This window comes from Leptospira gomenensis (assembly GCF_004770155.1).
Lineage (GTDB): Bacteria > Spirochaetota > Leptospiria > Leptospirales > Leptospiraceae > Leptospira > Leptospira gomenensis.
Window position 1 is genome coordinate 56,884 of sequence record NZ_RQFA01000010.1, and the last position, 57,671, is coordinate 114,554.

A 57,671-nucleotide genomic window follows, 5' to 3' on the forward strand; every position below is an offset into this window, starting at 1 on the left:
ACCAGAGATTCGGAAATAAAAATAGAACGGACAAAAGGAAAAGAATCGTAGCGATGAGGACTTCCTTTCGCACGTTCGACAAAGATTTGCTGGAAACTTGACTACTAAGGCTTTTTTGGAAACCGACGGTAAATCTATTTTTGGAGTTGAATTTTCAAACGTTTCGCATTTAAAATATGTAATTACTTACTTACTTATTTCAATCGTCTAAAAATCGGAGGGATTTGACAATCGATATGAATGCGCTGAACGAAAAAATACGGACCGGGGTCGAATCGACGAACCGGTGACTTTTAATCCGAAATCGGTCAATAAATTATGCTTACTTATTATCCGTTCACGCAGAGTTTCCGTTCATTCGGGGTTCTCGGGAAATAATGAGTGACACTATAACGGTTATAACTTTCATGGGGATCAAAATGAAATCGGCTCGATCAAAGGTAACGGAAACCAATTCCTTAAAAGAAGAGGAATCGTGTGAGACCGTCATTCGAAAACGGGATCGGGCCGCCACCGAAACAGCCATCCTTTTAGCGGCCATTCAAGTGTTCGCAAAAAAAGGATATGACGCTGCAAACACAAAAGATATTGCCAAACTTGCAAACGCAAACGAAGCCTTAATCTTTCGGTACTTCGGAAATAAAAAAGGTCTTTTGGAAGCGATCCTCACCAGAGCAGAGGATATCAAATCGGAAGAGTCCTCTTCCCGCTCCACCTCAAAAAATCAGGAAAGTTACCAAGACTTGGAAGCAAGTCTTCAGTATTCCATGTCCGGCAAGTGCAGAGACTTTCATGAGGCAGAGGATTTTATGAAGGTTGCGGTGAGTCAGATCATCCTTGATCCGGAAGTGAGTCAAATCATACACAAAAAGATTTATACCAAAGCGATTCCAGAGTTCACTGCCGAGTTGGAAAAATTCAAAAAAGCCGGGAAGATAGATCCCAAGGCGGATTTAAAATCGGTTGCTTATGCGATTTCCGCTCTTACGTTTGCTTTAGGTTTTATGGGTCAATGTGTGTATAAAATTCCTCCAGCGGAAATCCAAGCCACCATCAAAGAAGTCTCGAAAATTTTTCGCAAAGGACTCGAGCCGGAATCGACCAAGAAAAAATCCAAATAATCTCCGTTAGTCGAAACTCTTCCCTCGTTTCGAATCCAATGAATGTACGACGTAAAGACCTACGTCACAAGCCGCCCCGAACTCGTATCCCGCGCCGTGCACTCGTGTTTCTTGAAGTTTGTGTTCCCGAAGCGTTTTTGCACTAGGAACTTAAACACAACTTGAACGGGAACCAGGAATGTCGCAACGCTACGTTCAGCGCGTGCGTTTATACGAACTACGTGTAAAGTCGAGAGTTCTGTTGTGAGAGAGTGGTGTTCAGCCCGGCGTTTATACGAACTACATGTAAAGTCGAGAGTTCTGTTGTGGGAGAGTGCGATCAGCCCCGGCGTTTATACGAACTACGTGTAAAGTCAAAAGTTCTGTTGTGGGAGAGCGGCGATCAGCGCGTGCGTTTATACGAACTACATGTAAGAACCGAAGTTGCACGGAGGGAAGGAGAACGTAAAATTTACTGTGGCGTTCGGGATGAAACGGAGTGGCCTCAGTTCGTTGTTAAATTCACCCAGAATCAGCAGGAAAATTGGATCGAAGTTTACGTTCGCCAAAAAAGGCCGTCTGAAGATTCTTCGACTTCGCTAAATCGGGTTTTTCAATAAAAAGATAGAATGATTACGAATGTGCGCCTGAACTTAATCTTTCTCCGGCACAAAGCGGTAGCCACTCGTATTTCAACATATAAACCGGATTAGTCCTTACGTTCGGGGCGGGCTCAGAAAGCAAAATTAGAAAAAACACATTAGTAAATTCTACTTTTTTAAAGCAATATTTGAACAATAGGGAATCAAGATCTCCGAAAATGGGGCGCCTCGACTACTCATTTAATTTCCTGTGAATAAGACGTATTCGACGGAGAGTTCAGAATCCAAGCCCTCGAAGACGGAGAATAAATATAAGCACCCTTTTTACCGCATGCGATTACTCCCACTCCGCCGCCGACTTCGACCACCTCGATCCTCTCACGCGGACAATCAAAATCGAAAGACGCACGATCCAATCCGGTGCCGCGCACGAAATGATTTTTCGATCCGACAATCACACAACCCGTCAAAAAAAGAAAAGTAGCATACTTGAGCGTAGAAAACATTTATTTACCGTCTGTTTTTCCAAAATGAACAATATCGACAACGATAGTCAACGTGGATCGGCTTCCATTTCGAGATTCACACAATCATACTATAAACAACGTTTCGCTTCCGGATATCCTCTCGTTCTTAATTCGAATCGAACAATCGTGAAAACCGCAAACGTATACAAAGAGACCCGAATTCACTCTTGTTCCGATCAAAAAAATACGAAATTCTTTCAAACGAGGGAAACGCCGCAATCAAAAGCCCCCCGCGGAATTACGACAAACTTCCCCGTAAAACGCGCCCCACCCCGATTCGGGTGGAGGGGTGTGGCGGCGGGAAACCCCGGCAAATTCCCTTATCAGAAAATCATAATATTCTCAAGAATAATTTTCTTGCCGGGATTGTCGCAATTCCGACGAGCAAAAAACGCTCGACTCAAAAACGGGTTAACCTTTTTTCCTTTGTTCTTCGCTGATCAGATTCAGTGCGCTTCCCGCTTTAAACCAAGCGATCTGCTGCGCGTTGAACGTATGATTCACTTTGATCTCTTGCGAAGAACCGTCCTTGTGGTGTAATACAAGAGTCAAAGGAACTCCTTCCTGGAACGAAGTCAGACCGAGAATATCGATCGAATCTTCTTCCTGAATCTTATCGTAATCCGCTTTGTCCGCGAACGTAAGCGCGAGCATTCCTTGTTTTTTCAGGTTGGTTTCGTGAATCCTCGCGAAGGATTTTACAAGGACCGCTCTCGCGCCGAGATGTCTCGGTTCCATCGCAGCGTGTTCTCTGGAAGAACCTTCTCCGTAGTTTTCGTCTCCGACCACGATCGATCCGATCCCCTTGGCTTTGTACGCTCTCGCCGTTTGGGGAACGGGTTCGTAGGCTCCGGAAAGTTGATTCTTCACTTCGTTGGTTTTCTCGTTGAACGCGTTGACCGCACCGATCAACAGGTTGTTGGAGATATTGTCCAAGTGACCCCTGTATTTCAACCAAGGGCCGGCCATGGAGATATGATCCGTAGTACACTTTCCTTTTGCTTTGATCAAAAGTTTCAGACCTTTGAGATCGCTTCCTTCCCAAGGAGTAAACGGAGAAAGAAGTTGCAGACGATCCGACTTAGGATCGACCGCGACGTTGACTTTGGAACCGTCGGCCGCAGGAGCGATAAAGCCCGCATCCTTCACGTCGAACCCTTTCGGAGGAAAATCCAATCCGGTGGGAGGATCGAGTTTCACTTCTTTACCGTCCTTGGTTTTGAGGGAATCGGTAATCGGATTAAAATCCAACTTGCCGGCGATCGCGAATGCGGTCACGATTTCGGGTGAGGCGACGAACGCGTGTGTCCCCGCAAGACCGTCGTTCCGTTTCGCAAAATTTCTGTTAAACGAAGTGATGATGGAGTTCTTTCTTTCGGGATCCTTCGTCTGACGGCTCCACTGACCGATACAAGGACCGCATGCGTTCGCGAGAACCACGCCGCCGATATCGGAAAAAGTTTTGATCAAACCGTCCCGATCGATCGTATAACGGATCATCTCGGAACCGGGAGTCACGGTGTATTCCGCTTTTACTTCGAGATTTTTTTCCGCAGCTTGTTTCGCAACGGACGCGGCCCGAGTGATGTCCTCGTAAGAAGAGTTCGTGCAGGAACCGATCAGCCCCACTTCCAAGTTTGTGGGCCAATTGTTCTTTTGGACCGCTTCCTTGAATTTGGAAAGAGGGGTCGCGAGATCGGGAGTAAACGGTCCGTTGATGTAAGGCTCGAGCTCGGACAAGTTGATCTCGATGACTTGGTCGAAATACTTCGAAGGATCCGCGTAAACTTCCTTGTCTCCGTTTAAGTGTTCCGCGATTTTATCCGCCAATTCCGCGACGTCTTTGCGGTTCGTGTTTAAGAGATAATCTCTCATACTTTGATCATAACCGAATACGGAAGTGGTCGCTCCGATTTCGGCGCCCATATTACAAATCGTTCCCTTTCCCGTACAGGAAAGACTTTCCGCTCCTTCGCCGAAGTATTCCACGATGGCACCGGTTCCACCTTTTACGGTAAGGATTCCGGCCACTTTTAAGATGATGTCTTTTGCGGAAGCCCAGCCGGAAAGTTTACCGGTGAGTTTGACTCCGATCAGTTTCGGGAATTTCAATTCCCAAGCCATACCCGCCATCACGTCCACTGCGTCCGCGCCGCCGACTCCGATCGCGATCATACCCAAGCCCCCCGCGTTTACGGTGTGAGAATCGGTTCCGATCATCATTCCGCCTGGAAACGCGTAGTTTTCCAAAACCACTTGGTGAATGATTCCGGCGCCGGGTTTCCAAAATCCGATTCCGTATTTGTTCGAAACGGAGGAAAGAAAATCGTAGACTTCCTTGTTTACATCGTTTGCGGTTTTTAAATCTTCCGCGGCGCCGTCTTTTGCTTGGATTAAATGATCGCAGTGAACGGTGGAAGGAACCGCAACCTTATCCCTGCCCGCGGACATAAATTGTAAAAGAGCCATCTGCGCCGTTGCGTCCTGCATCGCGACCCGGTCCGGAGCGAAGTCCACATACGATTTTCCTTTTTCGTAAGCGGTCGTCGGTTCTCCGTCCCATAAATGAGAATAAAGGATTTTTTCGGTAAGAGTGAGCGGTCTTCCAACGACGTTTCTCGCTTTTGTAACCAGATCCCCGATCTTGGAATATCGGGCGCGAATCATTTCTATATCGAATGCCATTGTGTTCTCCGTTGATGAATGAACCTGTCCAGGATCCGCCGTCGGAACTACGACAAGACAAACCGTGCAAGCCGGAGCGCGGGAAACGGATCGTTTTTTTCGCTTATCGGGAACCGCGAGTTTTGCGAAGAATCCTAGATCGGAGGGAACGTTTGGATTTCCTTCTCCGAAAAAATCGGATCACTCCAAAACACTGTCCTTTTAGTTCATCGAAAGAATGGGACAAGTTATAAAATCATGCTCTTGCGAGCATTTAGTTTGTATAGGATTTTTCCAAAGGGAACGGAAAAAACACTTTTATCCGAATGTCGGAATTCCTACAAACGATTCGAATTCTCCCGAGTATTTCCGTTGCCGCACAAAACGCAGACCTTTCGGAACGCCGAAACGTTTGGAATCAGTTCCGGATCCTAAGTTCCACTCTTCTGTTTTTTTCCTTTCCGTCCTCTTTGGAATCGTCCGCGACCGGAACGCTCGCCCCTTTGGGAATGATCTCGAATCGATCGGCGGAAATTCCGTTTCCTACGAGATAATCCCGAACCATTTCCGCACGCAGTTGGGAAACTTTTTGATTGGCGGCTTCGGATCCTTCTAAGGAAGTATGGCCGAAAATTTTCACCCGCAGCGAAGCGTCTTCCCGCATCCAACGGGAAAGTAGGTTGAGATTTGGTCTCGATTCCTTATGAACCTGAATGCTGTTTTTTTCAAAACGAATCGGCTCGGATTCGACCGCGCGAAATTTAGGATTGGAGGAAAGAGTTTCGGAATTCTCCTTGGCGAACCAGGAGAACGGGGATTTTTTTTCTCGGTTCAAACCTTGGGCCGAAGACCCGGATTCCGGTTTCGTAGGAGTTCCCACTTTTTCCGTCGAAGATGCGGCGGAGGTTTTGCCGGAAGAATCCTTCGTTTCTGTTTCGGTGTTTTTGTCGTTTTTCGAAGCAGAGGTCGTTCCGGAATTTCCGGATTGATTCGCAATTTCCCCCGTCGAAACGTCCCGACCAAGTTTGGATGTTTCGGAATCCTTCGCGACCTTTCGGATCGCTACCGGAACCGAAAGGGTTTCCTTTTCGGAAGAGAACAAGGTCCAAAAAAAATAAATCAAACCGACCAAAATCAAAACTCCGGACAAAAAGATCAAAATGGGAACGGTTCGATCCTTTTTCGTATGCGGTTTTGCGGAGGGCGTAGGGATATAATTCGTGTAGTCTTTGGCGGGGGTTTCGTAGATACTTCCCTTGTCCTCACCCCAACTTTCGGGGAAGTTCGTATCGGGCGCTTCGTTGTCGTCCACGACGATGGACTCCGACGGGGAAGCGGAAGAGGATTTCTTTTTGGTTTCCTGAACCCGTTTGGCGGCCCATTTCCGAATTTCCGTACGAAACCATACATCCGATTTGTCGGTAAATTTATAATTTTCCCGGATGTATTCGATCGTTTGTTTTTCGATTTCCGTATAACTGTTGTTATCTTTGACGGCCTTTAAAAGCTGCTTCGCGTCGTTTACCGAAATTCTACCGTCGCGTCGCTCTGCAGTAAATTCTTCCGCAAGTTGAATCAACTCTCGGTCGTATTTTTTACCCTTGATCGTAACGTAATAGTTTTCTTTTTTTGCCATGGTCCCCGCCGCACCTAGGTTTACGGAAGAATTCAATCCCTGCAACCAAAGTTTTCTTATCTAATTATAAGTTCGGCTGCAAACAACCGATAACTCACGGTTTTTGACGCTTTCCGCCGAAAAATGAAACCTAAAACTTCCCGTAGTACGGGCTGATTTCCCGAAGAGAATTTCCTCCGAGCGTCGTAAGAAACAAACGATCCAAACCGATCGAAATCCCGCAACAATCCGGAATCCCTTCCTCCAACGCGCGTTGCAGGCCTTGGTCCACGGGAAAAATTTCCTTCCCCAGACGTTTTCTCAAATCCTGTTCCGCCGAGAATCGGGAAAGTTGTTCCTCCGGGTCGGTCAATTCTTCGAAGGCGTTTCCCAATTCCAGATTTCCGTAATACAGTTCGAACCGGCGCGCAACTCCGTCCCGGATTTTGGAAAGCGCCGCGAGTTCGGACGGATAACCGTAAACGAAAGTGAATTCCTTTTTCGGAAGATTGGCTTCCACAAGATTTAAGAATACGAGAAAAAACGAATCTTCGTATGTTCTCTGTTCGGCGGGAATCGAACTCAATCTCCTTTCGTTGACGACACGATCCAATTCCTGTTTCGAAGTTCCGCAACCGGCGAAGTTTGCGAGCGCATCCGAGACGCTCCAGCGATTCACTCGCGCGGAATCGAACTCGAAATCGCGGAACTCGGAAAATAGACGCTCCAAAAGTTCGGTGCAAAAATCCATCAGACCTTCGAGTTTCATTCCTACGGTATAGAATTCGAGCATTAGAAACTCCGCGCTGTGATACGGACTTCCTTCCTCGCCCGAACGAAACGTATGCGTAATTTCGTATATTCTTTCCAGGCCCTTGGAAAGAATTTCCTTCAGGGAATATTCCGGAGACGTTATGAGATATCCCCGCTCCCGATCTCCCGGAGAACGGACGAGAAACGGATCCAAATACGGTTCCATAGAAGGTACGGATTTCAGACAAGGAGTGTCCGTCTCGAGATATCCGCGTTCTCGGAAAAAATTCCGTATCACGGATAGAAACTTGGATCGTTCGATCAGAATCTCTCGGCTCAGTTCGTTCATGTTCGCCTTTTAATTTCCTCTTGCTTTCGTTTCGAAATCGCGGGAGTATGTCTCGCAATGGAACCGGTCCGCAGATTCGAACATTTCGAAATCAGACGCAGCCGTCAATCCACGGAGATCATTCCGTTAAACGCCTCTTTCGACGAATCGTCGTTCGGCGAATTAAAATCCGTGTTCGCTCTCGCGTTCTATCAATCGAGCGCCCACGTCAAACTCGATCTCGGAGGAGTGAAACTTCTACCGTTGCCCGTGGCTATGAAAATTCTAGGCTTTGCGTTGGATCTGCGGTTGAAAAATCGAACCTTGGTTTTGTCGGGCGCGAGCCCCTCGTTCAAAAAACTCATTCGTTTTTACCGGCTGGATAAAGTTCTTTTAATCTTCTGATCTTCTCCGTTTTTCTTCCCGTTGCCAAGGTTGAAAGACCAGCTTGATTCCCAAATTCCCCAAAAGCAAAAGCAGGCGCGGAGATATCTCCGTTTCCTTCCGGGAAAGATCGGAAAATTCCACAGAAACGTACATACAAAGAGAATGTCGGGAGGCGAACTCCTTCACCTTATGCCGCGAAGGAAGCACCTTCTCCAAAATCTGCAGGATATGTTCCTCCAAAGGAGCATGAGCGTCCAACGTGGAATGCAACTGCCAATGTCCGAAGCCGAGGGCTTTTCCCTCCCGATCGGTGGCGACCCGGGGTGTACTAAAATCGGGTTTGAGGTCCAGGGTCCGCGTCACGGATTCCGTATCAAGTCCGTCTTCGTTCACGGAAAGAATGGCCCAGGTAAGAGGATATGTCGTCGGTTGTACGTTCATTCGGTTTTACACATTTCGGAAATTTGAGTCGATTCGATTGCAAAAATACATAATTCACAGTTTTATCATCCTTCGCCGGAGAATTCGATCGGATCGAACTATAAAAGTGCATAAGAATCTGGTAAAATTGTGTCTAATAAAAAATTTTCCTTTATTAACATTTCATCGGTTTTATCTGTTGCAGATAAGGTAAATTTATCCTCTAATCTCACTCGGGGGCTTGCTTATGAAAACAATTTTAGTCATTGAAGACGATCCGGATATCGGAAATTTGATCCGCAAATCCTTAGATTCGGCGCATTATTCCACAACTCTGCAAACTAGCGGAGAAGAAGGTTTAAAATTCTACAAAGCCAATCATCCGGACATGGTTATCTTAGATCTTTCCCTTCCCGACGTGGACGGCATCGAAGTGTGTCGAACCGTACGTCGCAACGACGAAAACACTCCCATTTTCATCGTCACCGCGAGAAACGAGGAAATCGACAGAATTATGGGACTGGAATTGGGCGCGGATGATTACATCACAAAACCCTTTTCCGTTCGAGAACTCAAGACAAGAGTGGACGTGTTCTTCCGAAGATGGGACAAAAAAGCCGGAATCAAACCGAACGTTGGTGCGAGCGGTGAAATCATCCGCGGTTCTCTCAAAATCGATCCGGTCCGCAGAAGAGTCACTTTAAAGGACAATATCGTCAACATTTCGAGAAAGGAATTCGATATCCTACAACTGATGGCCGCCTCTCCCGGAAAGGTTTTTTCCAGAGAAATGATTTTAGAAGCGGTTTGGGGAATGGAATGGGACGGGTTTGAACGTATGATCGATTCCCACGTAAAAAGAATTCGTTCCAAACTCGAAAAAAATTCCGCACAACCGGAATGGATCGAAACCATCTGGGGAATCGGATATCGATTTACGGACAACTACGACAATATCGTAATTCCGGATTGATCGTTTTCCCGTACAACAAATTTCGGCAAGCCAAACCCGTCGATCTTCGGCGGGTTTTTTATTTTGTTTTGACGAGTTCGTTTTTTGGACGTTAGGAACCCGCCTCTTTCGTCCGAAGTCCGAAAGGTTCTCCGCGATCCAGGTTTGGTTGCTCGGGTTACCGATTTCGAAACTACAAACTTCGATCTTCGGAGGTCGGGTCTTCGTATTTGCGGCGAAAGATTCTTTTTTACTTTTTCCTCGCAGAATGATCGAAAGTAATATTCCGTTTTTCTAATAAATTCGGCTTGTCCGACCTACGCGGAGGGCGATCCGATCCCCCCTAAATTCACGCGCGCCGTTTCTCCGATAAACGTAATTTCGCGACGAAAGCCAGCGCATATTTGCTTCCCATATCGCGGGAATTGATTCCCGATCTACGACTTGTGGTGCGTTTACGGTATCAAACTCCCTAAACGAATAAAAAATTTGTTTCCTTAAATGTCGCTTCGACTGCAAAAGTTTCCTCGCAGAGAGAATTTTAAAAAATTTATAAATTACGTTTTCAAATTATAAACCTCCAATGCGGCGTTGCAACACGACGGGGTTTCGGTTGTCTTTTTTTGAAAACAGCACAACAGATAGGAAGGTTCCATACAATGTTGCCATCAGTTCACAGATTCAGGAGAGATTTTTCGATTCTTCTCGTAGTATCCTCGTTTTTCTTTTTTCAGGCTTGCGAAACGAAATCGGAAAACCAGGAAAGCTCCATTCTTGCGTTAGTCGCCATTTCACAGGCTTCGGCGGTCCCCGCATTACCGTCCCCCGCGATCGATACCGCCCTTTTAAAAATCGGCGACCAGGAACCCACGACCCTCCCCGTCGGATTCTGCGAAGACGGAAACACGGGAATCGGCTTTTTTCAAGGAGGCGCCAATCCCACCTTGTTCGTGCACGAGGTTGACTTCAACCAGAGCGGCGCGATCGTTCTCAACCGAACCGGCGCGTATCATATGGACGTTGACGTTACGGGCGGTTACTACAGCCCGACATCCACTTGTCAGGCGACCGTTCGCGAAAGTTCGGCGACGGCTTACGAAATAGAAGCGTACAATTGTCCGGTGCATCCGATGATCGGAACGATGCCCGACACGACGATTTCCTTCCGCGCAAGATGTACTAAAAACTGACGCGTCCAGATCGTTCAAATACGAACAGAACCGTTTTCGCGGGGCCAAGAATTTTCCCGACGCGGAAGCGGTTCGTTTCGTTTCTCTAATATTAGACTTTTGGATTGTGATCAGAGAAACGCGCTTTTCGCGGTTTCACAGGCTTGGGAAAAACGAAGATCCAATTCCGTAATTCCCTGTTGGAAATGGGTGAAAATTTCCACCGAAACTTTTCGGTAACCGAGCAGAATATTCGGATGGTGGTCCATTTTTTCGGCGATTTCGGCTAACGCGGACACGAATTTCACCCCGGAAAGATAATGATCGAAGGAATAAACTTTGAAAAGATAAGGAACCCGGTCCCGAAAACGCAACTCCCATCCGGGAGCGAGCCGCTCCTGGAGAAGATTCGGGTCGAGAAGTTCCATAAGAATTTTTTAAAATACCTTTTTGAGCGTCTGTTTGATTTTTTCCGCGTCGTCAATCGCTCCGTTGGAAAGCGAACCGGCGCGAGCCATAAGATTCACGGCACCGTCCATTCTTGCCTTTAACTCCTCGATCTTCTGGAGTTGTTCGTTTAGAAAGACGAGCTTGGAATCCAATTCCATCTCTCTTCTTTCCAAAAGGAGTTTGAAGTTATCCAACTCTTGGATTTTTTTCCTGGTTTTTTTGGCTTCCGTATCGACGTCTTTTCTATAATATTTTTCCAGCTCCTTCTCCGCCTGAAGATGACGATCCCGTTCCGCCTTAAATTCCTTCTTCATCAGCTTGAGAGCCTGACGATACGCCTTATTAAAAATCCTCTGTTTTTGTCCCCTTCTGAGACGTAACATTTTGCCGATCCAAGTCATACTTATATCCTGATCTTCTTATGATGAATTCCGTTTCGAATCAATTTAATTCGCGAGGGAATCGGGAAATTCCGCGCACGCTAAATAAGTCGGTCGAACGACGGTTCCTACGTTTTCCGGCACGTTCCGTTTTCATTCCTCGTTTCGGAGCGGTTCCGATGCGGTGATTCGACGGATTCTTCCATTCTTTTGATTAGACCTCAAAATTCGAGAGAAAAACCTACTCTCGAAAGAACGAAAGTGGTTGATTCCATAGACATAAAACGTAGAAAGATTCCGAGAGGAACCAATCATGACATCCAGAGCGGACGACCTGAACGAAGAAGTAGAATCACTGAAGGACAAAGCCAAACGTATCACCGGAAAAGCGCGCGAAGAATATCTGGAGCACGTTTCCGATCTTAAGGAAAAGATCAAACATATCTCGGGCGAAACTTCCGAAAAGGCGAAGCAGATCATAGACGAAACCGGCGCGTATATCAAGGAAAATCCCCAGAAAGCTGCGTTGATCGGTCTCGGAGTCGGCGTGGGAGTCGGCCTTTTGATCGGAATGCTGATCCGTAGAAAGTAAACGACCGATGTCGAAGAAAAAAAAATCGGATTTTAATTCGGAGTCTTTCGATTCCGAATCCTCAAAACGAGGCAACGATCTCAAGTCCCACTTTCTCACTCTGGTGGATTCGGTTTTGGAATACTTCCAGACCCTTCTTCTTTACGGGCAAAAATATCTAATCAAACGATTTCAAGCGGGAATACAAGCCTACGTTTTTCTTAAGATGGGTTTGTTTTTTCTAACGTTAGGCGCCTTATCCTTTCTCGGCGCGTTTTTCTTTTTCGTCCATACGATCTCGGGCGGGAATCTTCTTCTTTCGAGTTTGGGCACGGGCGGGGTCAGCTTTGTCTTCGCCTTTTTCTTTCTGTGGCTCGCCTCCTCCTCGCTGAAGGTCAAGGATTAGGATCATGAAGGAATTTCCGGATCTGAATCCGTTCGAAGGAAGCGATCGCTTTTTAGGAAAGAATCCGTCGGATATGAATCTCGAGGAATTAAAACTTTATCTTCATATCCAGAAATTGCGCGTGCGATTGGAGTTCGAAAAATTCCAGTCCTCGATCAATTATACCGGTATGGTCGTGGACGCGTTGGATAAGCTGGGTTTTGGGGAATTCCTACAGTCGTTTCTAAAAGTCCCCGATCACAAAGATACGCCCCAAGAATAATTTCCGCTTTTTCGGGCCGGCACATCCGTCAAACGCCGGCCTTTCCTTTCGTAGTTTCCGAAGGTTTTTTCGAAACGTTCCTCCACTGCACATCCTCCATCGACATAAACTCCGCGCATCCATCCGGAGGCACGAAGGCCGGAAGGAACGGACAAACGGGCCTTTCCGCGAAATTTCTCGAATCGATTTCCGGAAATCACATCGAAGAAAAAACTCCGCTCGAAATCCGGCCTTCGCAATCGCTGAAATTTCTACGATTTTATAATTCAAGAACCCGATTACTACGCTGTTGTTAAAACGTCGATCGGCGTATAACGGCCGTTATCGTACAAATCAAAGACAAAGGAATTCTATGAGTAACCCGATCACTACAGCAAAAAAACTCGTCCTGGAATATCCGTATCCGAAAGGACTTCTGGAAAAAATTCCCACCGAAGGAACGTATTACGACGGCTTTTCTTCGGTTTATTTTAAGGAGGACGAAAAAGTCACACCGACCATTCTTTCCAAAACGTTACACTATTTCATCGACATCGACGAAAAGGAAACTCCCGAAAAGAAAATTCCGATCGGCGCGTCCAAGATGAAAGGACTTCCGCACCTTCCCAACGCGAAATTCTGGCCGAAAGAAACGTATTTTTTCGCCCAACTCAATTTCGCCGAATTCAAAAAATACGATATTGAAGATCTGTTTCCGGACGAAGGTATACTTTATATTTTCGATACGGTCGAAGGCGATTTCGTATTAAAATTTTATGAAGGTTCGATCCAAGACCTAAAGGTCGTCGATTATCCGGACGAAGATTCCCTTCCCGAACCGGAATACCATCTGGAGGATTACAGAGACACGACCTTCCGTCTTTCCTTTTCGCCGAAGTTTTTATTTTATGCGGCGGGGGACGCCTACGATTATAGGACGATCGCGAAAATTCTTCCGAAAGAGTTGTGCAATAAGCTGACTAAACTTCTCAAGGCGGAACTCACGACCTGGAACCCAAGCCTCAGGATTTTCGGAAGACCTTTGTTCTGGCAGGGAGAAGACGAACGTATGGACGACGACGATGAGGAAGAAGAGGAAGGTAACAAGAAAGTCAAATCCGGTCGAAAGAAATCCGTTCCTAAGATCGAAGAAAATCCTGAAGTTCTCCTATTTCATTCCGAAATCGGAGAAGGACATTTTCACATTCGGATCGATCGTAAGGATTTAAAAAAGAAAAAATTCGCAAAGGCCTATTCGACTTATTCGGGAACGTAGAACGTAATAGGATTTAAACTTCTGAGACGTGATACTACGAAACAAAACGTAGGTCCGTCTCATTGAACCGAAACTTTTTGTCGAAGAGATTTTTCTCATTACATCGATCGTAACGACGGAAATACAAAGGTTTAGAAAAGCGGCGTTTTTTTTCCGTTTGATGTCGGAACACCGAACCGTATGCCTACCGTATTACCGTATAACAGCTGTTTACTGAAATATTCCGAGCCGGCGTAAATAGTCGTGAAACGGTTTCGTATCTTTAAAATGAAATTTAGGAGAAAGCGAGTAATTCAACTTGGCCAGCAGTCCGGTTTTCGTGGAATAGAGCCACCGTCCTTCGTAAGAATTTTCGTCCGATCGAATATCGATCTTATGCGTCCAAGCAGGATCGGACGGCATTTGTTCCGTTTCGGAATCCGTTTCCAAAAGCGATAGTGCGTTTTTGAATTCCACGACTTCCGATTCCGCATCTAAACGTTTCATAATCTCGAATTTTCTGTCCCGAAAGATCACGGATCGAATGGGGGCTTCCTGAAAATCGAATCGTCTGCGATTTTGAAAACAATCTAACAACGATAAAATAAGGAGATACACTCCGCAGATTCCGATGCGAAAATTCCGTCCTGCCATCGTTTGAACCCTCAGAGTAAGGATCGACCCTCCGGTTATTTCACAACTTCCGTTTCCGGCATCGCGGGATACGTTTTCACTTCCCGGATTTGAATCGTTTCGACACGATCCTCTCCCGCGATGATATCGGATAAGATTACGACTTGATCCCCGTCCTTGATTCTACCCGCTTTTTTCAACGTATCGATCGCAAGACGAATGGTCTTTTCCGGATCCCGGGAAAAATCGATCCGATACGGAATCACTCCGCGGGTCAGCCAGAGTTTACGACGAACCGTCGTCATATTCGTAAACGCATAAATCAACGGATAATGCGGATGAAATCCGGCCACGTTGAGCGCGGTCGTTCCCCTTCTCGTAATTACGACTATGGCCGGGCATTTTAAGGAATCCGCCAGTTCCGCGGCGGACTTTGCCATCTGTTCTTTTTTATCCTGAGGAATTTTTTCACGAACGTAATCCACTCCGCCGGTCCGTTCGACACGTTGTGCGATCTTGTCCATCATCTCGACACAGCGGACGGGAAATTTACCCGCAGCGGTTTCCCCTGACAACATGATAGCGTCGGCTTCCTCATACACGGCGTTGGCTACGTCGGTGACCTCCGCTCGAGTCGGAGAAGGATTGCTGATCATCGATTCCAAAAGGTGGGTCGCGACGATGACTCGTTTTCCTTTGAGAGCGCATTCCTTGATGATGGCCCTTTGTAGTATCGGCAGCTCTTCGATCGGAACTTCGACTCCGAGATCTCCCCGCGCGACCATCACTCCGTCGGCGGCGTCTACGATTTCCTTCATGTTTCGCACGGCTTCCTGATCTTCGATCTTAGCGATGACCTGTGCGTGACCTTCGTTTTCTTCTATGATTTGTTTGAGTTGATTGACGTCTTCCACGGAACGAACGAACGACAACGCGATAAAGTCCACGTCCTCTTCCAATCCGAAAAGTATGTCCTTGTGGTCCTTGGGCGTGATCGACGGAAGATTGACCCGTATCCCGGGAAGATTGATGTGTTTTCTGGAACCGAGTTTTCCTCCGTCCAACACTTTACACTTAAGGGCGGAATCGTTGATCTCTTCGACGACGAGATTGATCAGACCGTTATCCACGGTGACCGGATCTCCCACTTTGAGATCCTTTACGATATCTTTGTAATTTACGAAAACGGATTGTTCCTCGGATTCTTCTCCGGGAATGATATGAAAGGTGAAGGTTTCCCCGACTTTCAAATCGAGATGATCCACTTGTAGATCTCCGGTGCGAATTTCGGGTCCCTGCGTATCGAGTAGGATCGCGATGGGCGCCTTCAATACGTCCTTGTTGAGCGCCTTGATATTGCGGATGATACTTCTGTGGAAGTCGTGATTTCCGTGGGACATGTTGAGACGCGCTACGTTCATTCCCGCTTCCGCCAACGCTTGGATCATCTTTTTATCCGCGGTCGCGGGTCCGATGGTGCATATGATTTTTGTCTTTCTAAATACGGAGGGTTCGCTCTTCATCCTAATACCTTTATTCGGAAGCGCGGGGCTTAGGACAATCTGGAATCAGATTTTAGGAAGAGTTTTCTTCAGAAAATCGTCGAGAGAGATGCAGAAGTCGAACAGATCCTGGTCGGGCATACTGGCGTTCTTTTGTTCTTCGATGATGGCGGAGGCCTTTTCCATCAGATCTCTTCCGTGTTTTTTGAGATACCGTTTGGAAATCAAAATCGGAAACGTATATCGCTCCTCCTGATTGCGGACCATAAAGGAAAAGATATCGCTCTTTCCGAACTTCTTGAGAAAAGCGACGAGATTTTCTTCGTTGATTTCTCCTTCCATTTCGTACAACAGAATGTTACGATCCGGATACTGTCTGCTCGACCAGTAATCGTCGAGAATGTCGAGCACTCGTTCCAACAATTTTCCGCTCGTAGGATCGATCGCTTCCTTGGGAGCGGAGGAAGGTTGTGTTTTTTCCTCCTTGCCGGGCACGTTCTGCTGTTTTCGCGAACTCTTCTCCGCCTGTTCCTTTTCTTTGACGCGTTTTTCCGCGAGTTTAGCCGCGTCTTCCTGAATCTTCTTCGTACGCGCTTCGTTCACCCGTTTGTTCAACTCCACCGCGTTATGCGCTCGAATCTGTTCCGCTTCGAACTTATGAACGGTTGCGCTTCCGAAAAGATTCCTCCAAAGACGCGTGAAAAACGGAAGATATTTGAACAGACTCGAAAGCTCCAACTTGTCGAAAGAAGCCGCGAGATCCCGATTATCGATCAAATCTTTGATCTTCATCCGATCCAAAATCCGGATTTCGTTGTCGTTGCCCGTCGCGGCAAACGTGCGACGCGCGGCTTCGATCGCACCGGCGACTGCAAGTTTATGAAGAACGTAGATATACAATGCGTTTTTATCCGCGAACTCGGTATGAAGAATCTGTTCGTGATTGGTAACGAGGGTCCGGATTTCCTCTTCGATTTGTTGTCCCCGAAAACGGAGGAAGTTCAGGTCCACGAGACGATTCGCCGATTTTATATAATCCAAAATTTCGGTCAGCTTTACCTTCTTTTCTTCCTTTTCCTTTTTTTCCTTGTCCTCTTCCTCGAAGTGAACCAGGGCTAAGAGTTCCTCCATCGCGGTTTTCTGATCCCCGTACGCCGGACTTAAAAACGGCATGACCGAATTCACGAGACCGCGCGTGTTCGAACGTTCTTCGTCGGAAACCGATCCCAACGCGCCTATCTTTTGTAACTCCGGCACGAGACGATCGGTGAGAAAGGATTTATACGCTTCGATTCGGGCGAGGATTTCCTCCTGAACGTTATAATAGAACACGGAACGATTTCCCGGGTTGAGCGCGTTTTCGTTTCGAAAGAAGAATAACGTCTTTTGTTCCACGAGTTTTTTGAGTACGGGTTTGAGATGGATGTTTACCGTCACTTGTTTTAAACCGGGAGTCGCGTCAAAAGGATCGTTGAACAGATTTCCGATTTCGGTGGAAGCGTAGGTATCCGTGAGTTTGTTCTCCAAAATCGCGGTGTGGATCCGTTTGACGAATTCCTCCCTGCCCGGGAAAATTCTTTTTTCCTTAATCCATCTCTGGATCGAGGAAAACGTGGTCTGATTGACCCCGTCCACGTATCGATGACTGGTCGAAGCGTCCGCTGCCTGAGGACGGGCGAACACCGGATTCAGACGCAGATAGGATTCTATCTTTCCGTCCGAAGCATCTCCGGTCGGATTAAAATCCACCATACAGATTTTTTTAACGATCGGAGGATTGTATTTCGTACAAAGTTCGCGAAGGTATTGACCGACCTTTTCCTTCTCCAGATTCATATCCCGGGAAAGTTGATCCATATTCGGAAGGATCTTGTTGGCCAGGTATTTGTCGGTCCAATCCCCGATGACGAGCAGAAGTTTATGAATTCCCTTGTATTGGAAATCTCCCCGAGACTCCAGAGACTGAGTCAGTTGCAATGCAGTATTATAATCTGCTACTTTCAGTTCTGGAGATTGAGGTTCCAACATGGAATGACAGTATCATCCGAGGAAATTCTTTTTGTAAAGAAGTTCTGCGTTTAACAACGCGGCTCCCGCAGCGCCTCGAATCGTGTTGTGACTCAAAACGACATATTTCCAATCCAGTATCGGATCGGGACGAAGACGACCTACCACTGTGGTCATTCCGTTTCCGGTATTCAGATCCAAACGAGGTTGTGGTCGGTCCTCCTCTTCACGATACAAAATCGCTGGATTCGGCGCGGAAGGAAGTGCGAGCGACTGCGGTTCTCCGGAAAAATTTTTCCAAGCGGATAACACCTCTTCTCGGGAAGGTTTTTGTTTGAATTTCACCGAAACACAAACGGTATGTCCGTCGAACACGGGAACTCGGTTGCAATGAGCGGAGATCGGAAAATCCGCGTGTACGATCTTTCCGTTTTCCACACGACCGAGACATTTGAGAGGTTCGATCTCCGCTTTTTCCTCTTCGCCTCCGATATGCGGAACCACGTTTCCCAGAATGTCCATACTAGGAACTCCGGGATATCCGGCGCCGGAAATCGCCTGCATCGAAAAGAGCATAACGGACTCGATCCCGAAACGATCGAACAAAGGTTTTAACGTGATCGTAACACCCATGATCGTACAGTTGGAATTGGTGATGATCTTTCCTTTCGTAGTTTGCGAATCCAAAACCTCGAGATGCGAAGCATTGACCTCTGCGGAAAGAAGAGGGACCTTCGGATCCATTCTATGATTTTTGGAATTGGAGATGATATGGATTCCCGCATTGGCATACGCGGATTCCACTTCGCCTGCGATACTCGCATCCAAACCGGAAAACGCCAACGCTGCTCCGGAAGTTTTGGAAGGATCGGGCGTAGTAATTACGATGTTCTTCGCATAAGCAGGGATATCGGAGGAAATTTTCCATCTCGACTTCATGACGTCTCCGTACGTTTTACCGGCGCTGTTTTCGGAAGCGCAAAGGTGAGTGACCTCGAAGTACGGATGATTGTCCAACAATTGGATGAATCGCTGGCCTACGGAACCGGTGGCGCCTAAAACGGCAACTTTGACCCTGCTCATATTGAATGTTCAACGGGAAATTTCCCGCCCTCGCTAGATTGATAGAATTTGCCGAAGAACGGCTATTTATCAAGGTTTTACAGGAATTCCCCTGTGTCTTTCAGAAATTTGGACGAATTCTTTCGCATAAATCGAACTCATTCGAATCATTCCCGGATACGTAAAATGATGATAGTCGCTGAAGTCCTGCATCCGCAACGAACCTTTGAGATCGGAGAAATGAACCGATTCTCCTTCGAGGCCCGCGAGAAATTTCAGATGATCCTTATACCAATCCGAATCCGAATACCAACCCAAGCTGATCGGATTTTCCGGATTGTTGACGATCCAGAGAGGAATTCGGTTTTGAGCACAGAATTCGGAGAAAAAACGCAGGTAACGGAAGTGTAACGTAGGAACGAATTTTTCCTCCCGGATCCGCAACTTCGCTTCCTTCAGCGCGACGAGATAACCGATTCCGGGCCTCTGCGGATAATCCTCCAAAAGACGAAAGTTAAAATATTTTGAATATTCCATATCGCTCATGTTTTGGTAGCGAAGATCCTCCAGACGCTCCTCCCGCGTGTATTGTCGCCCGTTTCTCGGGACGTCCGTTCCGAAGGTTTGTTGCAGACGCACTCCGAGGCGATCGTAATTCCAATCCTTGTTTTCTCCCTGTGCGTAAAAAGGCGTCCATGTTTTCGAAAGTTCCGCGACTACAAAAACTTCCGAGGGAGAGGCTCCGACTTTCGAAAGAAGTGCGGCTTCGGTATTACGCGGAACCGTCGTGTCTCCGTCGAAAACCTCCCGAGTTCCCTGCGTACCGGTATTACGCGAAACAGGCGTTTCTTCTTCCGGCAAAAACGCTTGTTCGGCAAAACGTCCGTCCAAAATTATTTTTTTCCATCCGGGTTCGAAAAAGGAAAACTCCTGAATTACATTCCGTTTTTGGAATGTAATTTTGACGGGGCCGGCGGCCAGAAGTTCCGGCACGATCTGCACGAGAAAGCCGTTCCGTTTCATACCTTCGGTCAAAACGAAGGAGAATTTTTTTCCGGTCCATCCGAGGGAAGTCACACGTTCCGGGATTTGAACTCCGTTGTAGCCGTGATAACTGGTGTTTCTTCCGTAACGATGATCGTAAAGGGAACGAAGATTTTTCCAGAACAGGTCCTTATACCGATAGAATCCGAAAAGATACGCGGCGATATATTCGGAGGTACGGTCGAATCCGAGTTCTTTCCAAAATTCGAACGCGGCCTCCGAAGGAAAAATGAATCTGGATTGAGGCGCTTCGAAAAAGTTCAACGCGTCCGAAAGAAGGACCTTGGAATCGATCGTGTCGTTGCGGTTCGTCGGGTCGAGGGAATACGCCCTATGCAATCTCCAATCTATGAAATTGAGGGGAAATACGACGAAGTCCGGAGACAACTCCTTGATCTTTTCCCGACACAACCAAACGTCCAACGGAGTCATACCAGCGTAGGAAAGAAATTCCACTTCCATGTCCTTTCCCGTTCGTTCGAAAACGTCCTTTCGAAACGCCTCCCGATCGAAGGAATAATGCGCGATACTCGAACCGACGATCAGGATTCTCGGAGAACGTTTTTGTTTTTTCCGAAGAGTGAAATATTCGTATAAGAAATTGTAGAAATGATTCGTGCTCCAAGGTGACTCGTTGGGAACGACCCAGATCAAGGTGCGAAAAAAAACGAAATCGAGAACGAACAAAAACAGGATTCCGACCGCGAGCAACGGAAGATTTTTTTTCGTTTGGAGTTTCATTCTGAAAGAACGGTTTCAAAGCGGCGTCCGCTTGTCCAGGATTACTTGATTTTTTGACTTTACCCCGAGTACTGAGCCGAAAAGATTTCAGTCCTGATGTTGCGTTATCTTGTAGCTTTGATTCTTTTTTTCGTTTCCTTGGGGATTTCCCTGGCGGAGAGCCCGGAAGAAATTTATCTCAACTCGGACATTCTTTATCTTCCTGCGCTCGCTTTGGACTTGTTTCGGGACGGAGGAAGTTTTTTCTCCTGGTCGTTTACTCCTTCCCCCTATTTTTTTCCGGACTTACCCGTCGTGTCCGTGTTGTTGTTCTTATTCGACAACGCGTATCAGGCCCTGTATTGTTTCGCGTTTCTTCAGATCCTGACGTTCACCGTTTTGATGGAACGTTTTTGGATCTTCGTTCAGGAGGAACACATCGGGAAAAAACTTTCGATCCGGGAATCGAGATCGGTCCGATCCTGGGTGCTCGTTTTGGTTTCGATTCTTCTGCTCGGCGCGTCGCGTTTCCCGACTTTTTATATACTGTTTTTGCCGTCCATTCATACGAGCGCGTTCCTGATATCTTTGTACACGTGGCCCTTTATTCACCAAACAACACAAAGACGAAGTCGGATTTTTCTTTTTCTGACGCTTCTTTTCACCGTAATCTCGGACCGAATCCTCGTAGTGGAGCTGGTCCTTCCCGTTTTTTTCGCGGGAATTTTTTTTCCGGAGCTTCCGCCCAACGATCGCGACCGAAGACCTTCCGGGGTTTGGAAACGTCTTTTGCCTGAAAACGGAAGACTCGTTTTGAGCGCGGGAATCCTGGGTCTCCTATCGCATTCGATTCTAAAATCGTTTTTGTATATAGAACGACCGGGTACGATCCCGTTCCCGCTTTCTCTGGATAGGGCCGTCGCAGACGGGACTCGATTTTTTGAGGATGCGGCGGCGTGGTTTCGCGCGGTAATTCACGCGGGCGTCCGGGATTCGACATCGAACGTCGCGGCGGATTTTCCGGCTCCCGCGATCACATTCTTATGTTATGCGACTGCGCTTTGTCTCAGTCTCTTTCGGATCAATCGTACGAAATCGGACGTATTTCTCGCGTTTTTTTTCTCGCTTCTTTTTTTTCTTCCGATCGCCGCGGGTTCTTACGTGGATCAATACAGCCTACGTTATGCGGCACCGGCGCTCATTCTCGCGCCGGCGTATCTGGGTTTCGTTTCGGGATTTCGGAAAAAATTCCTAAACGCCGCCTTATTCGCGTGTTTCCTGATCGCGGCAACCGCCTGGAATTCCCTTCCCAAACCTTTCGACAACACACTGTTTCGAAACGACCGATGGACGCCCGAAGAAACTTCCTGCGTAGATAAAATCGCAGAACGACACGGTATTTCCCTGGCGGTCGCCGATTTTTGGACCGCAAAACGGATTCGCGTTTTTTCGCAAAACAAACTTCCCGCAATCCACGCCGCGTACGGTACATTAGAAGGTTCTCATACGATTTCCAACCGGGATTGGTATTTGCGGAAATACGATTCACCCGTGGCGGTGTTGACGCGCGGTTTGGGAAACGAAAACGTACTTTCCAATTACGGAGTTCCTGATAAAAAAACCGGCTGCGGAACTTTGGAAATCTGGATTTATGAAAATCCGGAACGGATTCTTCAGGCGATGCGACGGCCGTTTCAGAAAACGAAATAGAGGAACGGTTTCGTTTCGACGGTCAAAACTACGCCGACGATAAAACCCACGACGCTCAATAAGCAGAATACGATCCAGTGCAAATTCTCCCGAAACCGCGAATACTCTCCCGTCCTTTCCTCCCGAACTCCGATCCAAGTCGCGAAGATCACGCAGAGAAGAATCGTCAAGAAATGGGTTTGCATCGTATACGTCGGTTCCGTGCCGCTTTCGAAAGAGAACAATTTTCTCAGCAAATGGAGGGATACGTCCAAGGATTTGGAACGAAAGAAGATCCAAATCAGACAGACGGAGAACATTACAAATATTTGATATATTCTAGCGAACAAAATCCTTAGGATAGAATTGGCCTCGGACAAAAAACGGATTCGTTCGCCGAAACTCCTTTCCAGGACGAGACAAAGACCGTGAAAAAATCCCCATAGAACGAAGTTCCAACTGGGCCCGTGCCAAAGTCCTCCGAGGAGCATAGTGATCCAAAGATTTCTATACGTGATCGAAGCGCTCGTTCGATTTCCGCCGAGAGGAATGTAAAGATACTCCCGCAGCCAACCGGAAAGAGAAATGTGCCATCGCCTCCAAAAATCGGAAAAACTGGAAGCAGTGTAAGGAAGACGAAAATTTTCCGGAAGACGAATTCCCAACAGAAGCGCGGAACCGATCGCTATGTCCGTATAACCTGAAAAATCGCAATAGATCTGGATCGCGTAAGAGAAAATTCCCATCCATGCGAAACCCGTCGAAACGTTTTCCGGAAATTGATAAACGAAATCGGAAATTCCGGATATACGATCCGCTATCACGGCCTTTTTTACGAAACCCAATAGAATCAGCCAAATCCCTTCGCGCAGAGGTATGTTCTCCCAGGAAATTAGGGAGCGAAACGCAGGCAAAAGGATTCTGGAGGAAACGATCGGGCCTGCGACCAGCTGCGGGAAAAAGGAAAGAAAAAGCGCGTAATGGAAAAAATTTTTTTCCGCGACGATTTCCCTTCGATATACGTCGATCGAATAACTCAGGGATTGAAAGGTATAAAATGAAATTCCGACCGGAAGAACCACCTGCAACGTCCGAGCGGAATTTTCCCAACCGAAAGAACGCGAGAGAGTAAGAAACGATTCCGTAAAAAAACCGAAATATTTAAAAAACCCAAGAACGCTTAAGTTACCGCACAACGAGACCCACAGAAAAAGACGTCTTTTTTGTTGTCGGTTCTCCGCATCCAAAGCTCTTCCCACGGAATAATCCAAAATCGTCGTGAACAATATCAAAAGACCGAAACGGTAATCCCAGGAAAGATAAAAGAGATAACTGACACAAAGAAGAAAAGAAAGTATGGGTGCGTTTCGTCTCGGAAACAGAAAAACCAAAACCCAGCGAACGGACCAAACGATCGTAAAAAAAAGGAAATACTGTGGTGTAGTAAAATTCATCGAACCGAAACGATTTGCAACCTAGGATTTCCGCAAAACATAAATCCACCAGTCGTTTTTAATCGATGGAGAAGGTTAAATGTTTTCTATCGTTAAAAGCGGCCCGATAACGCTTTTTTTACGAAAAAACCGAAATCGATCCGATCCTGTAGTGCTCACAGGGGCGGGTAAAAAGGCCTCCCAAACGCCCATTTTGCTAAAAAATCGGCGCAGAAGGGCCCCTAAAAAAATACTACATCTACGGGAAAATCTATCTGCCGGTAATTGGGCATCCCGCCGACTTTTCCACATAACGAAATTTCGAATCAGTTCACGCCCTTTGAAACGATACGATTGTCCCGAATGCGGAAATTCCTACGCGAAAGCCCCGAGTTCGACAGGGCAAAATCCGGAAGAGAAAGCGGGATCGGAGCATTCGGCGGGGAGGAAACGGGGAACGTCTCGCTGCGGATTGAGAAAAAAGAAAAGAAATTTGGAGCAGCGAATCCTCGTCTTCTTCTACGAATCTTAAAAGTAACTCGGCTTGATTCAAAATTCCAGATTAAGATTATTTTTAATCACTTATTCTTAAGCATTATTGGGCAATACCAAACCCTCGTTCATTTCCACCTTTCGTAAGAGCGAATCCGCTGCAAACCATGCTTTCAAAGAGGCCGACAAAGGGAAAAATCGATTCGACAGGAGGCAAGAATGGGGCAAGGCTCGGCAAAGGTCCAACGGGAAGCGTGGTTAAACTAATTAAAGCCAAGGAAAAAGGCCTGTATGTAATCCATAATAAAAGATTATATTTAATCAATTTAAATGGATCGCAATTAGACAATCCATTTGTTTCGAACGCCACAGTGTGGACAACTTGCTGAAATTTCAGCCTTTACCCGCTTACCTTTAGGCGTTTCTATCTTCCCGATTGCCACAAACTCAAAATCTACGCCCTCCGGAACATAATGCCCGGCTCCATATTTCGCAGAGCCCTCAATCATATAAGAACAGGCGTGGCAGCGAACCCGCAATTTAATCACTTCAGCCATATGCGTTTGGTTTCAGTCTTTGTGAGGATCCCCCTTTCGTAAAACCTTTTTCCTGGCAAATCGGCATTGGCAGGAAATGTTCCTACACATGACAAAGTGACACTAATTTTGGCATTTTTCTATCCGTTTGAGTTCCCACAAAGCGCGCTAACCGGGCTTTTCTTCGTTTCTGCCCCTTTTAGTTCAAAAAAAAGGGCCTCTGAAAGTGGCGCCCATTTCACGCCGCTCCCGCGCAAAGTGTCGAACTCCGACTTCGTTCTCAAATGCAGATTTCGCCCAAAGTGCTACACTTTTGTCCTTTTCCTCTTTTTATAAGGCAAAACGGAAATTTTCCCGAATCCCCCAGGCCGAGGAAGAAAAGATTCCGTTTCTCCGACATCTGCCGGTGCGCAGAGTGGAAGAATCCAGAAGATCGCCCAAAATTCGGCAATTCCTTCTTTTAAAGAGACATAGTCATATTATGCTTCCAGAAGCGCCTGACCATTTTCGCTTTGATTTTACAAGAATTCCCCTGCTTTCCAATCACAGGTCCATTTGCCGAGATAGCGCCTTGGTTAAAATTGGGCACTTAGGGTAACCGACGGATTTCCAGCAGATTACACCGAAATCGGACAGCTGGCTCCAAAATTGGTCAGCATTCGACCATATTTGGGCAATTAGAAGTTTGATTTTCTGCCCTGTGCGCAGCACAGGGGGATTTTTATTTTTTTACGGCTTTTTTAGGAGAGGGTTTTTTCGAAACGGGTTTCGAGACTTCCAAGAGGAGACTTTGTTTTTCTGCAGATTTATTTCCCAGAGGAGAATCGAAATTCGTATCGATTCCTTGTTTTCGATTTCGTTTTACCATATAGATAAAATGTCGGATGTACTGTCCGTAGGGCTCCGGAAGCGTTTTTGGATCAAAATCCAAAGGATTGTCCAGAAGTGATTTTACTACGATTTGGCTCAGGTCTTCCTTACTCGTCATCATAATCGTCTCCAGGCGGCGACAAATCTCATAATCGTTTACTTCAAGAGACATCTTTTTCATCGCATTCAGCAATTTCTGAAAAGAGGACCGTTTCACTTTGGAAGCCATGGACAAAGATTTTCAACCTCCGGCTGAAAAACAAACAAAAATAGATTTTATCAAAATGCGGCGATGTTTCCGTTTTTTTTAAAGCAGACGAGTGGCAGAACGTATCGTTCTTAGCTGCAAAGAGAGGAAGTTTCTGTGATTCTGAAAATTCTCTCGGATTGAAATTGCAAGATCACAAACGAAAAAGCGAACCAGTTCTCTGTATTGGAAAAGAATGGATTTGTGTCGGAGGACAACACGGTGACGCTTTTTGTTTCCAATGAACCCCTTGGTTGCGAATTTAGAATGTCCCCGTACCCAAGCGTCTGTTCCATTTGTAAATAGTCGATGGAAGTAGGACTTCCTACGACAACGGAGGTCGTAAGGCCGGCAGGGGAACTTCCTGGAATTTTTCGGAAATCCTCAAAATCGCTTTTGTGCCACGAGCGTCCCACCGATTCCGTTGCGGGGGAGTTCCCACACGATTCCGCAGGAATCGACCGCACAACGGTGCGTTCGGTCTTCCGACCACCTCCGTTTTTCCGAGAAACATCCCTTTTTTGCAGAGAATCCGATGCGAACAACTCCCTAACCCCGTTTTCCAAAGATGGGAAAGCCATACGATCCGAATCTTCGACAAAAACGAGACTATTTCGAAAACGATTCGGGCCCTTTCCCAATGAATTTAGGATGTTAAACAAGGGCCCTCTTCTTTTCTCGAAGAACGCAGGAATCAATTTCGAACGGGCACTGGAGCAAGGAACCGCGTTCGCACTTTGCCGGAATTCCGACCAAAAATGAGATTTCATTTTAAGAAGGGAAAAATCGAAATCATTCGCAGCGTCGGCGTATAAAGAAGAAGAGAAAAACGAATCGGATGTTTTGAAAGAGTCGAATGACTCGTTCCAGGCGAACGAAATTGCCGGAAACGAAAGATCCGAAACATCCAACCGGCACCCCAGTTCCGAAATCTCAACTTCGGCAGACAAAGCCGAAACTTTTTTCGGACTTTGGACACTTTTCCGCGGACCAAAATCGGAGTTCGCTGCGGATCGAATTGCAAAAATTTCATCATCCGCGACAAACCAATCTGGAAAAGTTTTCGTTTGAGAAATCGAAATCGCCAAAACCCGATCCACTTCGTTTTGATGAATTTTAATTTCCGAATTTTCAAACGCAGGATTTTCGGCGGCAACCAAGGCCCCGGGCATTCCAAAGCCGATCACGCCCGTAAGCAAAAACTGTGCCAGAAAATTTATCTTCGCGCGGAAAAACATAGGATTTTTCTATAAATTGCCCGTTTTTCCGGAAAAAGGAAGCATTTTTTCACCTTTTTCGGACTTTTTTTGCGACGCCTTGGCTTAGGCGCTTTTGCGGAAAAGACGTTTTACTCGGAGCTTCCACTCCCAGAGAATGATTCCCTCTTCTTCATCTTCCGCCAAGTCTTGTTCTTTTTCTAAAAGCGCATAACACATGCTCGCGATTTCCGGTCCGAAATTTTTTTCCAATTCGGTTTCAAACTCGGAAACTTTCATTTCTAAAATCAATTCGGCCAAACGAAATCCTTCATCCAGGTTGAGAAGTTTTTGTTTTGCCTGTTTGAGTTCTTCCTTATCGAATTCATTGCGAATCATGACAGAAAAAAAAGTACGAATGAAAGAAACCTCTTCCGGTTTTAGCTGAAAATCCAAAAGAAGCTGTTTTACTTTTTCCAAATCCATTCTTCGCAAATGAATCCTGGCCAAAAATACCGGGTTTCCGGAATGAATATTTAAATTTCCGGAATCCATAATATCCGCGGCGCGCACCTTGTTGAAATCCACGATTCCGGATTCTTTCCCCTTGGAACCTTCCGCTCCGGACTCCCCGCCTGCATCCTTGTGAACCGCAATTTTTTTCCGAACGATCAACATGTTTAGGGCCGGAAAACGAATTTTTAGGGTAATCAAATCCTGTCTGGGATACGATTCATCCAAAACAAGATGATGCATTTCCACGCCCTGATCCCGAGAACGAATCAAATCTTCGTTATTTTGAAAATGATACACGACCACGGGAAGAACGTCACAGTCGCTTCCGCTGTTTAAAAAAATCGTCCGAACCTCGTTGCCCGTGTTGGAATGTTGATACGGAATTACGAGTTTGCCTTGTTTTACGTTTACAAAACTGACTTCGCCCAGACGAAAATGCGCGAGATTGAATTCCGAACCCAAAAAAACGATCCGGGGAACGGCGACCACGATCGAATTATTTTTCGAACCCCGCGGAACCTCTGGGCCCTTTTGGGTAAAGACCACGTAGGTCATTTTTGCAAGCCGGACCTTAACCAAAAATCCGCCCGGAGTTTTCCGTTCTTCGTAAAGGGAATCCAAATCCACGCTCAACCGATCTCCAATTGTTTTAATTTATATTGCAAGGATCCCCGGGAAATTCCGAGCGCGCGGGCCATTCGAATTTGGTTTCCGCCGAACAATTTATTGGCCAGGAGAATTTTCTGACGCTCGACCGCTTCGACCGCGCTCCGAAGATCCAAATCTTCGGAATCAGGAAGCGCTAAAATCCGCTCTTTTCCGACCTTTTTTTCACGAATTCCGATTTCGGATCCGGAAGAATTCAGAATGGATTCTTCCAACAGATTGCGCAAGCCGGAAAGATTGGTTTCTAAATTTAGGGCAAGAATCTTCTGCAGATTTTCCGAAGATAACGTTAAATCCTCTCGGCCCAGGAATTCCTTCAATTCTTCTAAAAACAACAAAACAAACGATTCTTTTTGCGTAGGTTGAAGCTCGGAAAATGCCGGAATGGAAATCGTTTTTTGTTTCAAAAGTTCTCGAAACGGTTTATAGAGTTCGGAGGAATCTAAATCCGTGGATTCGGTAAAAATGAGCCGAAAATCCCGGGATTCTGTGGTGAGAATTTGGTAGAAAAATTTCTGCTGATTCGATGTGAATTTTTGAATTCCTTCCAATACGATGGTCCCCGAATTCGTCATTCGAATCCAATCTTCCAGGGATTTTTCGAGCTTGGAATTCTGTTCGGGCAAAAACCCTAAAACCAAAATTCCTTTGTCGGGACTCACCGATCGGTGCAGCCATTTTCCGAGGGTTTTTTTTCCGGATCCGGAAGCGCCCAAAATCCGAACCCAAGATCCGGTTTGTCGAAACTCGGAAAAAACTTCCTTTCCTACGGACAATTCGGCTAAAAATTCCCCAACGCCTTCCTTTCGAAATAAATCCGTGCGGGGCGAATTTTGTAAGTTCCGATTCTGCAAAACCGAACCCTGCGCGTTCGACTCCAAAGGGGCTGAAAGTTTTTGAGCCAACAATGCCCATAACACAAAGATCGATTCCGGAGGACGAACCGGAAATTCCGCGAGAAAAAAACCTTCCAGAGAAGATGTTCCTCGAATTCCAGCGACCAAACATCCTGCGGAATCGGGATGAAATAATTCGTGATCTTTTGCAGAAAACCAGAGCGGGAAAACCTCCCGGTTCAATCGGTCCAGATTGCCTGTGGATCGGGCCAAAAATGAATAGAAAAATCCGTCCTCTTTGTATCCGACCGCGGCGACTTCTTCTAAACTCGAACCTGAATCAAAGCTCAATGTCAAAACTCCGCAAGCCCCGTCCGAAAGTCGGAGCCAATCCTCAAAGGAATCGGAAAAGTTCTTCCGGAAGGATCGGGACGAAGAAATCTCCGAAAACAATGGATGCAAAAAGTCGGAATGCACAAAGGGAATATGTTTAAAATTAAGCATCCTGTCAACTAAGTACGGGAGGAAAGTCGGACGTCCGACATTGGGAAGCGCTGTTTCGAAAAAAGGGGAAAAAAGGGAGAATTTTTGATAAATGATTGAAGATAAAAATCCTTCGTTCCATCTGGAAAACGAAAGCCGGATCGAACCTTTATAAAAATATAAAATTCGGAATTTCAAAATCCTCATCCGATAAGGATTCGATGTCGGATGTCCGACAATAGAAATGTCGGCCAAAAAACGGGAATCGGATTCAAAACAAGATCCGATTTCTTTTTTAGTTTCAATACAAATCCGGTCTCGAAACGAACCACAAGGTAAAATCATGATAGTTGTATCCATCGCAAATCAGAAAGGCGGAGAAGGAAAAACCACCACTTCTCTCAATCTGTCTATGGGTCTTGCAAGAAGAGGAAAGAAAACCTTACTTGTAGATATAGATCCTCAGGCAAACTCCACAGGAATTTTTACCAATCCCGAGGCCTTGGAAAAGTCCATGCACGGGGTGTTCAATTCGAGGATGACGATCAAAGAAATTCTTATGGAAACGAAACTTCCAAACCTATTTCTCGCCCCTTCTAAAACGAATTTGGCCGAGGTCGAAACCCTTTCCGGAAGTTCCGTGGATGCCCCTTATATTTTGCGAGACGCATTTCAGGGTCTCGAAGGTTTCGATTTTTGTATCATCGATTGCCCTCCGAGTTTGTCGATTTTTACGATCAACGCTTTAGTCGGATCGAACTACGTAATCATTCCCCTGCAGGCCGAAAAGTTTTCCGTGGATGGAATCGTCGGCTTACAACAAACGATCACGAGTATCAAAAAGAGAATCAATCCCGGTTTGGAAATCTTAGGAGCGCTCATCACCCAACTCAAACCGCAAACCCTTTTGACCAAAACGATCGTTCCGGTTTTGACGAAATACTTCCGCATTTTTGAAACGAGCATCTCGGACGGAGTCGCCGTCGGAGAATCGCACCTTGCAAAAAAATCCGTCTACGATTACAACAAATCCAGCAAACAAGCGCAAGAATACGAAGGTTTTATCGAGGAGTTTTTGAATGAGCTCAAAAAGTAAACGGCTCGGTTCCTTAGCGGATGTTTTTCAGGCGGAAAAATTAGAAGGCACCATTCGAAAAATTCGTCTGGAAAAAATTCTGCCTTCCGAAAATCAACCGAGACAGGAGCGAAAAAAAGGGGTCGAAGACCTAGCCCGAAGCCTAGAAAAGGACGGACTACTCCAGCCGATCATCGTCACCAAACAAAATCCGGAAGACGAATTTTATCGTATCGTGGCGGGCGAACGGAGATTTCATGCAGCCAAACAACTCGGCTGGTCCGAAGTCGAATGTAAAATCCTGGATCGAGACGAAAAGGAAACGTTTCGGTTGGCGATCATTGAAAATTTACAACGGGAAAATCTCTCCCCGTATGAAGAAATCGAAGCGATGATCCATCTCAAAACCAGTTTCCAATACACGGATCAGGAACTCGGAAATTTGTTCGGAAAAAGTCGGAGCTATATGACCGAACTTTTGGGAATTTCAAATCTCAGCAAAGAAGAACTCAGGCTTTGCAAGGACGCGGGAATCGAGAGTAAAAATCTCCTGATCCAGGCGGTTGCCGCTTCTAAAAAGGGAAGTTTCCCCGAATTCCTCAATCTGGTTTCCACCGGTGCGCTCAAAACCGTAAAGGACGCAAAGTCCTTTAACCGAGAAGAGGAAACCTTATTTTCCTCCAAACTCGGAAATTCGACGACCAAAACGCCCGACTCGTCATCCCCTAAATCAGGCGATTATAGAATTACGAAAAAACCGGGGCTAATTCAAATCAGCTCGGAAAACGACGAACTCCTCGGAGAAATTCTTAAACTGATCCGAAAAGAAATCAAAAAGAAATTCGAATGAGTTTCGGTCGCGTAATTTAGAAAAGAATAATGTCGCTTAACAATAATGCTAAAGCGACATTCGCTTGGTACATACAGGTACTTAGTAAAAGAAAATTAAAGAAACGTCCGCAAAATTAGTCAATGAGATTGACAAAACCTGGAAGCCTCGCTTCAATGTGACATAATATAGTAAACGGAAATGTAGTACGAACTCGAATCCGAAAGGATGCGGGCCGGAGGCGTATTTCGTAGATCCGGATAAAAAAATTCCCCTGGTAAACCAGGGGCCGGATTTTCCCGAAGGAATGTTGTTGGATGAGACATAAGTATCATTATGTCAGATAATGTCAACCTTCTTCGGAATTTTTGCTTAAAATTAATGTACTTTCCGAACCGGGAGGGTTTCCGAAGGAAATGGGCGAGCATTATCCGTACATCAAATTTTTTGCCGATATCATCGAATCCGGTGTGTGGGCCGGCCTATCTTCGGCCGCCAAAACGCTGTATTTGGTGCTGCTTAAATTTAGTGATCAGCACTTCAAACCGGTTTGGCCGAGTACGGAGGTTCTTTTGAAACTCACCGGTTTTAAAACAAAAAAATCCATCATCCAAGGCAAACGAGATTTGATCCAAGCGGGCCTGCTTCAGGTCACTCCCGGCACCGGGCATACAAGTTCTCGGTATTATTTTTGCTTTAACTACAAAGGTTCTAAAATTCCACCACAGGGGTATATTTTTGGACACCCCGGGAGTGGAGAATTGGGGACTGCGGGAGTGGAAGCTGGGGGATCTCAGGGGTTCGGTAGTGGGAACCCAAACCATATCAATATAACCATTACCAATAATCAAAACCAAGAACCAAATCGTAAGAAAGAAATTACTTTGAGTTTCTTAGAAGAAAAATACGGGTCCTCTGTTTTGTCGGAAGCTCTTGCCATTGCAAAAGGCAGAGGAATGGAAACCAATCTGCGCTATGTCCAAGGAATCTGTAAAAATCTTAGGAATTCGCCGGAAGAGGAAAGTGCGATGCCTGAATTTAATCAAAACCCCAGCTCTGACTTGGGAAAAGATCCTACTTGGAGAGGATTTTTACTCTGGTCGAAGGAACGTTTGACTCGTTCTAGCGTGGAAATTTTAGAACAAGTCCGTGTGGAACCGGATGGAAGAACGCTTTGTCTGTTGGATCCGGTGCCTGAGTCTTTGCGGATGGTGATTACAAAGTACTTCACAGAGGAAATCCGTCCTCCGATATTGGTTATATTTTCCGCAAAAACCGAAGAAAACCGAACTACTTCCTCTAAATTTTAAAAAGAGAAACACCAGGACAATCTTTGATGAACTCTGAATCCATTCGAATCAGTCACCCCGGCCCTGTCAAAATCCGAGAAATCAAATCCTCAGGAACCTTCGAGCTGAAGGAAGGAAAACTCCTTCGTTATTTCGAATCGAAATCTTCTCCGGGAATTTCCGTCATCACTCTTTCCTTGGACGGGGCCGCGAGTTTGAATCAGATTCGATTGCATTCCAATCCACAGGAACTCGCCTTTTTTCCCGATACGTTTCGGTTCGAAATTTCCATGGACGGAATCGTTTGGGAACCGATTCTCCAAGAGACCGGATTTCGGCGATTGAATCAAAAGGCCGGGCAATGGAACTTTTCCCTGGTTCAGGCGAGGTTCTTAAAATTAATCAGTAAAGTCGGTGAAAAAGACAATTCCGGAAATTATAAACTTTCGATCGGCGCGTTGGAAGTCGGGATTTCCGGAATCGTAAAAATCGAAGTAAGTTCGGAACAAGATCGGTTTTGGGTAAAAGAAAATTTGATCGATCAAAGGCCGGACTACGGCTGGTCTTCTCAAGAAGTTCCTACACCTCGTGAAGAATTCTTTTTAGTCGATTTGGGATCCATCAGCAGGGTCAACGAGTTGCGTCTTCTGACTCCGAAGAACGATCCTACTTTTTTTCCGGAACGTTTTACCGTCTATTACAGCGAAGACGATTTGTCTTGGAACCAGCTCTTGGAGGAAAATCAATTTCTCTCCGAACCGGGTGTTTGGTATCAATGGCGATTTCTTCCCACCAACGTACGTTTTTTAAAACTCGTGGCGCGTCAAATCGCCGGTAAGGCTCAGGAATTTTATCAGACGAAAATCGTCGAACTTGAGTTATACGCTACTCCGCATCTCAGCGATCTTACCAATAAACCGACTTCCGAGCCGCTTCCGTATGCGACCGTGCTTCGTTCGGGATTGGTTCGGCTCGCGGTGGACGGTGAAAATTCCGAAGGGGTCGCGGTTCAGTCCAACGATCGGCGTTTGCGCGATGCGACGACCGAATACAAAGGGATCGTAGAGTTGGCCGGCGACGGAGAAGATAAGGAATTCGTCGTAGTTCAAGGAAACGATAAACGACTCAAACACGCCACGGAAATCGCGCACGGCTTGGTTCGTTTGGCGTCTAACGGCGAAAATCGGGCGGAGCGAGTGGTCCAAGGAAATGATGACCGTTTGCGGGCGGCGACCACCTCCAGTTTTGGAATCGTGGAGTTGGCGGAAAACGGTGAAACCAAGGAAGGTGTCGTAGTCCAAGGGAACGACGATCGCCTGAAGATCGCCACGACGAAAAAATACGGACTTGCGGTGTTATCGGAGCCGGGCGCCGCCGAGCCTGGCAAGGTGGTAACTGCGGATGATCCCAGGATTCGAAATGCGAATACGGAGTTTCCGGGTATTGTACGATTTGCTAAAAGTGGAGAAGAATCTGCCGAGGCGGCGGTCCAAGGGAATGATAAACGCCTAAAAATCGCCACTGCGGAATCTCATGGGATCGTACAATTGGCCCAATCCGGAGAATCAAAGGAAGGTGTCGTAGTTCAAGGGAATGATAAACGGCTTCGAACTGCGACAACGTCGTATCCCGGAATCGTGGAAATTGCCGCTTCGGGGAACAACGCTCCCGGCAAGGTAGTCGCTTCGGACGATCCTCGATTATCAGACAGAAGGGATCCCAAACCACATACGCACGAATACGCTCCTATCGATCATGACTTTAGTTCACATACGGGTTTGTTGAAGGTAAAAGGAAACACGGAAGCCTCTTACTCCAACATATCCCCTCCTCCTGAAAATCACGCTCCCGTCTACGGAAAAAACGAAAGTGAAAAAGGCGCCGGGATGATCGGTGTCGCTAAAAATGTCGGAATTTTGGGGTACGGGGAAAAGTTCGGTGTTCGGGGAGATTCTTCTTCGAGTGACCAGGAATCGGCAGGCGTTCTTGGTCTCGCCAAACGAGGGTTTGGCGGAATGTTTCATTCCCGGTCGGGCGTCGCCTTGTATGCGACGGGCAAGGGGATTTCTGCGTTAGGCGAAATCGGTTCGGGAAAAGCTTTTTTGGCGGAAGGAGAATCGGAGTTCTCCGGGACGGTCCGGATTTCGACGGGGAAAAATGCGGATTGTATTGCGAGGTTTTTTGCGGTAAGCCCGTCCGACGTGATCGGGGAAGGAGATATACTCGTGATGGGCGAGGACGGGCGTTTGCAGAAATCGAAAACGGCGAATGCGACGAACGCGATCGGTGTTGCCGTCAAGTCGGCGGCTCTGCTTTTTGGAGCCGAAGCGCCTGCGGAAGGAGCGTATTGGCTCGTAGCAGTATCCGGAGTTGTTACCGTAAATGCGGATGCTTCTGCATATCCGATTCAGCCGGGAGATTTACTTGCGACCGGTCTGACCGGCGGACACGCTGTTCGAATTTCGGCGGAGTCGCTTCGTCCCGGTTCCTTATTCGGAAAGGCGTTGACTCCGCTTCGATCCGGAAGAGGACAAGTCCAGATGCTTCTTTGTTTCCAATGATTGAATCCAGGTTTATGAAAAGAATATCCGAAATTTACGGCTCAGCGAAAGGGCCGGTTTACTCGTTCGAATTTTTTCCTCCCAAAACTCCCGAGGGAGATACAAAGTTGATGGAGACGGTACAGGAATTGTCTTCTCTTCATCCGGATTTCGTAAGCGTAACCTACGGAGCCGGAGGTTCGACTCAGGAGAAGACGGCCGAGATTGTGTCCTTGATTGGAAAGAATCATTCGATTCCAGCCGTTTCTCATTTTACTTGTGTAGGGGCGGATCAATCTAAGATATTGGAATCGTTAAAGAGAATTCGCTCTGAGGGAATTCAGAATCTTATGGCTTTGCGGGGGGACCCGCCAAGGGGCCAGGGAGAATTTAAGAAAACTCCGGGCGGTTTTGCGAATGCGACGGAGTTGATTTCGTTTATTCGTTCGGAAAATCTCGACTTTTGTATCGGAGGCGGTTGTTATCCGGAAAAACATCCGGATGCAAAGACGTTAGAAGACGATGTGAGGCATTTGAAGTTGAAAGTCGAAGCCGGGACCGATTTTTTAGTGTCGCAGCTTTTTTTCGTGAATTCTACGTTCGAAAAATTTTTGAATCTGGTTCGAAAGGTCGGAATCGGCGTTCCGGTAATTCCCGGTATTATGCCGATCACCTCTTTTTCTCAGATCGAGAGGTTTCGCTCCATAGCCGGTTGTGAATTTCCTTCTTCTCTGATTCGGGATCTGCAAGAGGTGGAGCATCGACCGGAAGAGTTTTATAGGAGAAGTTTGAATTTCACCGTAAATCAATGTCGCGAGCTTTTGGATATGGGGGCGCCTGGAATTCATCTTTTTACTCTGAATCAAAGTCACGCGAGTTATGATATTGTTCGGGAATTGAAAGGCGGTTCGCTTTAAGAGTCGAATATCTCTTCCGTTGGGAAGTATTTTTTCGGGTTGAAGAAGGTTTCCATCGGGTTTGGGAGGATTTTGAGACTTTTTTGGGCTGTGTTTTTTGTCGTGTCGAGGTGCCAGATATATCTGTAGATATTTGAGAATGCTGGAACTCCATCACCCAAAACTTTTTCGGTAAAATCCCCCACTCCAGCTTCTTCCAGCGTTAAAAGATAGTTATAAAGAAGGCAGCGAGAGACTCCGTGGGAACTCGCCAAAACCCCCAAAAGATTCCAATATTTTGTTTCCATCCTCACGCTGATTTTCACCAAGCGCCCTTGGTTTTTTTGATACAAGGTGCAAGTGGCTTCCTCGTTGATGCGATTTTGGGACGAGATCAGCTTTGCATACTTTCGCAATAAATGAGGAAGGTTCTTTCCTAAATTTTTTTGCCGCTCTGCAGACAATTGCGTCCGTGTGGATTCCGGGACGAGTAGAGTGATCATCCTTTGTTTTTCTTCATTGAGGGGTGATTTGAGAACATAGTGAGAACTTAAAAAAATTCGGTCCATACCTGATCGGTTCCCGCTCTGTTCGCATAAGATCGGCTACGATTCTAAAAACAGAGAAAAACAAAAAAATAAACGAACCTTTCAGCACAATCTTACGAATCTTAGGATTGTGATATTCGTCCGGTTCCGAAGAAAAAGGTGGTGAGAATGCAGGTAATGCAGATGCGGGCAAAGGTCGGTGAAGTCAAAGTAGATTTCGATGACAAGGACTGGGATACGGTGGAAGAAGCGAAACGTAGGTAGGAAAAAAAGAAAATGAGTCTACGGAAGGATCAAATTCGAACGACATGGCCGCGACGGACTCGCGGACGAATTGCAGACTAAACCAATTCTACCGTCGAACCATGGGAATCGTGTCGGCAAAGCCTTCGCCGACACGATTCAAACTCGTTGGTTACAAGTTTAAAATCGAACCCAGGGAACTCTTCGTTTAAAATAGGCTTCTTTCCTTCCCCGCGGGTAGAAACCCGGCTTGAACGCCTTTTTGATACAAGGCCAGAATCGCATCTCTTCCCTCTTCTCCGAGGGAGCGCGTGAACTCGTTCACATACAATTCGATGTGAGCATCCACTACTTCTCTCGTGGTGTCTTGCGAATGTTGCAGAATGTATTGATACGTTTCCTCTCGGTTTTGATATCCGGATTCCAGACTTTTTTTGAGCGAAAGATCGAAATCCGATTTCAGATCTTCTCCAAGATCTCTTCTGAACGCGATGGCACCGAGCGGAATGTGTTTGCCCGTCGTCTCTTCCCACCATTGCCCTAGATCCTGTAGTTTGACGAGACCTTGTCTTTCATAAGTAAAACGTTCTTCATGAATCAAAACGCCGAAGTCGGCTTCTCCCGAAAGAAGAAGAGGAATGATCTTGTCGTAACGCACCGCTTGCGGTTCGTATTCGTTATTCAGAAATAATTTTAAAAGTAGGTTCGCGGTGGTCAATTCCCCCGGGATCAATATCTTTTTTCCTCGTGCACCTGCGCCAGGACGTTTTCCCTTTTTATGTACAAGTAAAGGCCCGCAATTCCTTCCCAGCGCGGAACCGGAATCTAAAATGCTATAACGATCCATTACCGAAAAATACGCCGCGAAAGAAAGTTTTGTAACTTGATATTTGCCGTGGAGCGCGGCGCGATTCAATTCCTCCACATCGTACAATTCCTCTCGGATCCGAAACCCGCCGGCCGCATTTCCGTGTACGAGATGATAGAATAAAAACGTATCGTTGGGACAGGGTGAGTATGCTAAGCTGAGTTCCATATTCGTCTTTCCGTTTACAACCTTTAGAATCCACTGTTCTCCGTTTTACCAAAAAAGAAAACCTCTTCGCAAAAAAATCGTTCACTAAATTTCGGCTTGGGATTTTCTAAAAGAATCCATGAGTTTCTTTGATCCGACTTCGATTCATACGATTGCCGTAGATTTGGACGGAACACTTCTCAATTCTAAAAGTAGAATTTCTCCTTTGACGCATGCCGTTTTACAAAAGGCAATCGATCAGGGAAAAAATCTTGTGATCGCTACGGGGCGCAGATTTTATTCCACGTTCTCGTTTGCGAAAGAGTTTCGGGGAGAAGTGCACGTAGTTTCCAATAACGGTCAGATTCTGAGGAGATCCCCCGATGCGGAACGTCTTTCGGAAAGTTATCTGCGGCCGGACTTGGTTCGGGATATTCTTTTTCTCGGAAAGGAATTTCACACACCTCCGATTCTTCACGTGGATACGTTCGAAGAAGGAGTGGATATGATTACGGAAACTCCCATCACCGACGGAATGTATCACAGTTATTCCGGCGGCGATCATTCCCGAACAAGAGCCGTGGGAGATTTGTTATCCGCGGACTTGGAAAAAATTTTAGTCGTCTGCTTTTTATCCCTTCGAAAAGAAGACTTGGATTCTTTGACTCGCAAGATGGAATCCCTGCCCTCCGCCGCCGGCCTCCGCTGTATTATCACCAAAATCCCCGGCGTTTCCTATTGTGCGGAAATCATCAACGGCTCGGTTTCCAAGTGGTCGGGTATATCTCGTTTTTTGGAGAGCAAAGGTTTGGATGGAAAGGGAGTCGTTTCTTTCGGAGACGAACGCAACGATTTGGAAATGCTCCTTCAAAGCGGTGCGGGGTTCGCGATGAAAAACGCTATTTCGGAAATCCGTGAAAACGCGAAATACGTTACGCGATACAGCAACGAAGACGACGGCGTCGCTCTTGCATTAGTGGAGAACGGGATCGTTTCCTTTTGATGAGGATTTGACTTCGCAACTTCCGCACGTTTGTGTATAACAACCGAAGTCTTCTCGTTGTGCGCCGGACGAGCTTTGTGTGAATTCTCGGAACACCGACCACAGAGGGAAAAACAGTCGAATCGCCGTTAGGCTTACGATTCCGTATACGATCCAATCCTGCGTTTGAATTTCCAGGTGCATAAGACCGAGTTGAAAATCAGTCTCAATAAAGTCAACGGAAAGTTTTTTGGGACGGTGACACTTCTTTGACAATCAAGGCGTCGAAACTGGTATAGTTCAATCATCGATATGTGGTCTACTCTTCGAGTTTATCATTCCACTCAAAAAGACAGAGACGTCGCAGAAGTTCCCGGTTCTTATTCGTGGTCCACTTGTATGCGTACGATCTGGGTCGCAGACAGTAGAATTCACCGGGAACCGCGCGCTTCGATTCCTTTGGAGACATACACTGGATACGAGGGATATCGCTTTTTGCTTGAAGTCATATCCGGTCTTCGTTCCCGCCTGCTTGGAGAGACGGAAGTGCTCGCTCAGTTTCGGGACAAATTCAAAACCGCATCCCTCCCCTCTTCCGCCTTCGGAGAATATCTCGCGAAACTTCGCGATTCGTTGATTCAAGATTCAAGGAGTATTCGTTCCCGTTATCTTCAGAATTTAGGAGAACAATCCTACGGCGGACTGGCGAATAAATATCTAAAAGACGAAACGAATGTGGTTCTTTTGGGGACGGGACAACTCGCTGAAAAAATTCTTCCCTGGATGAAGGATAGAAACGTCGTTCTGGTTGGAAGGAACGAGTTGCGTCTCGGTGAACTTTCCGTTACTTTCGGAGTTCCCGTTCGGACTCTCTCCGACTGGTTCCCGGATTCTGCAGATCGCGCCGTCGTAGTCGCCGCTCCGCTCGATCTCACTCCGTATTTGGATCGGATGAATTCCGGTTCTCTTCTGATCGATTTTCGGGAATTCCCGCTCGAGGGAAATATTCCGGATCGGATCTCGTATATTTCCTTCGCCGCGATGTTGGATTCTCTTCGTGAAACGGAAGAGAAAGCGCAACGTGTTCGAGAAGCGGTGAGTCCCGCTTTGGACGAACTCGTGGAAGAACGAGAGCTGGAAGCGCAACAATTTATTTTCGGTTGGGAAGATCTGACTTGTCCCGCGTTCTGAAGATCGGTTCCCGCAAGAGCGCACTCGCTAAACTTCAAACATATCTTGTACTCGACGCGTTGCGGAAAAAATTTCCCGACCTTTCCGTGGAACTTTATTTCCGGGAAGCGTCCGGAGACCAGGATCTACAAACCCCTCTTTGGAAAATGGGGACGCGCGGAGTTTTCACCCAGGATTTAACCAAAGAGCTGGTGGACGGTCAAGTGGATGCGGTCGTCCATTCTTGGAAGGATTTGGATTTGGACGGACATCCGGGGACGACTATCTTAGGAGTTCTCGATCGTGCCGATCAAAGGGACGTTCTGCTTTGGAAAAAAACTTCCCGGGATCTCGTTTCTCCTAAACAATTGAAACTCCAGACGTCCTCTCCCCGCCGCGAATTCAACCTCGGGAAATTTCTTCCCAAACTTCTTCCCTCCCGATACGAAACCTCCTCCCTCGTTTTTGTTCCGGTGCGGGGGAATATCCAGACGCGAATCCGTAAGTGGATGGAATCGGACGCGGACGGTCTCGTTTTGGCAAAGGCCGCACTCGACAGACTTTTGTCCGAGGATTTTCCGGAATCCGATTCATTAGAATATCAAGAAATACGAAAATTTTTGTCCTCCTCTTTGAAGGAGTCCCTGTTTCAGGTTCTTCCGCTTTCGCTCAATCCCTCGGCTCCGGCCCAGGGAGCGATTGCGGCGGAGGTTCGATCGGATGATTTATGGTCTTTGAATATTCTGAAATCATTGAGTGATTTGCGAACGGTCTCTGCCGTAGAAGAGGAGCGCAGGATTCTACGGAGTTACGGCGGCGGTTGCCATCAGAAAATCGGAGTTTCCGTCTTGGATCGTCCGTACGGCAGGGTTTTGTACCGCCGCGGAATTTCCGATGCGGGGGAACTTCTGGATCTCGAGACACAATTTTCGGATACGCCCGCGCCTGCGGCGCGGGCCCTCTCCTACTGTTACCCCCTTCCCGGCGAAGCCGTAAAACAAAAACGGATTCCTCTTGATTCCGAAAACGGTTACGTTCTTACGGCGGACGGCAAAGAGGATCGTATCCTATCGCCGCAAAGTTTGGCGGAACTGGATTGGCTCGTCACTCGGGGAAACGCGTATCCGCGGATCGATCGAGTCGTAAAACACGAAGGTTTGGTATGGACTTCCGGATTAAAAACCTGGTTTCAGTTGGCGGAACGGGACGTTTGGGTCAACGGTTCTCTGGATGCGCTCGGAGAAGACGAATTGCCGCAAGGAAGTCTTTTTGGAAAACCGGTGCGTTTCGTAAAGTGCACACACGTCGGTTCTACGGAGATCGCTTCCGGATTGGAACGTGTGCTCACGTATCGGGTGCAGCCGTTGGAGGAGCATCCGGATCTTTCCGCCAAAACCCATTTCTTTTGGATGAGCGCTTCCCAGTTCGACCGAGCATTGTCCTTGTATCCGCAGATTCGCGATCGAAATCACGCGTGCGGTCCCGGAATCACATACGACCATATACGAAAAGTTCTGGGAGAAACCGCGCGTTTGTCCGTCTTTATACACTATGAGTCTTGGCTGCAAAGCCTGGGCTTGAAAGAATTCGAAGGAAGGAAACTTGGAAACCAAACAGAGAAGAATCCGACTGAATCCCCGACTTAGAAACCTCGCCTCTTCGGAAAGTCTAAATTCAAAAAAGCTGATACAACCTTTGTTCGTCGTCGAAGGGTTGCAGGAAAGGGAACGGATGGATTCTCTGCCCGGAGTATTCCGGGACACGGAACTTTCCGTTTTGCGTCAAACGGAGTCCGACCTCAAGGCGGGTGTGGATCAGTTTCTGCTGTTTTTGGTTCCCGAAACGAAATCGAATACCGTGATTCCGAAATCCTTTTACGAACGATCCATTTCAACCTTAAAGAGGGAATTCCCGGACGCGTTTTTTTGGATCGATACGTGTATGTGTTCCTTGACGACGCACGGTCATTGCGGGCTTTTGCGCGAAGACGGGAGCATCGACAACCGCGGTTCGGTTTTGCATCTTTCGGAGATCGCGTTGACGTACGCACGAGCGGGCGCCGACGGAATCGCGCCCAGCGATATGATGGACGGAAGGGTCAGAAGTCACCGTGAAGTCCTGGATAAAAGCGGATTTTCTAATATTCCAATATTAAGTTATTCTACTAAATTTAAGAGTAACTTTTATGGCCCGTTTCGAGCGGCGGCCGATTCCGCTCCGGGTCACGGGGATCGTTCCTCGTATCAGATCGACGTGAGAAACCGGGAGGATTCGCTTTCTTCTTCCGTTCGAGATAAGGAGGAAGGAGCCGACTTTTTGATGGTGAAACCGGGGATGACTTCCATAGATCTGATCCGCCCTATCCGGGAAGCGACCGGGCTTCCCACGGGCGCGTATCAGGTCAGCGGCGAATTCGCGTCGATCCACTATCTTTCGCAGAATGGATTCTGCGATTTCGACGCGGCGCTTACCGAAACGTGGAGAATTTTTTCGAGGGCGGGCGCCTCGTATCTGATCACGTACGCAGCCCGAAAAGGAAAGGAGTTGTTGGCATGAACGGAATCGATCGTGATACGGCGCGGGAAAAAGCGGGTTCGAATTTTTGGAAAGGAAAAACGTCGCAGGAGCTGTTCGAAAGATCCAAACGTGTCGCGCCGGGCGGGGTTCATTCTCCCGTTCGTTCTTTCCGTTCCGTGGGAGGAACGCCGGTTTTTTTCGCCTCCGCGGAAGGTGCAACGTTAACCGACATCGAAGGAAAAAAATACATAGATTATTGTCTGAGTTTCGGCCCTTTGATTTTAGGACATCGCGACCCGGAAATCGAGGAAGTCGTTCGTGAAACGGCTGGGATTGCCTGGAGTTTCGGGGCTGCGGAGCCGTATTCTCTCGAACTCGCGGAATGGATCACGCAGGAAATTCCTTGGGCGGAGAAAGTACGTTTCGTAAACTCCGGAACGGAGGCGGTGATGAGTGCGCTTCGTGTGGCTCGTGCCGCGACGGGTCGGGAGAAAATCCTGAAATTCGACGGATGTTATCACGGACATTCGGACGCGCTCCTCGTAAAGGCTGGATCCGGATTGGCGGGGGAATCCTCATCCGATAGCGCCGGAATTTCCGCGCATTCGATCGCGAACACGCTCGTGTTGCCCCTGGACGACGAAAACGCGTTGCAGCGTTTGTTCGAGACGGAGGGAAAAAATATCGCAGCGGTGATCATAGAACCTCTTCCAGCAAACTACGGACTTTTGATACAAAGAAACGAATTCATTTTTAAGATCGTGGAGCTCGCCAGAAAAAACGGAACGTTAGTCGTCTTTGACGAGGTGATTTCCGGTTTTAGGACGGGGTTGCGCGGAATGTCCGGACTACTCGGCGTCGCGCCCGATCTGGTCACGTACGGAAAAATCATCGGCGGAGGATTTCCCGTGGGTTGTTACGCCGGCAAAAAGGAACTTTTGGATCTTGTAGCTCCGTCCGGTCCCGTGTATCAAGCGGGAACTCTGAGCGGGAGCCCTTTCGGAATGCGCGCCGGTTTGGCTACGTTGCAAAAAGCAAAACGGGAATCGGTTTACGAAGTTCTGGAAAAGAGGACGAAAGTTCTTTCGGAAGGACTTGTGGAGCTTTTGAATACGAAGTCGGATCGTCCCTGGGAAGCCGTCACACATTCCTCTTTGTTTTGGCTGCGCGCCAAAACTTTGTCTCCGGTACGAAGGATCGAAACGATTCCCGAAGGACACAAGGAAGCGTTCGCGAAAGTATTTCATGTTTTTCTAAACAACGGAATTTATCTCGCGCCTTCGGGTTACGAGGTCGGCTTTTTATCGTGGGCTCATACGGACGAAACCGTCGCGGAGACTTTGTCGATCGCGGAAAAAGCGTTGAAGTCGGTTTGATGTCCTCGTTCTGGAAAAATACTAGGATTCTTTTCGCGGTCGCGTGGCTCCTCGTAACGTTTTCGTTGGGAGTTTGGTGGTTTCTTCTAGGATTGAAACTGACGAACACGGTCGCGGGCTTGAGCGCCAAACTGGAGTTAGGCGATCTTTCCGAAAGTCGCGATAATTTGGAAAGACAAAGTCGTATGATCAAAATGGAAGGGCATTTTTTTCTGGGGATGCTCGTCCTCGGCGGAAGCACCCTTATCTGGCTTTCGTATCAGGAATCGAAACGAAACAAGATGATCCACGATTTTTTCTCTACGGTTACGCACGAAATGAAAACTCCTCTCGCCAGTCTTCGTCTTCAGGCGGAAAGTCTTCAGGAAGAACTCCCCGATCCGAGGGAAAATAAACTCATCCAAAGATTGCTTATGGATTCCGTCCGAATCGAATCGCAGATGAACCGGGCGATGTATCTCGCAAGTCTGACCCGTTCGGAAATTCTCTACATTGAAAGAACCAATCTAAAAAACGTAATCTCTTCGATCGTCGAGGATTTTCCGGAACTCGAAATCGAACTTAGTTCTATGGAAGACGTGTTTGTTCTCGCAGATCGAAAAGCGTTGGAAAGCGTCTTTAAAAACCTCGCGGAAAATTCCTTAAAACACGGGAATGCGACTCGGCTGAAAATTTCCTCCCGGAGACAGAACACAAAGGTGTCGATCGCAGTTTCGGATAACGGATCCGGTTTTTCCGGTAAACGAAACAATTTGGGAGTTCCCTTTTACAGACACGGAAGTACGAGCGGTACGGGTATAGGACTTTATATCGTAAAAAAATTGATGAAAAAGATGAAAGGCAAAATGGAAATCGGCTCCGCGGACGGGGCCGGATTCCGAGTGGATTTGGAGTTACGGGAAGCTCGCGTATGAAGGCCAAACTGTTGTTAGTCGAAGACGACCGTTCCCTCGGAGAAACCCTGCAAGAGCGGCTCCAAAAGGAAGGTTACGAAGTGTTCTGGACCGTGTCCGCGATCGCCGCAAAAAAATTGGTCAAAGAGGAAAAGCCGCATCTCATACTTTTGGACGTTCGTCTTCCGGACGGAGACGGATTCACCCTTGCGGAGGAACTCAAAACGAATCGGGATTGTCCTCCGTTTCTTTTTTTGACCGCACAAGCCGGAGCGCCGGAACGTTTGCGCGGGTTCGAACTAGGAGCGGAAGAATTCATACCGAAACCGTTTCATCTTAAGGAACTTCTACTTCGCGTCAAACACGTGTTAGAGTCTCACAAACATACTCTCGAGGAATCCATACTAAGATATAAGGATTACGTCCTCGATTTTCAGGGATTTCAGATCAAACGCGGCGCGGATGAATTTCCGCTTTCTAAAAGGGATTGCGCCCTACTCCACTTCCTCGTCACCGAACGAGAGCGGACCGTAAGTAGGTCGGAAATTTTAGACAAACTTTGGGGAGAAGAAAGTTTTCCCACGAACAGGACGATAGACAATTCTATCGTAAGACTCAGGCAGGCTTTCGGAGAAGAAGGGGACAACGTCATCCGATCCGTGCGCGGCGTCGGATATCAATGGACCGGAGAAATACAAGATGTCGAATCGTAGATACGAAAACGCGTTATGCGGAATCGCGCAAAAAATTCCGCCCGTTTGGATGATGCGTCAAGCGGGCCGATATCACAAACACTATCAGGCTCTTCGTCAAAAACATTCCTTCGAAGATTTGTGCAAGATTCCCGAGTTGGCGGCCGAGGTCGCTTTCGGTCCGGTGGACGAATTCGATTTCGACGCCGCGATCCTCTTTTCCGATATTCTTTTCCCTTTGGAAGCGTTGGGTATCGGTTTGGAATATACGGATTCCGGTCCAAGGTTGGAGTTTGCGATTTCGGACGAAGCCGCATTCCGTAGGTTAAGGTCCGCGGAAGATTCAATTTCCTTTATGGAGTTTCAAAAACGTGCGATGTCTCTTACGCGAGAACGGATTCCCAAAGACAAGTCCCTTATCGGATTTGTGGGCGGCCCGTGGACTCTGTTTACGTACGCGGTCTCTGGAAAACACGAAGGAAATCTTTTTCTTCCGAAAACTTTGACGAAAGTCAGGGAGAAATTTCTTGATACGATAGTCCAATTCTTAAAGGGAAACATAAGGCTTCAATTCGAAGGCGGTGCGGACGTGGTTCTTGTTTTCGATACTGCTGGCGGCGATCTTTCTCCGGACCTTTTCCGCGAGATCGTACTTCCCGGCATCAAAATCTTGGCCGAAGAATTCCCCGGAAAAATCGGATATTACGGACGAGGAACTTCCTCGTCGCATTTCGATGTGTTACGCGGAGTCTCCGCTCTAGCGGGTTTCGGATTTGATCACAGATGGGATTTGAGGGAAGTTATGAAAGTCGAAAAGCGTATGATACAGGGAAATTTCGATCAGGCGTTATTGTTTATGGAGAAGGAAGAATTTAAGAAAACTCTAATGCGTTTTCTCGCTCCGTTTTCGGAACTTTCTCCGGAAGAACGCGTGGGTTGGGTTTGCGGACTCGGCCACGGGGTGATGCCAAAAACCCCGGAAGCCAACGTAAAAACGTTCGTGGAAACGGTGAGGGAGACGTTCTTATGAGGACCGCCGCCGAGCTGATCGCGAAATACGATATCCCCGCGCCTCGTTATACGAGTTATCCAACCGTACCTTATTGGTCCGAAAATCCGACCACGGAAGAATGGCTCGATAAAATCCGCGGCCGTTTGAGCGGTGAGAATTCCTCCCTTTCGTTGTATCTACATATTCCTTTTTGTGAAACTCTTTGTTCCTTCTGCGGATGTAACACTTCGATCACCAAAAATCATTCCGTAGAGGAGCCGTATCTCGCTGCGATCTTATCCGAATTCGAAAATTACAGAAAAGAAGTTCCGGATTTGGCTCGAAGGGAATTGAAGGAACTGCATCTGGGAGGCGGAACGCCGACGTATCTTTCAGAATCACATTTGAAACTTCTGATAGAGTCTATATTAAAGAATATGAATATTTCATCGAGACCCGAATTCTCTCTCGAAGTCGATCCTCGGCGCACACGGGACGAACAGTTGAAAATTCTTCGGGAATTCGGATTCGGAAGAATTAGCCTCGGGGTTCAGGATTTCGATCCGGAGGTTCAACGACTGATCAATCGTACACAACCGTACGAGATGACCGAACGGATCACGGACGTTTCCAGAAATTTAGGATACGATTCCGTTAACTTCGACCTCATATACGGGCTTCCCAGGCAGACGATCGACGGAATGAAACGCACCGTGGAAAAAACTCTTACGTTGCGCCCCGATAGGATCGCTTTTTATAGTTACGCCCACGTTCCCTGGATAAAGGCTGCGCAACGACTTTTCACCGAGGTGGACCTCCCCTCCGGTCCCGTCAAACGCGAGTTATATGAGGTTTCGAGAGCCATGTTTTTGGATGCCGGATACGTGGAGATAGGAATGGATCACTTCGCGTTGCCAAGCGATTCTCTTTTCGAGGCGGCGAAAAACGGAACCTTACACAGAAACTTTATGGGGTATACGACGAAAACGACGGACATGCTTCTCGGTTTGGGCGTCTCCGCCATCTCGGATAGTTGGGATTGTTTTCACCAAAACGAAAAAATCGTAAAAAAATACCAAAGACTGATTTCGGAAAATCGATTCGCGACGTTCAGGGGACATAAACTGAACGACGAGGATTTGATTCAACGTGCTTTGATTTTGGAATTGTCCACAACCGGAAAGGTTCGAGTTCCGGACGAAATTTTAGAGGACGTTAGGCTGTATTTGAGCTCGATGGAAGTCGATACTCTAATCGAGTGGGAGGGAAACCTTCTTTCTTTGACCGAAACGGGATGGCCGTTTTTGAGGAATGCGTGCACCGGTTTGGACCTTCGATTGAGACGAAAAAGTCCGGAATCCAGGGTTTTTTCGAAATCCATCTAGGACCCGATCGGAGCGTTTTAGGGTCAAAAAGTCGTCCAATAATTTATTGATCCATAAACGGAGGATTTCGTGAAATTAAAACGGAGTCCGTTTGTTTTAACTTAGGAAGGTCCTTGTTTTGATGCCGTCTTTGAAAAAATCGTTTTTATTTTTTGGTTTATTCGTTTGCGCATCCCTTTCCGCGGAAACCGTACTTTTACACGAAGGAGGTTCCTTTCGAGGAAAGGTCGTCACACAAAATCAGAAGTCGATCACGATTCAAACGAAGGAAGGAAGACGTGTCGTCGCCAAACGAGAGATTCTCAAAGTCATCTACAAGGACATAGATGAAGAAGAGGAAGAAAGGATTCGAAACGCGGAAATCAAACGTCTCGAAGACGAAAAACTGGCCAGACAAAGAGACGCCGAACTCAAAAGACAAAACGACGAACAAGAACGTCTGAGAAGGGAAAAAGAAGATATAGAGAGGAATAAACCTACTCCCGCTCCGAACCCTCCGCCTAAGTCTGAGGTTTCCCGATTTGGAGCGCTCGCAAGATCCGCCGCGTTGCCGGGCTGGGGACAATGGGCCAGCGGAAGAAAATTCGCAGCAGTGATCTACCCTACCCTATTTTTAGCGGCCGGTTATGCCGTTTACGAAAACAATCGTAAGTATCTCGTAGCAAGAAAAGAATATGAGAATTATGGAAACCCGTATTCTCACGAAACTCTTTTGTTGTCCGCTTTAGGAATTCAAAACCCTCATCTCGCCCCCGTGATTTCCGATCCGTTGGCACTTTATATCTATAACGAACAAATGAGCCCTTTTCAGGATAAACGTGAGGCGGTCGATAAGGCTTACAAAAATCTACAGACGAGCATCGGAGTTTTGGCGGGAATTTATTTGATCAATCTCGCAGACGCTTTTTTATTCGGCGGTAAAGTCGCTTCGACGGTCGGGATTTCGAACGGTGCGAGCAAGGGATTACTTTTGGACTACAATCCAATGGCCAATTCGGGAAATACGGGAGCGTATTCTTCCTCTTCGTTCGAATCCAAATACACACTCGGTTACAAATTCGCCTTTTAGAGGGGCCTTTTCCTTAAGCCCCTTTTCGATTCGAAAAGAAACGTATTCTCTTTAGATTGTAGATTTACAATCCTACTCTTCCGTAAAAACATAGAACCGTGTCTTCGAAACATCCGGATCATATCGTTTTAGGCGCGGGTTTTACCGGCCTTTTGTACGCCACTCTTTCGATTCTTAAAGGTGAAACGGTCCACGTATACGAAAAGCGGAATCGTGCCGGAGGTTTGATACAATCCGTCCGTACACCGTTCGGGCTCGTAGAGACCGCGGCCAACGGAATTCTAAATTCTTATCGTTTGGAGGCGCTCGCTTCCGAGTTGAATCTCGAACTTATTCCGGCCAACCGAGAATCCAAAAAAAGATATATATGGATCGGTGGAGTTCCAAAACGGATTCCGATCTCATTTTTCGGCGCCTTACGCGTTTTATACGGAGCGGTCGCGACTTCCGCGGGAATTCGAGGAGACGAATCTGTGTTTCAATGGTGCAAACGTGTGTTCGGCGAAGAAGCGTTAAAAAACGTAATCGAGCCCGGTTTATCGGGGATTTACGCGGGAGACTTGAGGACTATGTCCGCAAAACTCGTATTGGGGAAATTCATCTCCCTCGACGCTTCTCTTTGGAAAAACGTCGGCGCTTTTTTAAAGGAGAGAAAAAATCTTCCCAAAGTTTCCAAGTTACGAAAGGGAACGGTCAGTTTTCGCGGCGGTTTGGGCGAGTTGTTAAATGCGATGGAAACCAGGGTAAAATCGTCTCACGGTTCGGAAATTTTCTATTCGGAAGCCGCACCTTCTTTGTCCTTATTGCGGAAAAAATATCCTAAGTCTAAAATCACGATCGCCGTAGGTTTGGAGTCTTCGTTGAAAATTTTATCCTCCTTCGACGCGGATTTTAAACGTTACGAAAGGGCTTGCAGATCCGTCTCGGTCGTTACGGCGACCCGTTTCGGAAAAAAACCGCTCCTCGGAAATAAAAAGGGTTTCGGAATTCTGTTTCCACCCGATTCCGGATTTCGCGCGCGCGGGGTATTGTTGAATTCTCTAATTTTCGAGGGAAGAGTCGTCGAAGGCCACAATTCGGAAACGTATATTTTCGGAGGAGCTTTGGACGAAGAGATTTCTAAACTGAAAGAATCGGAAATCATATCCTTATTGGAACAGGATCGTAAACGAATCGTTTCCGACGGAGACGAGCCGCTCAATCATTACGTGACCGTTTGGAAATCAGCCTTGCCCGTTTATGACGCGGCCTTACTCGAGTTCAATCGCGAATTGGATCGTAGTCTTCCGGAAAACGTCGCCGTTGAAGGGAATTTCCGTTACGGCATCGGATTGAGTTCCATCTTGGAGCGCGCCTGGAGCGGGACGTTCGAAAGATAATCGGACGTCCCGGTTTATCTTAGGTTGCATTCTCCTTTTGAAGGAATGTAACCGCCTCGTTTTTTACAGATACATTCTTTTTTCTCTTCTTGCAACGAATTCAAAGCCAATGTAGCCATCGCGTCTATGAACTTTGGATAAATTCCGGGAGCGGGTATTCGATGATATTCGGTGATACCGCTTTGTTCTGCGACTTCCTTTAGCTGCTGACCTATTTCTTCAAGGGTCTCGAGATGATCTCCCACAAAGCTGATCGGATAAACGGCGATACGTTTTACGCCCCTTTGACCGAGTGATCGGAGCATCGTAATCGTGTTCGGTTCGGTCCACTTGGAAGGGCCTACCCTACTCTGAAATGAAACGTGATAATTGCCTCGGAAGCCTTTTCGGCGGAGGATTTCCGCCAAGTTGTGTGCGTTCGTTTCGATCTCTTGCCGATAGACGTCCCCCTTTTTTATCAGTCGCAAAGGAATTCCATGGGCGCTAAATACGAGGTCCAGATTTTCCCAGTCATCGATTTTTCCGAAAGAGTCGGAATGAAGAAAATCATCGGGGTTCAATTTTCCTCGGAAAAAATCCGAAATAAGATCTCCGATCGCCTCTAAGTAAGGTGTCGAATCGTGAAACGGCTTTACCCAACCCGGTAGACCCGCAGGACATCGATTCGTTTTTTTTTGAATCAACTTCGCGGTACTCAATACGGTGGATCTTGAAAAGTGGGGATATAACGGAAGTATTATGTTCGTAGGTCCGGGTTTTACTAATTCGTTTTCAAGTTCCCGTATATCCGGAAGTCCGCAGGTCATCGTCACGCCGGCTTGCCAAGTTTTTCCGGTTTTGGTATTCAAAACCTTTGCGATGGCGTCCGCCTGTTTTTGAGTCTCGGCTACGAGCGGCGAACCTCCCCCGAAACCCATAGATTCGTACGTCGCCGCCACTTTGGGAGCCCTTTTTTTGGCGATCCAACGCGCCAACGGGAGCCTTAGAAATTCTGGTAACGGGAGATCGAACACGTAGGGATCTTCGAAAAGGTCGGTCAGAAATTTTTCTATTTCTGCGACTTCTCTAGGCCCACCCAAGTTGATCAATAAGATCCTGTTTTTCATTTATAAAACCGTTTTCGAAATCAATGTAGAAATCCGGTTACGGACATCTCCAGATTCCATTCCTTCATGTTCATGTAATTCTTATACTGCCCTAAGTGTTGAGATAAGATGTCGCTCGTGCTCAAGCCGCCTTTGGTTACGAAATGGCCTTCCCCGAAAAGTCTGTGTTCGTTGAGTTTGAAATACAATAGATAGTCGCCGAAAATACGCCCGACCCCTACGTTAAAATCGACCCCGAATCCGGATACGTCCCCGATAAAATTCAGCGCTCTTTGGTAATGAAAGTCGCGAAAATGCCCGTTCCAAAAAATTCCCGAAAGTGATGTTTCAAAAACCCAAGTTCCGTCCGAATAACGATACCCTAGTCCCAGCGGGAACTCGTACGTGGAATAAGAGAGACTTAACCCCAAACCGATCCGACTTAAAAAGATCGGATTGGAATCGAAAAACTGGAACACGTCGTAGAGAATGTATTTCATAAAAGTATATTGAAATCCGCCGGTTAAAAAAAGTCCTTTGCCTTCCTTTCTTGCGTCAGGATCCGAATCTCCGAAATACCTTCGTAATATGAGAGCGTGTCTGTCCTGTTTCATGGACAATCTTCCTTTGCCGTCCGCAAAATTTCTCGAACCGATAAACGTGTAAGGAGTGTCGTAGTATGAAAATTCGCGGGTGGAAATTTTCGTACCACGTTCGATCGTGGGGTCTCCCAGGAAAAAATCCTCGTCCCTCCCTTCTCCCGCGTTTACGTACCAGCCGGTAGTTCGACCGCTTAAGTCTGCTTCCCAACGTTTCCAGCGTAGCGTAAAACCTAATCCGGCGTAATTGAAGTTTCTTTCGTAGGTTATTCTCGAACCGCCGCGCAACCCGGATAGATTTGCGTATTTGGTTCCGGTTTCGAAAAGATTGACGCCTCCGTTTCTGCCTCCGAGCAAAGTTATCGAGCTCTGTCGAATCAGTTTTTTAAGGAAAGAATCCGATTCTTCCATCGGCCTTTCCTTTTCCTGAGGAATACGTGGCGGCTCTACGTTAGACGCCGGTTCGGATTGGGCGCCTGCGGGAACGGTTAAGAAGATGTGAAGGATGACGATGATAAAAAACGTCTTTAGAAGGTTTGTATTTATGCTCATTGGATCTTTTTTTGTTCTTTCGAAAAGTGTATATAGGGTGAAACCATTTCACCCCCGGAAACGGAAGATATCCGGGAACCATGGCAGAATAACCGCCCTCCCCTACCCACGCAATTCCGTTTTTTGGATCTGTCGGAAGAAAGCGACATAGTATTGATTTGACAATCGCCGCTCGTCCAAATCATTCTGCTCATTAAAGTCGAAACAGATGAACTCGAAAATTTTAACCGTCAAACAAATTCTAGAAGAGTACGATATCGTTTCGGAAGGGGATTTTTTGTCCAAGGTTGAGGAATGGAAAATCCCCGTTTCCGGAAAAGGAAAGTTCTCACAAGAAACGATAGATAGGTATTTTCAAAAGTTGGATCGTGTAGTTTACGATTCCGCAATCATAGCGGTTTCCAACCAAAAGGGCGGAGAGGGGAAAACCACACTTTCGGTTTCGCTCGCCGAGGCCCTGTCCAAAAAGGCGCCGGTGCTTCTTGTCGATTGGGACGCACAAGCGAATATTACCCAACTTTTTTTTGGTTCGGTAGAACGTTCGGTATTCCATTCGCTTGGTTATCGCGGAGAAGAGCCGGTTCCGGTGCGGGACTTAGTCGTAAATCTTGCTCCCGGCTTGGATCTATTACCGTCGTCCATTCATTTGGCTAACTTTACGACACCGTATGAAAGGGACGATTTCGAACTTTTAAAGGACGCTCTTAAGCCAGTTCGTTCGGCGTATAAATATATCATCATCGATTGTCCTCCGTCGCTGGGGCTTATTCTGGAAAACGCGTTAATCGCCGCGGATCACGTTTTGATCCCGATTCAAACGAGGGCGTTCAGTGTTCAGGGGTTGAAGGACCTTCATTCTACCATTCTAAAAATCAAAAAGAAGGCTAATCCGTCGCTTAATCTTTTGGGTGCCGTATTGAATCAGTACGAGGATGCGAGAGCATTGGCGGGGCTCGCCGACGCGATTCGAAAGTATTTCGGAGTTTTCGAAACGGTAATTTACAGAAGGGAATCGATCCCGCAGGCTCAGGCCAAAAAGAAACTGCTTGGAGAATATGACGGCAAGGCCATGCAGATGTTCGTCTTGCTTGCCGACGAATTAACGAGGAGGATTACAAATGGCTAAACGTTCCGAATTTGCGGGTATGGATCTTTTAACGGCCTTCGGCGAGAAGGAGTCCTCCAAAACCGAGATTCAAATTTCCGATATCGTTCCCAATCCCACACAACCCCGGGTTTTCGGAAGGGAGGACGTTTCCGATTTGGTGGAATCGATGGGCCGCCTGGGTTTGATCGAGCCAATCGTGGTCCGCAGGTCGGGAAAAAAATATCAAATCGTCGCGGGTGAAAGAAGGTTTCAGGCGGCTAAAATGTTGAAGTGGAATACGATTCCTTCGATAGAAACCTCCGCTTCGGAAGAGAAATGTTTTGAAATGGCTTTGGCCGAAAACGAAAAACGAAAAAGTCTGAATCCTTGGGAAGTCGGTCGGGCCATTCAGTTTTTGCGGAAGGAAAGAAAAAAAACGGCCGAAGAAGTCGCAAAAGTCCTCGGGTTTACGGAGCGTTACGTCAAACAGCTAAGCTCCATAGCCAGACTGGATCAGAAATCAGTCGCAGACCTTATCAAGTCGGGCAAGGATGCTTCCGTTAAAAATTTAGAAGGACTTTTAAAACAAAAAGAAGGCAGAGGGGGTGAAATCATTTCACCCCGTAAAACGGGTGTTGTTAAAGTGGTAGTCCGTCTCGAAAAATTAACCCAAATACAGAAGGATAAATTTCTCAAGGAGTTGTCCGCGTTAAAGAAAAAATACGGCATCAAAGAATAGTCAAAATTAAACGAGCTTAACGTATATACGGAGAATATATGAATGTAGCAATCATCGCAGGACCACACCGAAAAGTTTCCCAGTCGGCAAAGGTCGCAAATTGGATTTCGGGACGTTTGGAATTTTTTGGACATTCGCCGTGGGTGTTAGATTTAGGAAATCACAAACTTCCGGTTTGGGACGATTCGTTCTGGGACGGCGGCGAATACTGGGACGGAATTTGGAAGCCCATCGATTCCGAACTCAAAAAAGCGGACGCCTTGGTTTTTGTCACGCCTGAATATTCCGGTATGGCTTCCCCGGGTTTAAAGAACTTCATCCTATACTGTAATTCGGCAGCTCTCGGTCATAAGCCCGTTTTGTTGACTGCGGTTTCCGCCAGTCGCGGAGGAAGTTATCCGATTTCGGAACTTAGAATGAGCAGTTATAAAAATACGAAACCGTGTTATATTCCCGAACACATTATCGTTCGAGATGTCGAGAAAGTTCTTAACGGCCCTGAACCGATCAACAAAGAGGACGAATATATTAGGTCGAGGATCGACTTCGCGCTAAATATTCTGATGGCATACGGAGACGCTCTTAAATCGGTGCGAGCTTCCGGAATTACGGTCCGAAAGGAATTTGCGAACGGAATGTGACGCGTCAGATTTTCGGAAAGTTCGTTTTGGACCGGACGATAAATTTCCGATGACCTAACTCCGTTCCGTGGATCGAAGTCGGATTAGTTCGAAGATTTTGCCGATTCCGATCCATACGCACAAAGGTAAAATCACGTTCAAAATCGCGACTACGGGAACCGCCAACCAAGCGACAACTGCTCCGTATTCGAAAGGATTCCAGGCGTGCATCCAATGGATCAAGAGCGGGTGTAATAAAAAAATTCCCATACTGTTTTTGCCTATAAAGGCAAAACCGGATAGAAGTTTACTATGTCTCCTGTTCTTTGCGAACGATTCTGCCCATAAAAAAAGAAGCAGAAACATTCCGGTCGGATAAAATAAAAGGTGGTTGGATGAATCGAATTTCCACGATATTCCGGCCAAAAATACCGCCGTTAGGTAAAGGACCGTTCCTAAAAAAAGTAACTTTCGAAACGGGTAGGGGAGTGGAGGGGAGGACTCATACGAAATCGATAAAAACCCGGAACCGTTCCTGAACCAGGAGCCGGTCAACATTCCGAATACGAAGAAAAAAATAAAACCCGTGGGTGAAATCGGTTCCAAGGTCTTAGACAACGGGTCTGAAATTAACAAAAAAACGTGATTCGATAGAAAGTTCAACAATAAGGCCGTGCCTAAGAACGTGAAAATCCCCGCGTTCGATTTTAATCGGTTTTTGATTTTTTGCAGGGCTGGATAGATGAGATAAAATAAAAATAACAGAGGTACGAAGTAGTAAGGCGCACACCAGGTCCCCAATAAAAAGCCGGTTAAAAATTCCGCGACGGCAGGCAACGCACCTAATTTGACGTATGCGGCGAACAGGCTCACGAAGAAATACGGAACGATCAGTGAAAGGATCTTCGATTTCCAGTAGTCTTTAAAAGGAGCCGGTTTGAGAAATATTCCGGAGGATAAAATGAACGCAGGAACGGAGAATCTCGATACGTTGGAAATCGCTAACGTAAACGCGGAAACGTTTTCGGTCGGACCGAAAAATTGATAATACGAATTCACGTGAATAAAAACGATTCCTGTAATGGCCAATCCTCTGATAAAATCCACTGTCGAACTTCTTCCAGGATTTTCAGACTTTGGAGGGATTTCACACAGTATTTTGAACGGGATTTTGGAATAGATACAAAGAAAAAAAATGATACAAAGTCCGAAAAGGTCGATAAAAAGGGAAAGGTTCGGGTTCATAAAAGGGTGTACTTTTTCCGCTGCGATTTTTAGATTCATCTGTCAGTATGCAATCTTCCGGTAAAGAATCAAATTATTTAGGTCGGTTTAAAAATGAATAAGTTCCAGATCCCCGCAGGAGGAATCATCTTTCGCGAAGGGGAGTTGAATAACGCGATGTACGTGATTTTATCCGGGACCGTAGAGGTGTTTTTCACGCGCAAAAACATCGTTCAACGGCTCGCGATCATGAAAAAAGGGGATTTTTTCGGAGAGATGGCTTTGTTCCGTGCGACTCCGCGGACCGCGACCGCAAAGGCTTTGTTGGATTGCGAACTTGCTGTCATAGAAAGTAAACAACAGCTGGAGAAATTTCTTTTAAACAATCCGGATTTTGCCGCGAAGATGGTGCGTATCCTTGCGGATCGACTCGCCAACACGAACGCGATTCTCATTTCCAAGTTGGAGGAATACTCGGGTGAATTGGAATATAAGGTCCCGGAAGATTGATCAGATTTGGGTATCAAGGACGATAAATTTATCTTTCCCGCTTTTTTTGGCTTTGTAGAGAGCCGCGTCCGCGTTTTTGAATAATTCGTTCGTGTCTTTTCCGTTTTCCGGATATTTGCAGATCCCTCCGGAAACAGTAACGGCTAATCCGTACTGATTCATAGAGGCTTCCAACAAATGATTCCTAAACCGGTTGGCTGCCACGAGCGCGTTTTCCCTCGGCGTTTCCGGTAAGATCACGGCAAATTCCTCGCCTCCTATCCTGCAGCAGATGTCTTCTTGACGAAATGAATAGAGCATCGTCCCGGCGATCAAACGTAGGATGTCGTCTCCGAATCCGTGTCCGTAGGTATCGTTTACGATCTTAAAATTGTCTACGTCGAATACGAGAAGACAAAAGTCCCTTCGATATCTGGAGCTGCGGTTGATTTCCTTATTGAGTATGATATTGAAATATCTCCGGTTGTAGATCCCGCTGGTTTCGTCTATGACCGTGTTGAGTATGATCTCTTCGAAGGAATACAATTCCACGATTTTTGGATTTTCGATGATCCTGTTTTTGCTGAATATATAATCCAACATGGATACCACGAAGTTCACGTTCCGTCCGAGTG

Annotated in this window: 53 protein-coding genes (1 of these 53 running past the window's edge); 29 read left to right on the forward strand and 24 right to left on the reverse strand. The window is 46.8% G+C overall.

Annotated features, from left to right (window positions below; translation table 11 throughout):
* Nucleotides 1-419 precede the first annotated feature (419 nt).
* On the forward strand, nt 420-1,121 hold the full coding sequence (locus EHQ17_RS01470; RefSeq protein WP_135591947.1) for a TetR/AcrR family transcriptional regulator: 702 nt from the start codon (nt 420-422) through the stop codon (nt 1,119-1,121).
* A gap of 817 nt (nt 1,122-1,938) precedes the next feature.
* On the opposite strand, the gene EHQ17_RS01475 is transcribed toward EHQ17_RS01470, so the two are convergent.
* From EHQ17_RS01475 to epmA, 4 genes are all read right to left on the reverse strand, one after another.
* A complete protein-coding gene (locus EHQ17_RS01475; RefSeq protein ID WP_135591897.1) occupies nt 1,939-2,208 on the reverse strand; it encodes a hypothetical protein in 270 nt (89 codons plus the stop codon).
* A 432-nt stretch (nt 2,209-2,640) separates the two neighbouring features.
* Nucleotides 2,641-4,914, reverse strand: coding sequence for an aconitate hydratase (locus EHQ17_RS01480; RefSeq protein ID WP_135591895.1), 2,274 nt, complete (start codon nt 4,912-4,914; stop codon nt 2,641-2,643).
* A 397-nt stretch (nt 4,915-5,311) separates the two neighbouring features.
* Nucleotides 5,312-6,529: an OmpA family protein gene (locus tag EHQ17_RS01485; protein ID WP_210412886.1), complete on the reverse strand. Its 1,218-nt coding sequence runs from the start codon at nt 6,527-6,529 to the stop codon at nt 5,312-5,314.
* Nucleotides 6,530-6,659: 130 nt separating this feature from the next.
* Entirely contained in the window at nt 6,660-7,610 is a 951-nt protein-coding gene (epmA, locus tag EHQ17_RS01490; RefSeq protein WP_135591891.1) for an EF-P lysine aminoacylase EpmA, read from the reverse strand.
* A 57-nt stretch (nt 7,611-7,667) separates the two neighbouring features.
* Here epmA and EHQ17_RS01495 point away from each other — a divergent pair, with 57 nt between their 5' ends.
* Nucleotides 7,668-7,994, forward strand: a complete 327-nt coding sequence (locus EHQ17_RS01495) for an STAS domain-containing protein (RefSeq protein WP_135591889.1) — start codon at nt 7,668-7,670, stop codon at nt 7,992-7,994.
* On the opposite strand, the gene EHQ17_RS01500 is transcribed toward EHQ17_RS01495, so the two are convergent.
* Entirely contained in the window at nt 7,983-8,417 is a 435-nt protein-coding gene (locus EHQ17_RS01500) for a DUF4279 domain-containing protein (protein ID WP_135591887.1), read from the reverse strand. The genes EHQ17_RS01495 and EHQ17_RS01500 overlap by 12 nt on opposite strands.
* A 226-nt stretch (nt 8,418-8,643) precedes the next feature.
* Here EHQ17_RS01500 and EHQ17_RS01505 point away from each other — a divergent pair, with 226 nt between their 5' ends.
* Nucleotides 8,644-9,369, forward strand: coding sequence for a response regulator transcription factor (locus EHQ17_RS01505; protein WP_100745692.1), 726 nt, complete (start codon nt 8,644-8,646; stop codon nt 9,367-9,369).
* A gap of 638 nt (nt 9,370-10,007) precedes the next feature.
* The gene (locus tag EHQ17_RS01510) at nt 10,008-10,538 is read left to right on the forward strand and encodes a hypothetical protein (protein ID WP_135591885.1); all 531 of its coding nucleotides are present in this window, start codon (nt 10,008-10,010) and stop codon (nt 10,536-10,538) included.
* Between the two features lie 110 nt (nt 10,539-10,648).
* Here EHQ17_RS01510 and EHQ17_RS01515 read toward each other — a convergent pair whose 3' ends face one another.
* On the reverse strand, nt 10,649-10,945 hold the full coding sequence (locus EHQ17_RS01515) for a 4a-hydroxytetrahydrobiopterin dehydratase (protein WP_135591883.1): 297 nt from the start codon (nt 10,943-10,945) through the stop codon (nt 10,649-10,651).
* Between the two features lie 9 nt (nt 10,946-10,954).
* Entirely contained in the window at nt 10,955-11,368 is a 414-nt protein-coding gene (locus tag EHQ17_RS01520; RefSeq protein WP_135591881.1) for a hypothetical protein, read from the reverse strand.
* A gap of 292 nt (nt 11,369-11,660) precedes the next feature.
* On the opposite strand from EHQ17_RS01520, the gene EHQ17_RS01525 reads away from it, so the two are divergent.
* From EHQ17_RS01525 to EHQ17_RS01540, 4 genes are all read left to right on the forward strand, one after another.
* Nucleotides 11,661-11,939 (forward strand): DUF883 family protein, encoded by a 279-nt coding sequence (locus tag EHQ17_RS01525; RefSeq protein WP_135591879.1) that lies wholly within the window; start codon nt 11,661-11,663, stop codon nt 11,937-11,939.
* A 7-nt stretch (nt 11,940-11,946) separates the two neighbouring features.
* Complete coding sequence (locus tag EHQ17_RS01530; RefSeq protein ID WP_135591877.1) at nt 11,947-12,324, forward strand: LBF_4227 family protein; 378 nt, start codon at nt 11,947-11,949, stop codon at nt 12,322-12,324.
* Between the two features lie 4 nt (nt 12,325-12,328).
* Entirely contained in the window at nt 12,329-12,586 is a 258-nt protein-coding gene (locus EHQ17_RS01535; RefSeq protein WP_135591875.1) for a hypothetical protein, read from the forward strand.
* Nucleotides 12,587-12,938: 352 nt separating this feature from the next.
* Complete coding sequence (locus EHQ17_RS01540) at nt 12,939-13,841, forward strand: DUF1963 domain-containing protein (protein ID WP_135591873.1); 903 nt, start codon at nt 12,939-12,941, stop codon at nt 13,839-13,841.
* Between the two features lie 210 nt (nt 13,842-14,051).
* Here the strand turns inward: EHQ17_RS01540 and EHQ17_RS01545 are convergent, their stop codons facing one another.
* The 5 genes from EHQ17_RS01545 to EHQ17_RS20040 form a co-directional block, all read right to left on the reverse strand.
* On the reverse strand, nt 14,052-14,327 hold the full coding sequence (locus tag EHQ17_RS01545) for a hypothetical protein (RefSeq protein ID WP_246057314.1): 276 nt from the start codon (nt 14,325-14,327) through the stop codon (nt 14,052-14,054).
* 182 nt (nt 14,328-14,509) lie between these two features.
* A complete protein-coding gene (gene pyk, locus EHQ17_RS01550) occupies nt 14,510-15,976 on the reverse strand; it encodes a pyruvate kinase (protein WP_135591871.1) in 1,467 nt (488 codons plus the stop codon).
* Between the two features lie 45 nt (nt 15,977-16,021).
* Entirely contained in the window at nt 16,022-17,983 is a 1,962-nt protein-coding gene (locus EHQ17_RS01555; RefSeq protein WP_135591869.1) for a hypothetical protein, read from the reverse strand.
* 12 nt (nt 17,984-17,995) lie between these two features.
* Nucleotides 17,996-19,045: an aspartate-semialdehyde dehydrogenase gene (gene asd, locus EHQ17_RS01560; protein WP_135591867.1), complete on the reverse strand. Its 1,050-nt coding sequence runs from the start codon at nt 19,043-19,045 to the stop codon at nt 17,996-17,998.
* A gap of 69 nt (nt 19,046-19,114) precedes the next feature.
* Nucleotides 19,115-20,809 carry a hypothetical protein gene (locus EHQ17_RS20040; protein WP_246057316.1) on the reverse strand — a complete coding sequence of 565 codons (1,695 nt, stop codon included), beginning with the start codon at nt 20,807-20,809 and terminating at the stop codon, nt 19,115-19,117.
* A 96-nt stretch (nt 20,810-20,905) separates the two neighbouring features.
* Between EHQ17_RS20040 and EHQ17_RS01575 the strand changes: the two genes are divergently transcribed.
* Nucleotides 20,906-22,498, forward strand: coding sequence for a hypothetical protein (locus EHQ17_RS01575; protein ID WP_135591865.1), 1,593 nt, complete (start codon nt 20,906-20,908; stop codon nt 22,496-22,498).
* Here EHQ17_RS01575 and EHQ17_RS01580 read toward each other — a convergent pair.
* The 5 genes from EHQ17_RS01580 to EHQ17_RS01605 all read right to left on the reverse strand — a co-directional run bounded on the left by EHQ17_RS01580 (nt 22,483) and on the right by EHQ17_RS01605 (nt 29,773).
* The gene (locus tag EHQ17_RS01580; RefSeq protein ID WP_135591863.1) at nt 22,483-23,931 is read right to left on the reverse strand and encodes an MBOAT family O-acyltransferase; all 1,449 of its coding nucleotides are present in this window, start codon (nt 23,929-23,931) and stop codon (nt 22,483-22,485) included. The two genes, EHQ17_RS01575 and EHQ17_RS01580, sit on opposite strands and share 16 nt — an antisense overlap.
* Nucleotides 23,932-24,743: 812 nt before the next feature.
* Complete coding sequence (locus tag EHQ17_RS01585; protein WP_135591861.1) at nt 24,744-24,959, reverse strand: hypothetical protein; 216 nt, start codon at nt 24,957-24,959, stop codon at nt 24,744-24,746.
* A gap of 700 nt (nt 24,960-25,659) precedes the next feature.
* Nucleotides 25,660-26,037 carry a phosphatidylinositol phospholipase gene (locus EHQ17_RS01590; protein ID WP_135591859.1) on the reverse strand — a complete coding sequence of 126 codons (378 nt, stop codon included), beginning with the start codon at nt 26,035-26,037 and terminating at the stop codon, nt 25,660-25,662.
* A 1,340-nt stretch (nt 26,038-27,377) separates the two neighbouring features.
* Nucleotides 27,378-28,394, reverse strand: coding sequence for a hypothetical protein (locus tag EHQ17_RS01600; protein ID WP_135591943.1), 1,017 nt, complete (start codon nt 28,392-28,394; stop codon nt 27,378-27,380).
* Between the two features lie 2 nt (nt 28,395-28,396).
* Entirely contained in the window at nt 28,397-29,773 is a 1,377-nt protein-coding gene (locus EHQ17_RS01605; RefSeq protein ID WP_135591855.1) for a helix-turn-helix domain-containing protein, read from the reverse strand.
* 322 nt (nt 29,774-30,095) lie between these two features.
* Between EHQ17_RS01605 and EHQ17_RS01610 the strand changes: the two genes are divergently transcribed.
* The 5 genes from EHQ17_RS01610 (at nt 30,096) to metF (ending at nt 36,402) form a co-directional block, all read left to right on the forward strand.
* The gene (locus tag EHQ17_RS01610) at nt 30,096-30,848 is read left to right on the forward strand and encodes a ParA family protein (RefSeq protein WP_246057318.1); all 753 of its coding nucleotides are present in this window, start codon (nt 30,096-30,098) and stop codon (nt 30,846-30,848) included.
* Nucleotides 30,832-31,677 carry a ParB/RepB/Spo0J family partition protein gene (locus EHQ17_RS01615; protein ID WP_135591851.1) on the forward strand — a complete coding sequence of 282 codons (846 nt, stop codon included), beginning with the start codon at nt 30,832-30,834 and terminating at the stop codon, nt 31,675-31,677. The genes EHQ17_RS01610 and EHQ17_RS01615 overlap by 17 nt, the downstream gene beginning before the upstream one ends.
* A gap of 395 nt (nt 31,678-32,072) precedes the next feature.
* Nucleotides 32,073-32,966: a helix-turn-helix domain-containing protein gene (locus tag EHQ17_RS01620; RefSeq protein WP_135591849.1), complete on the forward strand. Its 894-nt coding sequence runs from the start codon at nt 32,073-32,075 to the stop codon at nt 32,964-32,966.
* 26 nt (nt 32,967-32,992) lie between these two features.
* A complete protein-coding gene (locus EHQ17_RS01625; RefSeq protein ID WP_135591847.1) occupies nt 32,993-35,506 on the forward strand; it encodes a discoidin domain-containing protein in 2,514 nt (837 codons plus the stop codon).
* 14 nt (nt 35,507-35,520) lie between these two features.
* Nucleotides 35,521-36,402 (forward strand): methylenetetrahydrofolate reductase [NAD(P)H], encoded by an 882-nt coding sequence (metF, locus tag EHQ17_RS01630; protein WP_135591845.1) that lies wholly within the window; start codon nt 35,521-35,523, stop codon nt 36,400-36,402.
* On the opposite strand, the gene EHQ17_RS01635 is transcribed toward metF, so the two are convergent.
* Both EHQ17_RS01635 and EHQ17_RS01640 read right to left on the reverse strand, forming a co-directional pair.
* Nucleotides 36,399-36,950, reverse strand: coding sequence for a DUF1564 domain-containing protein (locus EHQ17_RS01635; RefSeq protein WP_135591843.1), 552 nt, complete (start codon nt 36,948-36,950; stop codon nt 36,399-36,401). The genes metF and EHQ17_RS01635 overlap by 4 nt on opposite strands.
* A gap of 430 nt (nt 36,951-37,380) precedes the next feature.
* Entirely contained in the window at nt 37,381-38,208 is an 828-nt protein-coding gene (locus EHQ17_RS01640; protein WP_135591841.1) for a 1,4-dihydroxy-6-naphtoate synthase, read from the reverse strand.
* A 118-nt stretch (nt 38,209-38,326) separates the two neighbouring features.
* Between EHQ17_RS01640 and EHQ17_RS01645 the strand changes: the two genes are divergently transcribed.
* On the forward strand, nt 38,327-39,190 hold the full coding sequence (locus tag EHQ17_RS01645) for an HAD family hydrolase (protein WP_135591839.1): 864 nt from the start codon (nt 38,327-38,329) through the stop codon (nt 39,188-39,190).
* Here the strand turns inward: EHQ17_RS01645 and EHQ17_RS01650 are convergent.
* Nucleotides 39,161-39,373 carry a hypothetical protein gene (locus EHQ17_RS01650; protein ID WP_135591837.1) on the reverse strand — a complete coding sequence of 71 codons (213 nt, stop codon included), beginning with the start codon at nt 39,371-39,373 and terminating at the stop codon, nt 39,161-39,163. The two genes, EHQ17_RS01645 and EHQ17_RS01650, sit on opposite strands and share 30 nt — an antisense overlap.
* Nucleotides 39,374-39,481: 108 nt before the next feature.
* Between EHQ17_RS01650 and EHQ17_RS01655 the strand changes: the two genes are divergently transcribed.
* From EHQ17_RS01655 to hemG, 10 genes are all read left to right on the forward strand, one after another.
* Entirely contained in the window at nt 39,482-40,360 is an 879-nt protein-coding gene (locus EHQ17_RS01655) for a Rossmann-fold NAD(P)-binding domain-containing protein (RefSeq protein WP_135591835.1), read from the forward strand.
* Nucleotides 40,345-41,985, forward strand: a complete 1,641-nt coding sequence (locus EHQ17_RS01660; protein ID WP_135591833.1) for a type 2 periplasmic-binding domain-containing protein — start codon at nt 40,345-40,347, stop codon at nt 41,983-41,985. The genes EHQ17_RS01655 and EHQ17_RS01660 overlap by 16 nt, the downstream gene beginning before the upstream one ends.
* A complete protein-coding gene (hemB, locus tag EHQ17_RS01665) occupies nt 41,942-42,895 on the forward strand; it encodes a porphobilinogen synthase (RefSeq protein ID WP_135591831.1) in 954 nt (317 codons plus the stop codon). Before EHQ17_RS01660 ends, hemB begins: the two co-directional genes overlap by 44 nt.
* The gene (gene hemL / locus EHQ17_RS01670; protein ID WP_135591829.1) at nt 42,892-44,232 is read left to right on the forward strand and encodes a glutamate-1-semialdehyde 2,1-aminomutase; all 1,341 of its coding nucleotides are present in this window, start codon (nt 42,892-42,894) and stop codon (nt 44,230-44,232) included. Before hemB ends, hemL begins: the two co-directional genes overlap by 4 nt.
* Nucleotides 44,232-45,146, forward strand: coding sequence for a sensor histidine kinase (locus EHQ17_RS01675; protein WP_135591827.1), 915 nt, complete (start codon nt 44,232-44,234; stop codon nt 45,144-45,146). The genes hemL and EHQ17_RS01675 overlap by 1 nt, the downstream gene beginning before the upstream one ends.
* Complete coding sequence (locus tag EHQ17_RS01680; RefSeq protein WP_135591825.1) at nt 45,143-45,838, forward strand: response regulator transcription factor; 696 nt, start codon at nt 45,143-45,145, stop codon at nt 45,836-45,838. Before EHQ17_RS01675 ends, EHQ17_RS01680 begins: the two co-directional genes overlap by 4 nt.
* Entirely contained in the window at nt 45,825-46,847 is a 1,023-nt protein-coding gene (locus tag EHQ17_RS01685; RefSeq protein ID WP_135591823.1) for a uroporphyrinogen decarboxylase family protein, read from the forward strand. Before EHQ17_RS01680 ends, EHQ17_RS01685 begins: the two co-directional genes overlap by 14 nt.
* Complete coding sequence (hemN, locus tag EHQ17_RS01690) at nt 46,844-48,193, forward strand: oxygen-independent coproporphyrinogen III oxidase (RefSeq protein ID WP_167881163.1); 1,350 nt, start codon at nt 46,844-46,846, stop codon at nt 48,191-48,193. The genes EHQ17_RS01685 and hemN overlap by 4 nt, the downstream gene beginning before the upstream one ends.
* A 121-nt stretch (nt 48,194-48,314) precedes the next feature.
* Nucleotides 48,315-49,262, forward strand: coding sequence for an LA_0442/LA_0875 N-terminal domain-containing protein (locus tag EHQ17_RS01695; RefSeq protein ID WP_135591819.1), 948 nt, complete (start codon nt 48,315-48,317; stop codon nt 49,260-49,262).
* A 98-nt stretch (nt 49,263-49,360) separates the two neighbouring features.
* Nucleotides 49,361-50,641: a protoporphyrinogen oxidase gene (gene hemG / locus EHQ17_RS01700; RefSeq protein WP_135591817.1), complete on the forward strand. Its 1,281-nt coding sequence runs from the start codon at nt 49,361-49,363 to the stop codon at nt 50,639-50,641.
* Between the two features lie 14 nt (nt 50,642-50,655).
* On the opposite strand, the gene hemH is transcribed toward hemG, so the two are convergent.
* Nucleotides 50,656-51,747, reverse strand: coding sequence for a ferrochelatase (gene hemH, locus EHQ17_RS01705; RefSeq protein WP_135591815.1), 1,092 nt, complete (start codon nt 51,745-51,747; stop codon nt 50,656-50,658).
* Between the two features lie 20 nt (nt 51,748-51,767).
* A complete protein-coding gene (locus EHQ17_RS01710) occupies nt 51,768-52,877 on the reverse strand; it encodes a putative porin (RefSeq protein WP_135591814.1) in 1,110 nt (369 codons plus the stop codon).
* Nucleotides 52,878-53,085: 208 nt separating this feature from the next.
* On the opposite strand from EHQ17_RS01710, the gene EHQ17_RS01715 reads away from it, so the two are divergent.
* The 3 genes from EHQ17_RS01715 to EHQ17_RS01725 are packed head-to-tail and all read left to right on the forward strand — an operon-like array spanning nt 53,086 to nt 55,344.
* Nucleotides 53,086-54,003 carry a ParA family protein gene (locus EHQ17_RS01715; RefSeq protein WP_135591812.1) on the forward strand — a complete coding sequence of 306 codons (918 nt, stop codon included), beginning with the start codon at nt 53,086-53,088 and terminating at the stop codon, nt 54,001-54,003.
* Complete coding sequence (locus EHQ17_RS01720; RefSeq protein WP_135591810.1) at nt 53,996-54,703, forward strand: ParB/RepB/Spo0J family partition protein; 708 nt, start codon at nt 53,996-53,998, stop codon at nt 54,701-54,703. Before EHQ17_RS01715 ends, EHQ17_RS01720 begins: the two co-directional genes overlap by 8 nt.
* 38 nt (nt 54,704-54,741) lie before the next feature.
* Nucleotides 54,742-55,344, forward strand: a complete 603-nt coding sequence (locus tag EHQ17_RS01725) for an NADPH-dependent FMN reductase (protein WP_135591808.1) — start codon at nt 54,742-54,744, stop codon at nt 55,342-55,344.
* Nucleotides 55,345-55,398: 54 nt separating this feature from the next.
* Here the strand turns inward: EHQ17_RS01725 and EHQ17_RS01730 are convergent, their stop codons facing one another.
* Nucleotides 55,399-56,568 (reverse strand): acyltransferase, encoded by a 1,170-nt coding sequence (locus tag EHQ17_RS01730; protein ID WP_135591806.1) that lies wholly within the window; start codon nt 56,566-56,568, stop codon nt 55,399-55,401.
* A gap of 93 nt (nt 56,569-56,661) precedes the next feature.
* On the opposite strand from EHQ17_RS01730, the gene EHQ17_RS01735 reads away from it, so the two are divergent.
* Entirely contained in the window at nt 56,662-57,057 is a 396-nt protein-coding gene (locus EHQ17_RS01735; RefSeq protein WP_135591804.1) for a cyclic nucleotide-binding domain-containing protein, read from the forward strand.
* Here EHQ17_RS01735 and EHQ17_RS01740 read toward each other — a convergent pair whose 3' ends face one another.
* Nucleotides 57,058-57,671, reverse strand: partial view of a GGDEF domain-containing protein gene (locus EHQ17_RS01740; RefSeq protein ID WP_135591802.1) — the 3' portion only. 403 nt of this gene lie beyond the right edge of the window; 614 of the gene's 1,017 nt are visible here — the last part of the coding sequence; its start codon lies beyond the right edge, outside the window; the stop codon is at nt 57,058-57,060.

Excerpts from the sequence above, each read along its gene's own strand:
- EHQ17_RS01470 (WP_135591947.1), top strand. The coding sequence starts at position 420 with ATGAAATCGGCTCGATCAAAGGTAACGGAAACCAATTCCTTAAAAGAA.
- EHQ17_RS01475 (WP_135591897.1), bottom strand. The coding sequence starts at position 2,208 with ATGTTTTCTACGCTCAAGTATGCTACTTTTCTTTTTTTGACGGGTTGT.
- EHQ17_RS01480 (WP_135591895.1), bottom strand. The coding sequence starts at position 4,914 with ATGGCATTCGATATAGAAATGATTCGCGCCCGATATTCCAAGATCGGG.
- EHQ17_RS01485 (WP_210412886.1), bottom strand. The coding sequence starts at position 6,529 with ATGGCAAAAAAAGAAAACTATTACGTTACGATCAAGGGTAAAAAATAC.
- epmA (WP_135591891.1), bottom strand. The coding sequence starts at position 7,610 with ATGAACGAACTGAGCCGAGAGATTCTGATCGAACGATCCAAGTTTCTA.
- EHQ17_RS01495 (WP_135591889.1), top strand. The coding sequence starts at position 7,668 with ATGGAACCGGTCCGCAGATTCGAACATTTCGAAATCAGACGCAGCCGT.
- EHQ17_RS01500 (WP_135591887.1), bottom strand. The coding sequence starts at position 8,417 with ATGAACGTACAACCGACGACATATCCTCTTACCTGGGCCATTCTTTCC.
- EHQ17_RS01505 (WP_100745692.1), top strand. The coding sequence starts at position 8,644 with ATGAAAACAATTTTAGTCATTGAAGACGATCCGGATATCGGAAATTTG.
- EHQ17_RS01510 (WP_135591885.1), top strand. The coding sequence starts at position 10,008 with ATGTTGCCATCAGTTCACAGATTCAGGAGAGATTTTTCGATTCTTCTC.
- EHQ17_RS01515 (WP_135591883.1), bottom strand. The coding sequence starts at position 10,945 with ATGGAACTTCTCGACCCGAATCTTCTCCAGGAGCGGCTCGCTCCCGGA.
- EHQ17_RS01520 (WP_135591881.1), bottom strand. The coding sequence starts at position 11,368 with ATGACTTGGATCGGCAAAATGTTACGTCTCAGAAGGGGACAAAAACAG.
- EHQ17_RS01525 (WP_135591879.1), top strand. The coding sequence starts at position 11,661 with ATGACATCCAGAGCGGACGACCTGAACGAAGAAGTAGAATCACTGAAG.
- EHQ17_RS01530 (WP_135591877.1), top strand. The coding sequence starts at position 11,947 with ATGTCGAAGAAAAAAAAATCGGATTTTAATTCGGAGTCTTTCGATTCC.
- EHQ17_RS01535 (WP_135591875.1), top strand. The coding sequence starts at position 12,329 with ATGAAGGAATTTCCGGATCTGAATCCGTTCGAAGGAAGCGATCGCTTT.
- EHQ17_RS01540 (WP_135591873.1), top strand. The coding sequence starts at position 12,939 with ATGAGTAACCCGATCACTACAGCAAAAAAACTCGTCCTGGAATATCCG.
- EHQ17_RS01545 (WP_246057314.1), bottom strand. The coding sequence starts at position 14,327 with ATGAAACGTTTAGATGCGGAATCGGAAGTCGTGGAATTCAAAAACGCA.
- pyk (WP_135591871.1), bottom strand. The coding sequence starts at position 15,976 with ATGAAGAGCGAACCCTCCGTATTTAGAAAGACAAAAATCATATGCACC.
- EHQ17_RS01555 (WP_135591869.1), bottom strand. The coding sequence starts at position 17,983 with ATGTTGGAACCTCAATCTCCAGAACTGAAAGTAGCAGATTATAATACT.
- asd (WP_135591867.1), bottom strand. The coding sequence starts at position 19,045 with ATGAGCAGGGTCAAAGTTGCCGTTTTAGGCGCCACCGGTTCCGTAGGC.
- EHQ17_RS20040 (WP_246057316.1), bottom strand. The coding sequence starts at position 20,809 with ATGAAACTCCAAACGAAAAAAAATCTTCCGTTGCTCGCGGTCGGAATC.
- EHQ17_RS01575 (WP_135591865.1), top strand. The coding sequence starts at position 20,906 with ATGTTGCGTTATCTTGTAGCTTTGATTCTTTTTTTCGTTTCCTTGGGG.
- EHQ17_RS01580 (WP_135591863.1), bottom strand. The coding sequence starts at position 23,931 with ATGAATTTTACTACACCACAGTATTTCCTTTTTTTTACGATCGTTTGG.
- EHQ17_RS01585 (WP_135591861.1), bottom strand. The coding sequence starts at position 24,959 with ATGGCTGAAGTGATTAAATTGCGGGTTCGCTGCCACGCCTGTTCTTAT.
- EHQ17_RS01590 (WP_135591859.1), bottom strand. The coding sequence starts at position 26,037 with ATGGCTTCCAAAGTGAAACGGTCCTCTTTTCAGAAATTGCTGAATGCG.
- EHQ17_RS01605 (WP_135591855.1), bottom strand. The coding sequence starts at position 29,773 with ATGCTTAATTTTAAACATATTCCCTTTGTGCATTCCGACTTTTTGCAT.
- EHQ17_RS01610 (WP_246057318.1), top strand. The coding sequence starts at position 30,096 with ATGATAGTTGTATCCATCGCAAATCAGAAAGGCGGAGAAGGAAAAACC.
- EHQ17_RS01615 (WP_135591851.1), top strand. The coding sequence starts at position 30,832 with ATGAGCTCAAAAAGTAAACGGCTCGGTTCCTTAGCGGATGTTTTTCAG.
- EHQ17_RS01620 (WP_135591849.1), top strand. The coding sequence starts at position 32,073 with ATGGGCGAGCATTATCCGTACATCAAATTTTTTGCCGATATCATCGAA.
- EHQ17_RS01625 (WP_135591847.1), top strand. The coding sequence starts at position 32,993 with ATGAACTCTGAATCCATTCGAATCAGTCACCCCGGCCCTGTCAAAATC.
- metF (WP_135591845.1), top strand. The coding sequence starts at position 35,521 with ATGAAAAGAATATCCGAAATTTACGGCTCAGCGAAAGGGCCGGTTTAC.
- EHQ17_RS01635 (WP_135591843.1), bottom strand. The coding sequence starts at position 36,950 with ATGGACCGAATTTTTTTAAGTTCTCACTATGTTCTCAAATCACCCCTC.
- EHQ17_RS01640 (WP_135591841.1), bottom strand. The coding sequence starts at position 38,208 with ATGGAACTCAGCTTAGCATACTCACCCTGTCCCAACGATACGTTTTTA.
- EHQ17_RS01645 (WP_135591839.1), top strand. The coding sequence starts at position 38,327 with ATGAGTTTCTTTGATCCGACTTCGATTCATACGATTGCCGTAGATTTG.
- EHQ17_RS01650 (WP_135591837.1), bottom strand. The coding sequence starts at position 39,373 with ATGCACCTGGAAATTCAAACGCAGGATTGGATCGTATACGGAATCGTA.
- EHQ17_RS01655 (WP_135591835.1), top strand. The coding sequence starts at position 39,482 with ATGTGGTCTACTCTTCGAGTTTATCATTCCACTCAAAAAGACAGAGAC.
- hemL (WP_135591829.1), top strand. The coding sequence starts at position 42,892 with ATGAACGGAATCGATCGTGATACGGCGCGGGAAAAAGCGGGTTCGAAT.
- EHQ17_RS01675 (WP_135591827.1), top strand. The coding sequence starts at position 44,232 with ATGTCCTCGTTCTGGAAAAATACTAGGATTCTTTTCGCGGTCGCGTGG.
- EHQ17_RS01680 (WP_135591825.1), top strand. The coding sequence starts at position 45,143 with ATGAAGGCCAAACTGTTGTTAGTCGAAGACGACCGTTCCCTCGGAGAA.
- EHQ17_RS01685 (WP_135591823.1), top strand. The coding sequence starts at position 45,825 with ATGTCGAATCGTAGATACGAAAACGCGTTATGCGGAATCGCGCAAAAA.
- hemN (WP_167881163.1), top strand. The coding sequence starts at position 46,844 with ATGAGGACCGCCGCCGAGCTGATCGCGAAATACGATATCCCCGCGCCT.
- EHQ17_RS01695 (WP_135591819.1), top strand. The coding sequence starts at position 48,315 with ATGCCGTCTTTGAAAAAATCGTTTTTATTTTTTGGTTTATTCGTTTGC.
- hemH (WP_135591815.1), bottom strand. The coding sequence starts at position 51,747 with ATGAAAAACAGGATCTTATTGATCAACTTGGGTGGGCCTAGAGAAGTC.
- EHQ17_RS01710 (WP_135591814.1), bottom strand. The coding sequence starts at position 52,877 with ATGAGCATAAATACAAACCTTCTAAAGACGTTTTTTATCATCGTCATC.
- EHQ17_RS01715 (WP_135591812.1), top strand. The coding sequence starts at position 53,086 with ATGAACTCGAAAATTTTAACCGTCAAACAAATTCTAGAAGAGTACGAT.
- EHQ17_RS01720 (WP_135591810.1), top strand. The coding sequence starts at position 53,996 with ATGGCTAAACGTTCCGAATTTGCGGGTATGGATCTTTTAACGGCCTTC.
- EHQ17_RS01725 (WP_135591808.1), top strand. The coding sequence starts at position 54,742 with ATGAATGTAGCAATCATCGCAGGACCACACCGAAAAGTTTCCCAGTCG.
- EHQ17_RS01730 (WP_135591806.1), bottom strand. The coding sequence starts at position 56,568 with ATGAACCCGAACCTTTCCCTTTTTATCGACCTTTTCGGACTTTGTATC.
- EHQ17_RS01735 (WP_135591804.1), top strand. The coding sequence starts at position 56,662 with ATGAATAAGTTCCAGATCCCCGCAGGAGGAATCATCTTTCGCGAAGGG.